General features: G+C 64.2%; 54 protein-coding genes (2 of these 54 running past the window's edge). 31 read left to right on the top strand and 23 right to left on the bottom strand.

The annotated features are described in order from the left end of the window. From E4P09_RS05175 to E4P09_RS05185, 3 genes are all read left to right on the top strand, one after another. A protein-coding gene (locus E4P09_RS05175; protein ID WP_137388469.1) for a YciI family protein crosses the window boundary here: on the top strand, positions 1–63 show its final stretch. It extends 234 nt beyond the left edge of the window; only the last 63 of its 297 coding nucleotides appear in the window; the start codon falls outside the window, past its left edge; its stop codon occupies positions 61–63. Positions 64–79: 16 nt separating this feature from the next. Next, positions 80–508, top strand: coding sequence for an EVE domain-containing protein (locus E4P09_RS05180; RefSeq protein WP_137388470.1), 429 nt, complete (start codon positions 80–82; stop codon positions 506–508). A 234-nt stretch (positions 509–742) separates the two neighbouring features. Next, the gene (locus E4P09_RS05185) at positions 743–1,261 is read left to right on the top strand and encodes an arsenate reductase/protein-tyrosine-phosphatase family protein (protein ID WP_170984236.1); all 519 of its coding nucleotides are present in this window, start codon (positions 743–745) and stop codon (positions 1,259–1,261) included. Here the strand turns inward: E4P09_RS05185 and E4P09_RS05190 are convergent. Further along, the gene (locus tag E4P09_RS05190; protein ID WP_137388472.1) at positions 1,239–1,805 is read right to left on the bottom strand and encodes a GNAT family N-acetyltransferase; all 567 of its coding nucleotides are present in this window, start codon (positions 1,803–1,805) and stop codon (positions 1,239–1,241) included. The two genes, E4P09_RS05185 and E4P09_RS05190, sit on opposite strands and share 23 nt — an antisense overlap. Before the next feature lie 219 nt (positions 1,806–2,024). Between E4P09_RS05190 and E4P09_RS05195 the strand changes: the two genes are divergently transcribed. The 9 genes from E4P09_RS05195 (at position 2,025) to lpdA (ending at position 14,268) form a co-directional block, all read left to right on the top strand. Further along, entirely contained in the window at positions 2,025–3,524 is a 1,500-nt protein-coding gene (locus E4P09_RS05195) for a CoA-acylating methylmalonate-semialdehyde dehydrogenase (RefSeq protein ID WP_137388473.1), read from the top strand. A gap of 21 nt (positions 3,525–3,545) precedes the next feature. Next, positions 3,546–4,718, top strand: a complete 1,173-nt coding sequence (zapE, locus tag E4P09_RS05200; protein WP_137388474.1) for a cell division protein ZapE — start codon at positions 3,546–3,548, stop codon at positions 4,716–4,718. Between the two features lie 142 nt (positions 4,719–4,860). Then, on the top strand, positions 4,861–5,823 hold the full coding sequence (gene mdh / locus E4P09_RS05205; RefSeq protein WP_137388475.1) for a malate dehydrogenase: 963 nt from the start codon (positions 4,861–4,863) through the stop codon (positions 5,821–5,823). 38 nt (positions 5,824–5,861) lie between these two features. Further along, positions 5,862–7,031: an ADP-forming succinate--CoA ligase subunit beta gene (gene sucC, locus E4P09_RS05210; RefSeq protein ID WP_137388476.1), complete on the top strand. Its 1,170-nt coding sequence runs from the start codon at positions 5,862–5,864 to the stop codon at positions 7,029–7,031. Then, on the top strand, positions 7,031–7,906 hold the full coding sequence (gene sucD / locus E4P09_RS05215; protein ID WP_137388477.1) for a succinate--CoA ligase subunit alpha: 876 nt from the start codon (positions 7,031–7,033) through the stop codon (positions 7,904–7,906). Before sucC ends, sucD begins: the two co-directional genes overlap by 1 nt. Before the next feature lie 107 nt (positions 7,907–8,013). Further along, the gene (locus E4P09_RS05220) at positions 8,014–10,983 is read left to right on the top strand and encodes a 2-oxoglutarate dehydrogenase E1 component (protein ID WP_137388478.1); all 2,970 of its coding nucleotides are present in this window, start codon (positions 8,014–8,016) and stop codon (positions 10,981–10,983) included. A 51-nt stretch (positions 10,984–11,034) separates the two neighbouring features. Beyond that, a complete protein-coding gene (gene odhB, locus E4P09_RS05225) occupies positions 11,035–12,324 on the top strand; it encodes a 2-oxoglutarate dehydrogenase complex dihydrolipoyllysine-residue succinyltransferase (protein WP_137388479.1) in 1,290 nt (429 codons plus the stop codon). 71 nt (positions 12,325–12,395) lie between these two features. Next, positions 12,396–12,830, top strand: coding sequence for a VOC family protein (locus E4P09_RS05230; RefSeq protein WP_137388480.1), 435 nt, complete (start codon positions 12,396–12,398; stop codon positions 12,828–12,830). A 34-nt stretch (positions 12,831–12,864) separates the two neighbouring features. After that, the gene (gene lpdA / locus E4P09_RS05235) at positions 12,865–14,268 is read left to right on the top strand and encodes a dihydrolipoyl dehydrogenase (protein ID WP_137388481.1); all 1,404 of its coding nucleotides are present in this window, start codon (positions 12,865–12,867) and stop codon (positions 14,266–14,268) included. Between the two features lie 37 nt (positions 14,269–14,305). On the opposite strand, the gene E4P09_RS05240 is transcribed toward lpdA, so the two are convergent. The 3 genes from E4P09_RS05240 to gloB form a co-directional block, all read right to left on the bottom strand. After that, a complete protein-coding gene (locus E4P09_RS05240; protein WP_137388482.1) occupies positions 14,306–15,631 on the bottom strand; it encodes an NAD(P)/FAD-dependent oxidoreductase in 1,326 nt (441 codons plus the stop codon). 155 nt (positions 15,632–15,786) lie between these two features. Beyond that, positions 15,787–16,224 carry a cupin domain-containing protein gene (locus E4P09_RS05245; RefSeq protein WP_137388483.1) on the bottom strand — a complete coding sequence of 146 codons (438 nt, stop codon included), beginning with the start codon at positions 16,222–16,224 and terminating at the stop codon, positions 15,787–15,789. A 2-nt stretch (positions 16,225–16,226) separates the two neighbouring features. Next, positions 16,227–16,997, bottom strand: coding sequence for a hydroxyacylglutathione hydrolase (gene gloB / locus E4P09_RS05250; RefSeq protein WP_137388484.1), 771 nt, complete (start codon positions 16,995–16,997; stop codon positions 16,227–16,229). 338 nt (positions 16,998–17,335) lie between these two features. Here gloB and E4P09_RS05255 point away from each other — a divergent pair, with 338 nt between their 5' ends. The 10 genes from E4P09_RS05255 to E4P09_RS05300 all read left to right on the top strand — a co-directional run bounded on the left by E4P09_RS05255 (position 17,336) and on the right by E4P09_RS05300 (position 27,456). Next, positions 17,336–18,082: a class I SAM-dependent methyltransferase gene (locus E4P09_RS05255; RefSeq protein ID WP_137388485.1), complete on the top strand. Its 747-nt coding sequence runs from the start codon at positions 17,336–17,338 to the stop codon at positions 18,080–18,082. A 79-nt stretch (positions 18,083–18,161) separates the two neighbouring features. Next, a complete protein-coding gene (locus E4P09_RS05260; RefSeq protein ID WP_137388486.1) occupies positions 18,162–19,001 on the top strand; it encodes a chorismate mutase in 840 nt (279 codons plus the stop codon). Between the two features lie 44 nt (positions 19,002–19,045). Further along, complete coding sequence (hisC, locus tag E4P09_RS05265) at positions 19,046–20,155, top strand: histidinol-phosphate transaminase (protein ID WP_137388487.1); 1,110 nt, start codon at positions 19,046–19,048, stop codon at positions 20,153–20,155. Positions 20,156–20,163: 8 nt separating this feature from the next. Next, positions 20,164–21,090 (top strand): prephenate/arogenate dehydrogenase family protein, encoded by a 927-nt coding sequence (locus E4P09_RS05270; RefSeq protein ID WP_137389249.1) that lies wholly within the window; start codon positions 20,164–20,166, stop codon positions 21,088–21,090. A 237-nt stretch (positions 21,091–21,327) separates the two neighbouring features. Beyond that, positions 21,328–22,707, top strand: coding sequence for a surface carbohydrate biosynthesis protein (locus E4P09_RS05275; protein WP_170984237.1), 1,380 nt, complete (start codon positions 21,328–21,330; stop codon positions 22,705–22,707). Between the two features lie 39 nt (positions 22,708–22,746). Further along, complete coding sequence (locus E4P09_RS05280) at positions 22,747–23,841, top strand: Gfo/Idh/MocA family protein (RefSeq protein WP_137388489.1); 1,095 nt, start codon at positions 22,747–22,749, stop codon at positions 23,839–23,841. A gap of 14 nt (positions 23,842–23,855) precedes the next feature. Then, on the top strand, positions 23,856–25,388 hold the full coding sequence (locus E4P09_RS05285) for an N-acetylneuraminate synthase family protein (RefSeq protein WP_170984238.1): 1,533 nt from the start codon (positions 23,856–23,858) through the stop codon (positions 25,386–25,388). Further along, positions 25,378–25,986: an HAD family hydrolase gene (locus E4P09_RS05290; protein WP_137388491.1), complete on the top strand. Its 609-nt coding sequence runs from the start codon at positions 25,378–25,380 to the stop codon at positions 25,984–25,986. Before E4P09_RS05285 ends, E4P09_RS05290 begins: the two co-directional genes overlap by 11 nt. Further along, a complete protein-coding gene (locus E4P09_RS05295) occupies positions 25,983–26,702 on the top strand; it encodes an acylneuraminate cytidylyltransferase family protein (RefSeq protein WP_137388492.1) in 720 nt (239 codons plus the stop codon). The genes E4P09_RS05290 and E4P09_RS05295 overlap by 4 nt, the downstream gene beginning before the upstream one ends. A 55-nt stretch (positions 26,703–26,757) precedes the next feature. Then, the gene (locus tag E4P09_RS05300; RefSeq protein ID WP_170984239.1) at positions 26,758–27,456 is read left to right on the top strand and encodes a sulfotransferase family 2 domain-containing protein; all 699 of its coding nucleotides are present in this window, start codon (positions 26,758–26,760) and stop codon (positions 27,454–27,456) included. 121 nt (positions 27,457–27,577) lie between these two features. Here E4P09_RS05300 and E4P09_RS05305 read toward each other — a convergent pair whose 3' ends face one another. Both E4P09_RS05305 and E4P09_RS05310 read right to left on the bottom strand, forming a co-directional pair. Further along, positions 27,578–28,390: a maleate cis-trans isomerase family protein gene (locus tag E4P09_RS05305; protein WP_137388494.1), complete on the bottom strand. Its 813-nt coding sequence runs from the start codon at positions 28,388–28,390 to the stop codon at positions 27,578–27,580. Positions 28,391–28,456: 66 nt separating this feature from the next. Beyond that, positions 28,457–29,725, bottom strand: a complete 1,269-nt coding sequence (locus tag E4P09_RS05310) for a M24 family metallopeptidase (protein WP_137388495.1) — start codon at positions 29,723–29,725, stop codon at positions 28,457–28,459. A gap of 126 nt (positions 29,726–29,851) precedes the next feature. Between E4P09_RS05310 and E4P09_RS05315 the strand changes: the two genes are divergently transcribed. After that, positions 29,852–30,856 (top strand): LysR family transcriptional regulator, encoded by a 1,005-nt coding sequence (locus tag E4P09_RS05315; RefSeq protein ID WP_170984240.1) that lies wholly within the window; start codon positions 29,852–29,854, stop codon positions 30,854–30,856. Here the strand turns inward: E4P09_RS05315 and pcaC are convergent. The 8 genes from pcaC to E4P09_RS05355 all read right to left on the bottom strand — a co-directional run bounded on the left by pcaC (position 30,784) and on the right by E4P09_RS05355 (position 38,659). After that, entirely contained in the window at positions 30,784–31,158 is a 375-nt protein-coding gene (pcaC, locus tag E4P09_RS05320) for a 4-carboxymuconolactone decarboxylase (RefSeq protein ID WP_137388497.1), read from the bottom strand. The two genes, E4P09_RS05315 and pcaC, sit on opposite strands and share 73 nt — an antisense overlap. Continuing rightward, positions 31,155–31,880, bottom strand: coding sequence for a GntR family transcriptional regulator (locus E4P09_RS05325; RefSeq protein WP_137388498.1), 726 nt, complete (start codon positions 31,878–31,880; stop codon positions 31,155–31,157). The genes pcaC and E4P09_RS05325 overlap by 4 nt, the downstream gene beginning before the upstream one ends. A gap of 38 nt (positions 31,881–31,918) precedes the next feature. Then, positions 31,919–32,653 carry an enoyl-CoA hydratase/isomerase family protein gene (locus E4P09_RS05330; protein WP_137388499.1) on the bottom strand — a complete coding sequence of 245 codons (735 nt, stop codon included), beginning with the start codon at positions 32,651–32,653 and terminating at the stop codon, positions 31,919–31,921. Continuing rightward, positions 32,650–35,004, bottom strand: a complete 2,355-nt coding sequence (locus E4P09_RS05335; protein WP_137388500.1) for a xanthine dehydrogenase family protein molybdopterin-binding subunit — start codon at positions 35,002–35,004, stop codon at positions 32,650–32,652. The genes E4P09_RS05330 and E4P09_RS05335 overlap by 4 nt, the downstream gene beginning before the upstream one ends. Then, positions 35,001–35,492, bottom strand: a complete 492-nt coding sequence (locus E4P09_RS05340; protein ID WP_137389250.1) for a (2Fe-2S)-binding protein — start codon at positions 35,490–35,492, stop codon at positions 35,001–35,003. The genes E4P09_RS05335 and E4P09_RS05340 overlap by 4 nt, the downstream gene beginning before the upstream one ends. After that, positions 35,492–36,364, bottom strand: coding sequence for an FAD binding domain-containing protein (locus E4P09_RS05345; RefSeq protein WP_137388501.1), 873 nt, complete (start codon positions 36,362–36,364; stop codon positions 35,492–35,494). Before E4P09_RS05345 ends, E4P09_RS05340 begins: the two co-directional genes overlap by 1 nt. After that, positions 36,361–36,969 carry an SRPBCC family protein gene (locus tag E4P09_RS05350; protein WP_137388502.1) on the bottom strand — a complete coding sequence of 203 codons (609 nt, stop codon included), beginning with the start codon at positions 36,967–36,969 and terminating at the stop codon, positions 36,361–36,363. The genes E4P09_RS05345 and E4P09_RS05350 overlap by 4 nt, the downstream gene beginning before the upstream one ends. A 178-nt stretch (positions 36,970–37,147) precedes the next feature. Next, positions 37,148–38,659 (bottom strand): 4-hydroxyphenylacetate 3-hydroxylase family protein, encoded by a 1,512-nt coding sequence (locus E4P09_RS05355; RefSeq protein WP_170984241.1) that lies wholly within the window; start codon positions 38,657–38,659, stop codon positions 37,148–37,150. A 135-nt stretch (positions 38,660–38,794) separates the two neighbouring features. On the opposite strand from E4P09_RS05355, the gene E4P09_RS05360 reads away from it, so the two are divergent. The 5 genes from E4P09_RS05360 (at position 38,795) to E4P09_RS05380 (ending at position 43,667) form a co-directional block, all read left to right on the top strand. Further along, entirely contained in the window at positions 38,795–39,370 is a 576-nt protein-coding gene (locus E4P09_RS05360; RefSeq protein ID WP_170984242.1) for a MarR family winged helix-turn-helix transcriptional regulator, read from the top strand. 110 nt (positions 39,371–39,480) lie between these two features. After that, entirely contained in the window at positions 39,481–40,809 is a 1,329-nt protein-coding gene (locus tag E4P09_RS05365; protein WP_170984243.1) for an amidase, read from the top strand. 17 nt (positions 40,810–40,826) lie between these two features. After that, positions 40,827–41,333 carry a TRAP transporter small permease gene (locus E4P09_RS05370; RefSeq protein ID WP_137388506.1) on the top strand — a complete coding sequence of 169 codons (507 nt, stop codon included), beginning with the start codon at positions 40,827–40,829 and terminating at the stop codon, positions 41,331–41,333. Between the two features lie 9 nt (positions 41,334–41,342). Then, positions 41,343–42,608 carry a TRAP transporter large permease gene (locus E4P09_RS05375; RefSeq protein WP_137388507.1) on the top strand — a complete coding sequence of 422 codons (1,266 nt, stop codon included), beginning with the start codon at positions 41,343–41,345 and terminating at the stop codon, positions 42,606–42,608. Positions 42,609–42,656: 48 nt separating this feature from the next. Beyond that, positions 42,657–43,667: a TRAP transporter substrate-binding protein gene (locus tag E4P09_RS05380; protein ID WP_137388508.1), complete on the top strand. Its 1,011-nt coding sequence runs from the start codon at positions 42,657–42,659 to the stop codon at positions 43,665–43,667. 55 nt (positions 43,668–43,722) lie between these two features. On the opposite strand, the gene E4P09_RS05385 is transcribed toward E4P09_RS05380, so the two are convergent. Both E4P09_RS05385 and E4P09_RS05390 read right to left on the bottom strand, forming a co-directional pair. Then, entirely contained in the window at positions 43,723–44,919 is a 1,197-nt protein-coding gene (locus tag E4P09_RS05385; RefSeq protein ID WP_137388509.1) for an amidohydrolase family protein, read from the bottom strand. Positions 44,920–44,946: 27 nt separating this feature from the next. After that, positions 44,947–45,525 (bottom strand): amino acid synthesis family protein, encoded by a 579-nt coding sequence (locus tag E4P09_RS05390; protein WP_137388510.1) that lies wholly within the window; start codon positions 45,523–45,525, stop codon positions 44,947–44,949. Positions 45,526–45,618: 93 nt separating this feature from the next. Between E4P09_RS05390 and E4P09_RS05395 the strand changes: the two genes are divergently transcribed. From E4P09_RS05395 to E4P09_RS05405, 3 genes are read left to right on the top strand one after another with little or no spacing between them, the layout of a single operon-like run. Then, positions 45,619–46,302, top strand: a complete 684-nt coding sequence (locus tag E4P09_RS05395) for a DUF4286 family protein (protein WP_137388511.1) — start codon at positions 45,619–45,621, stop codon at positions 46,300–46,302. Continuing rightward, complete coding sequence (locus tag E4P09_RS05400; protein WP_137388512.1) at positions 46,289–46,990, top strand: GntR family transcriptional regulator; 702 nt, start codon at positions 46,289–46,291, stop codon at positions 46,988–46,990. Before E4P09_RS05395 ends, E4P09_RS05400 begins: the two co-directional genes overlap by 14 nt. An 8-nt stretch (positions 46,991–46,998) precedes the next feature. After that, a complete protein-coding gene (locus E4P09_RS05405; RefSeq protein ID WP_205042013.1) occupies positions 46,999–47,949 on the top strand; it encodes a DMT family transporter in 951 nt (316 codons plus the stop codon). On the opposite strand, the gene E4P09_RS05410 is transcribed toward E4P09_RS05405, so the two are convergent. The 7 genes from E4P09_RS05410 to E4P09_RS05440 form a co-directional block, all read right to left on the bottom strand. Then, complete coding sequence (locus tag E4P09_RS05410) at positions 47,904–48,614, bottom strand: 4-carboxy-4-hydroxy-2-oxoadipate aldolase/oxaloacetate decarboxylase (RefSeq protein ID WP_137388513.1); 711 nt, start codon at positions 48,612–48,614, stop codon at positions 47,904–47,906. The two genes, E4P09_RS05405 and E4P09_RS05410, sit on opposite strands and share 46 nt — an antisense overlap. A 20-nt stretch (positions 48,615–48,634) precedes the next feature. Further along, positions 48,635–50,149 (bottom strand): tripartite tricarboxylate transporter permease, encoded by a 1,515-nt coding sequence (locus E4P09_RS05415; RefSeq protein ID WP_137388514.1) that lies wholly within the window; start codon positions 50,147–50,149, stop codon positions 48,635–48,637. Beyond that, a complete protein-coding gene (locus tag E4P09_RS05420) occupies positions 50,149–50,601 on the bottom strand; it encodes a tripartite tricarboxylate transporter TctB family protein (protein ID WP_137388515.1) in 453 nt (150 codons plus the stop codon). Before E4P09_RS05420 ends, E4P09_RS05415 begins: the two co-directional genes overlap by 1 nt. 102 nt (positions 50,602–50,703) lie before the next feature. Further along, on the bottom strand, positions 50,704–51,666 hold the full coding sequence (locus E4P09_RS05425; RefSeq protein ID WP_137388516.1) for a Bug family tripartite tricarboxylate transporter substrate binding protein: 963 nt from the start codon (positions 51,664–51,666) through the stop codon (positions 50,704–50,706). 69 nt (positions 51,667–51,735) lie between these two features. Continuing rightward, the gene (locus E4P09_RS05430) at positions 51,736–53,508 is read right to left on the bottom strand and encodes a thiamine pyrophosphate-binding protein (RefSeq protein WP_137388517.1); all 1,773 of its coding nucleotides are present in this window, start codon (positions 53,506–53,508) and stop codon (positions 51,736–51,738) included. 120 nt (positions 53,509–53,628) lie between these two features. Further along, complete coding sequence (locus E4P09_RS05435; protein WP_137388518.1) at positions 53,629–54,135, bottom strand: (2Fe-2S)-binding protein; 507 nt, start codon at positions 54,133–54,135, stop codon at positions 53,629–53,631. Continuing rightward, positions 54,135–56,145: the 3' portion of a xanthine dehydrogenase family protein molybdopterin-binding subunit gene (locus tag E4P09_RS05440; protein WP_137388519.1), read on the bottom strand. 284 nt of this gene lie beyond the right edge of the window; only the last 2,011 of its 2,295 coding nucleotides appear in the window; the start codon falls outside the window, past its right edge; it ends in the stop codon at positions 54,135–54,137. Before E4P09_RS05440 ends, E4P09_RS05435 begins: the two co-directional genes overlap by 1 nt.

The raw sequence follows: 56,145 nt of genomic DNA on the forward strand, positions 1-56,145 counted from the left end.
GTTTTCGCGGAAGTGGAGGTAAAGCCTTGGAAATGGGTGATCACCGACGGTAAGCTCGGCTGAGCGGAGGGCCACCCCTATGGCATACTGGTTGTTCAAGACCGAACCGAGCTCCTGGTCGTGGGACGATCAGAAGCGCAAAGGCGCCGCCGGCGAACCCTGGACCGGCGTGCGCAACTTCCAGGCTCGGAAGAACATGATGTCCATGAAAGTGGGCGATCTCGGCTTCTTCTATCACTCGGTCGAGCAAAAGAGCATCGTCGGCATCGTCCGGGTAAGCGCCGAAGCCCATCCGGACCACACGGCCAGCGAGGGCCCATGGCAATGCGTGGACGTGGTCGCGGTTTGCGACGTTCCCAATCCGGTCAGCCTCGACGCCATCAAGAAGGAACCGAGGCTGAGGGACATGGTGCTGGTCAAGAACGCCCGGCTCTCGGTTCAGCCTGTCACGCCCGACGAATGGGAGCTTATCTGTCGCATGGGTGGCGTGTCGAAGATACCACAGTGATGCCTGGCCGCTACCCGATAACCCGCTGATTCCATTCCGATTTTACTCCTGTGCAACCAGGCGCCGCAGCTGCCTCATATTGGGAATTCAATCCTGGGTTGAAATACCTGCCCTATGAACGCATCTTCGCCCAGGACGTTTCACACTACCGCAGCATTGGTCGCGTATGGTCCCGCCGCACTGAGGGGACGAGTGGTGCGCGCTATCGGCAAGCGGGCTTGTCAGGAGAAGGATATGAATCCGAGGAACATTTTGTTCTTGTGCGATGACAACGCGGCCGGCAGCCTCATGGCAGAGGCCATCGTCAACGCCGCCGGCAGCCGTCACTTCAAGGCATTCAGCGCCGGATTCGAACCGGCGGCGGCGGCCGACCCCGACGCTCTGGACATCATCGCCCAAGCGGGCATCCGCGCCCGCGGACTACGGCCCAAATCCTGGCGGGAATTCGCCGGCCCGCCTCCTATGAAGTTTCATTATGCCGTCCATTTGGGCCAGCGGAAAAGGCCCGAGCTTGCAGCCTTGGACGATGATTCGCGCTTGCTGCATTGGCCGCTGCTCGACCGGCCGATCGGCGCCGGCCTCGGCTCGAGTCGCAAGGCCGCATTCCTCGACCTGTTCGCCGAAATCCGTCAGCTTGCGGAATCGGTTTTCCTGAGGCCTGCCCGGGCGGCAACCGCCCGTGAGCCCATTCCACTGCCCGCTCAGCAGCCAGATCGCGCCTTGTCGAGGATCACTGCCGAAGAGCGCTGCTGATCAGCGCGCGCGTATCAGCAGCCCACTCCTGCAACAGGCTGGTCGGTGTGGGCCGCGGGGTCCGCAATCGACCCGCCACTTCATTGTACTCGATGCGCAGCTCCGCCCCATATTTCTGGGCCAGCCTGCGCATTCTGAGATTTTCCAGCGCGCAAATCGTATAGATCGTCTCGATATAGCGGTTCTGCGCCGAGACGATCGCCCGACGCATCAATTCGGTGCCGATGCCCCGGCCGCGGAACGGCTTCTCGACCGCAAAAGCGGCTTCTGCCTCGAGCGGGAGCCCATCCAGGGTCGGCTGTAGCTCGCCCGTGCCGCGGAGTTCGCCATCCACGAAACATCCCTCGACAATGCCGGGCCATCGCAACGCCTTGCGCGCATGCTCCTCCAGGAACCGGTCGGAAACGGCCGTCCCGAAGCGGAAATGCTTCGCCTCCGGGTCCAAGCGCTTGAGGTGCTCGGCCAGTCGGCCAACATCGTGAAGCCCAAGCTTTCGATACGAGACCCTCGACGATTGCTGGGATGTGATCCTATCTTTACTCATGGCGCAGGTCGTGGACGTCAGTGGACCCGTGGGTTTCGGTCCAAGCCATGCCTGGATATGATGCTGCGGTGCACAATTTCAAGGCGAATGGGAATGCCCGGCAGGAACAGCTTACCTTTGCGTCAATATGTCCGCAGGCATGTCCGGCTTGCCGTTTGGCCACAGGGAAGCTACGGTCCGGCCACATCCAGGAAGGTGCGGGTCTGAGCGAGGACAGAGATGGTTAAGGAAATCGGCCACTTTATCGGCGGCAAGCGGGTCCCCGGAACCAGCGGCAATTATAGCGACGTCTTCAACCCCAATACCGGCGAGGTCCAAGCCCGTTTGGCCCTTGCCAATCTGAAAGAGCTGGACCACGCGGTACAGGTGGCCAAGGCCGCACAGCCTGCCTGGGCGGAGAAGAACCCGCAGGTGCGCGCCCGGGTTCTCATGAAATTTCTCGATCTCCTCAACAAGGAGAAGAACAGCCTGGCCGAGATGCTCTCCCTCGAGCACGGCAAGACCATTCCCGATGCGCATGGCGACATCCAGCGCGGGCTCGAAGTGGTCGAGTTCGCCTGCGGCATCCCGCATCTGCTGAAAGGCGAGTTCAGCGTCGGTGCAGGCCCCGCCATCGACATGTATTCGATGCGCCAGCCATTGGGCGTCGTCGCCGGCATCACCCCGTTCAACTTCCCCGCCATGATCCCCATGTGGAAATTCGCGCCCGCGCTGGCTTGCGGCAATGCCTATATCCTCAAGCCCTCGGAGCGTGATCCCTCGGTGCCCATGCGGCTTGCCGAGCTGCTGGTCGAAGCCGGCCTGCCTGAGGGCGTCTTGAATGTGGTCAATGGCGGCAAGGAGGTGGTTGACGGCATTCTGGACCATCCGGACATTCAGGCCATCGGCTTTGTCGGCTCGACCCCCATCGCGGAATATGTCTATGCGCGCGGCACCGCGCACGGCAAGCGCGTGCAGGCCTTCGGCGGCGCCAAGAACCATATGATCATCATGCCCGATGCGGACCTGGATCAGGCGGTGAACGCGCTGGTCGGCGCCGGCTACGGCTCGGCGGGCGAGCGCTGCATGGCGATTTCGGTTGCTGTGCCGGTCGGCCAGAAGACGGCCGATGCGCTGATCGAGCGCCTTGTGCCGCGGGTCGAGGGTCTCAAAGTAGGCCTCTCCACCGATCACGACGCCGATTTCGGCCCGCTCGTCACCCGGCAGCATCGCGACAAGGTGAAGGACTACGTGAACATCGGCGTGGACGAGGGGGCGAAGCTGCTCGTTGATGGCCGCAACTTCACGATGCAGGGCTACGAGAACGGCTTCTTCATGGGCGGCTGCCTGTTCGACCACGTCACCCGCGACATGCGCATCTATAAGGAAGAGATCTTCGGGCCGGTCCTGTCGGTTGTCCGTGCGAAGGACTATGAGGACGCTCTCTCCCTGCCCAACGAGCATGAATTCGGCAATGGTGTCGCCATCTTCACCCGCGACGGCGATGCGGCGCGCGACTTCTCGACCCGCGTCAATGTGGGCATGGTCGGCGTCAACGTGCCGATCCCCGTGCCGCTGGCCTATCACACCTTCGGCGGCTGGAAGCGCTCGGGCTTCGGCGACCTGAACCAGCACGGGCCGGACTCGATCCGCTTCTACACCAAGACGAAGACGGTCACGTCCCGCTGGCCGTCGGGCATTAAGGACGGCGCCCAGTTCATCATGCCCACCATGGCGTGAGGCCCTGAGAGGCGGGCATCGTTGACCAGAAACACCCAGACGGTGCTGGAGTGCTACCGCGGCCACGTGGCTGCGGGCGCGCTCGAGCCTGATCCGCACCAGGAGAAGGTCGTCGAGCGGCTGGATGCCCTGGCCCGGGCGCTGCGGAGCTACCGTCCGGGCAAACGGGCCAGGGGCCTGCGCGGCCTGTTCGGGAATCGGGCTGAGCCTCCCAAGGGCATCTACATCTACGGCTCGGTCGGGCGGGGCAAGACCACCCTGATGGACCTGTTCCTGTCGGCCGTGCAAGTGGAGCGGAAGCGCCGGGTGCACTTTCATGCCTTCATGCAGGATGTGCACGAGCGCATCCATCGCCATCGTCAGGCCGTCAAGCAGGGCACCGCGCGTGGCGACGATCCGATCCCCCCGGTGGCAGAGGCCTTAGCTGCCGAGGCGGAACTGCTCTGCCTGGACGAGTTCCAGGTGTCGGACATCACCGACGCCATGATCCTCGGGCGGTTGTTCGAAGCCCTGCTCGGCGAGGGCGTGGTGGTGGTCGCCACTTCCAACACGCCCCCGCGCGACCTCTATGAGAACGGGCTCAATCGCAACCTGTTCTTGCCCTTCATCCGCCTCATCGAGGAAAAGCTGGACGTCCTCTCGCTCGATGGTGATACGGACTATCGCCAGCGCCACGCCACCGGCGAGGACGTCTATCTCTCGCCGCTCACGCCGCGCACGGCCGCACGCATGGATGCGCTCTGGACCAGGCTGGCCGCGGGCCGGGAGCAAGGCCCGCGCACCCTCACCGTAAAGGGCCGCCAGGTCGTGGTGCCGCAAACGGCGCCCGGCATGGCGCGCTTCCGCTTCTCCGATCTCTGCGAGAAGCCACTGGGCTCCGGCGACTACCTCGCCATCGCGCGGCACTTCGGCATCGTGTTCATCGACGACATTCCCGTGCTGAACCAAACCAAGCGGAACGAAGCCCTCCGCTTTATCAAGCTGGTGGATACCCTCTACGATAACCACATCCGCCTGGTGGCCTCAGCCGCGGCTGAACCCGACGAGATCTATCAGCGCGGCGATCACGCCAGCGCGTTCCAGCGCACCGCCTCGCGGCTTCAGGAAATGAGATCGGCCGAATACTGGGATTCGGGTCGGGAAAGACCCGGCCTTCTGCCGATGGAACAGGGCGACCCGACCCCTGTTCCATGACAGCCCCGCTTCGCCTGATCCCCGCTTGCATGCGACAGGCAATCGCGTTACATGACCGGCACTTTCGCGGCGCAAAACGACCAAGCCGCGCTGCGCCGCGCACCCGGAACGAAACTTGAGGCGGAACCAGCAGGGGAAACGCATGGCGCGAAAGAAAATCGCTCTCATCGGCGGCGGAATGATCGGGGGCACCCTCGCCCACCTCTGCGGCCTCAAGCAGCTCGGCGACGTGGTCCTGTTCGACATCGTCGACGGTCTGCCCCAAGGCAAGTCGCTGGATATCGCCCAATCTTCGCCCGTCGAGGGCTTCGATGCCAGATATGTCGGCGTCAATGAATATGGCGGCATAGAGGGCGCGGACGTGGTGATCGTCACCGCCGGCGTGCCGCGCAAGCCCGGCATGAGCCGCGACGACCTGGTGGAAATCAACCTGAAGGTCATGAGCCAGGTCGGCGCCGGCATCAGCAAATATGCACCTGACGCTTTCGTCATCTGCATCACGAACCCGCTGGATGCGATGGTCTGGGCGCTCCAGAAATTCTCAGGATTGCCCACCGCCCGCGTTGTCGGCATGGCCGGCGTGCTCGATAGCGCCCGCTTCCGCTACTTCCTTGCCCAGGAATTCAATGTCTCCGTCGAGGATGTCACCGCCTTCGTGCTCGGCGGCCATGGCGACACCATGGTGCCGCTGGTGCGCTACTCTACCGTGGCGGGCATCCCCATCCCCGATCTCGTCGCCATGAAATGGACCACCCAGCAGCGTGTCGACGAGATCGTGCAGCGCACCCGCGATGGCGGCGCCGAGATCGTCAGCCTCCTGAAAACGGGGTCCGCCTACTACGCGCCGGCGTCCTCCGCCATTGCCATGGCCGAATCCTACCTCTTCGACAAGAAGCGCGTGCTGCCCTGCGCCGCCTACCTCGATGGCGAGTACGGCGTGAAGGGCACCTATGTCGGCGTGCCGGTGGTGATCGGGGCAGGCGGGGTCGAGCGCATCGTCGAGATCGAGCTGAACCGCGACGAGAGGGCAGCCTTCCAGCACTCGGTGCAGGCTGTCGAAAGCCTGATCGCCAAGTCCCGCGAACTGTTCCCTGAACTTGCCTGAGCTGCAACGAGCTCGACCAACAGCGCTCTGGAGACGAGATGAACATCCACGAATATCAGGCCAAGGCCGTGCTCGCGGAATTTGGCGTGCCTGTGCCGAGGGGCTACCCTGCCTTCTCGGCGGATGAAGCGGTCAAGGCCGCCGAGAAGCTCGGTGGCCCCGTCTGGGTGGTGAAGGCGCAGATCCACGCCGGCGGCCGCGGGAAGGCCGGCGGCGTCAAGGTGGTCAAGAGCATTGATGATGTGCGCAAGGAGGCCGAGCGCCTCCTTGGCTCCGTGCTCGTTACCCATCAGACCGGTCCTGAGGGCAAGCAGGTCAACCGGCTCTATATCGAGGAAGGCTCCAGGATCGCCCGCGAGCTCTACCTCTCGGCGCTGATCGACCGCGCCACCTCGCGGATCGCCTTCATCGCCTCCACCGAGGGCGGCATGGATATCGAGGAAGTCGCCCAAAACACGCCCGAGAAGATCCTCACCTTCCATGTGGACCCGGCCGCCGGCTACAGCCCTTATATCGGCCGCAACATCGCCTATGCCCTCAAGGTCGAGGGCGATCAGATCAAGCAATGCGTCAAGCTGATTGGCAAACTCTATGAAGCCTTTGTCGCCAAGGACATGAGCCTGCTCGAGATAAACCCGCTCATCGTCACCGAGGCGGGCGACCTCCTGTGCCTCGATGCCAAGGTGAACTTCGACGACAACGGGCTGTTCCGCCACAAGGACATTGCCGAGTTGCGCGACGAGAGCGAGGAGGACCCGAAGGAGCGCGAGGCCGCCCGCTACGACCTCAACTATGTCGCCCTCGACGGCACTATCGGCTGCATGGTGAACGGCGCCGGCCTCGCCATGGCCACCATGGACATCATCAAGCTCTATGGCGCCGAGCCTGCCAATTTCCTCGATGTGGGCGGCGGCGCCACCACAGAGCGGGTCACCGCAGCCTTCAAGATCATCACCTCCGACCCGAACGTGAAGGGCATCCTGGTCAACATCTTCGGCGGCATCATGAAATGCGATGTCATCGCTCAAGGGGTGGTGACCGCAGTGAAGGAAGTCGGCCTCAAGGTTCCGCTGGTGGTCCGGCTGGAAGGCACCAATGTGGAGCTCGGCAAGCAGATCCTGCGCGACTCCAAGCTCAACGTCATTCCCGCCGACAATCTCGACGACGCTGCCCGCAAGGTCGTCGCCGCCGTGAAGGAGGCCGCATAATGGCCATTCTCGTCGACAAGAACACCAAGGTTATCTGCCAGGGTATCACCGGCAAGAACGGCACCTTCCACACGGAACAGGCGATTGCCTATGGCACGAAGATGGTCGGCGGCGTGACCCCTGGCAAAGGCGGCACCACCCATATCGGACTGCCGATCTTCGATACGGTCGCCGAGGCCAAGGCCGAGACGGGTGCGGACGCCTCCGTCATCTACGTGCCACCGCCCTTCGCAGCCGATGCCATCCTCGAAGCCATCGATGCGGAGATCGAACTCATCGTCTGCATAACCGAGGGCATTCCGGCCCTGGACATGGTGAAGGTGAAACGCGCGCTACAGGGCTCCAAATCGCGCCTCGTGGGCCCGAACTGCCCGGGCGTGATCACCCCGGATGCCTGCAAGATCGGCATCATGCCCGGCCATATCCACCAGCGCGGCTCCGTCGGCATCGTCTCGCGCTCCGGCACGCTCACCTATGAGGCGGTCGCGCAGACCACCGCAGCAGGTCTCGGCCAGTCCACCTGCGTCGGCATCGGCGGCGACCCGGTCAAGGGCCTCGACTTCGTCGACGTGCTCGAGATGTTCCTCGCCGATCCGGAGACCCGGTCGATCATCATGATCGGCGAGATCGGCGGCAGTGCCGAGGAGCAGGCGGCCGACTTCATCCGTCAATCAAAGGTCAAGAAGCCGATGGTAGGGTTCATCGCCGGCGTGACCGCGCCGCCCGGGCGGCGTATGGGCCATGCCGGAGCCATCATCGCCGGGGGCAAGGGGGCGGCGGCAGACAAGATCGAGGCCATGTCCAGCGCAGGCATCGTCGTCTCAAAATCGCCCGCAGCTCTTGGCACGACCTTGGTCGAGGTCCTAAATAGGTAGCGTCCGTAACACGTTGGAAAACGAGTGTTAGCCTCTTCCACCGATCGTGATTTCACCTCGAATGAACCGGGCGGTCCGCGGCGAATAAGCCGCGGGTTGGAGCGATAATGGCCAAAGTTGAACAGAATGACAGGCTGCGGCGGACCTCGTTTCTTTACGGTGGCAATGCCGAATTCATCGAGCAGCTCTATGCCCGCTACAAGGAGAACCCCGGGTCGGTAGACCCGGAGTGGCAATCCTTCTTCAGCGATCTCGCCGATGACAGGCAGGGCGTGATCACGGAGGCGCGCGGAGCCTCCTGGCGCCGACCGGATTGGCCGCCGGTCATGAACGGCGAACTGGTCAGCGCCCTCGACTACGACTGGACGCCGTTCGAAAAGACCATCGCGACCAAGGTCGAAGCCGCGGCCAAAGCACGGGGCGAGGCGATACCCGGCGATGACCTGCGCCGCGCCACCCTCGACTCGATCCGCGCGCTGATGATGATCCGGGCCTACCGGATCCGTGGCCATCTGGCCGCTGATCTCGACCCGCTGCAGCAGCGGGCCAAGGAGAACCATCCGGAGCTTGACCCGGCAACCTACGGCTTCGGTCCCGCCGACATGGACCGGCCCATCTTCATCGACTTCGTGCTTGGCGTGGAAACCGCGACCCTGCGCGAGATCCTCGACATCCTCAGGCGCACCTACTGCTCGACCTTCGGTGTCGAGTTCATGCATATCTCCGACCCCGAGCAGAAGGCCTGGATCCAGGAGCGCATCGAAGGTCCGGACAAGGAGATCTCCTTTACCCCGGAAGGCAAGCGCGCAATCCTGAACAAGCTCATCGAGGCTGAAGGCTTCGAAGGCTTCCTCAACCTGAAATATACGGGCACCAAGCGCTTCGGCCTCGACGGCGGCGAAGCGATGATCCCGGCGCTGGAGCAGATCATCAAGCGCGGCGGCTCGCTCGGCGTGAAGGAGATCGTGCTGGGCATGGCCCACCGCGGTCGCCTCAACGTGCTCGGCAACGTGCTGGAGAAGCCGTTCCGCGCCATTTTCAAGGAGTTCAAGGGCGGCTCGGCCAATCCGGACGACGTGGAAGGCTCCGGCGACGTGAAATACCACCTGGGCTCGTCGTCGGACCGCGAGTTCGACGGCAACAAGGTGCATTTGTCGCTGAGTGCCAACCCGTCGCATCTGGAAAGCGTGGACCCGGTGGTGCTCGGCAAGGCGCGTGCCAAGCAGGACCAGCGCGGCGACCGCGAGCGCACCAGCGTGCTGCCGCTGCTCATCCACGGCGATGCCGCCTTCGCCGGCCAAGGGGTCGTGGCGGAATGCTTTGCTCTGTCCGGGGTGCGCGGGCATCGCGCCGGCGGCTCCGTGCATTTCATCGTGAACAATCAGATCGGCTTCACCACCAACCCGCTGCATGCACGCTCGTCGCCCTACCCCTCCGACGTCGCCAAGATGATCGAGGCGCCGATCTTCCATGTGAACGGCGATGACCCCGAAGCGGTGGTCTATGCGGCGAAGATCGCGGTGGAGTTCCGCCAGCGCTTCCGCAAGCCGGTGGTGGTAGATATGTTCTGCTACCGCCGCCATGGCCACAACGAGGCAGATGAGCCCTCCTTCACCCAGCCGCTGATGTATAAGCGCATCGCGCAGCTGCCTCCCGTGTCGGAGATCTATGCCAGCCGGCTGACCGAGCAGGGCGTCGTCTCGCCGGCCGATGTGGAGGAGATGCGCAAGGCATACCGCCGCAAGCTGGACGAGGAATTCGAATCCTCCGACAGCTACAAGCCCAACAAGGCCGATTGGTTGGATGGCCGCTGGGCGGGCCTCACCCAGCCCAAGGACGAGGGTCCGCGCAAGGGCGTGACCGGTGTGCCCCTGGAAACCCTGCGTGACATCGGCCGCAAGCTCACCGACATTCCCGAGGGCTTCAACGCCCACCGCACCATAAGGCGCATCTTCCAACAGCGCCGCAAGATGATCGAGGAAGGGGTCGGCATCGACTGGGCCACGGCCGAGCAGCTCGCCTACGGCAGTCTGCTCGTGGAAGGCTATCCCGTGCGCCTTTCGGGCCAGGACAGCCAGCGCGGCACCTTCTCCCAACGCCATGCCATCCTGGTCGACCAGGAGACCGAGGAGGCCTACACCCCGCTCAACAATCTCTCCCCGGATCAGGCCCAGGCGGAGATCGTCAATTCCGCCCTCTCGGAAGAGGCGGTGCTCGGCTTCGAATATGGCTACAGCCTGGCCGAGCCGAAGGCGCTGGTCCTGTGGGAAGCCCAGTTCGGCGATTTCGCCAACGGCGCCCAGGTTGTCGTCGACCAGTTCATCTCGTCGGGCGAGCGCAAGTGGCTGCGCATGTCGGGCCTGGTCATGCTGCTGCCCCATGGCTATGAGGGCCAGGGGCCGGAACACTCCTCTGCCCGCCTGGAGCGCTACCTGCAGCTTTGCGCCGAGGACAATATGCAGGTCGCGAACTGCACCACCCCGGCCAATTACTTCCACATCCTCCGGCGCCAGATCCACCGGGATTTCCGCAAGCCGCTCATCGTCATGACGCCGAAGTCGCTGCTGCGGCACAAGCGTGTGGTCTCGCGGCTGGAGGAAATGGGCCCGGACAGCAGCTTCCATCGCATTCTCTACGACGATGCCGAGCTGCTGCCGGACCAGGGCATCAAGCTGGTGGAAGACAAGAAGATCCGCCGGGTGATCCTGTGCAGCGGCAAGGTCTATTACGACCTCTACGAGGAGCGCGAGAAGCGCGGCATCAACGATATCTACCTCCTGCGGCTGGAGCAGCTCTATCCGTTCCCCGCCAAGGCGCTGGTCACCGAGCTCGGCCGGTTCCCGCAGGCGGAAATGGTCTGGTGCCAGGAAGAGCCCTATAACATGGGCGCCTGGACCTTCGTGCAGCCGAACCTGGAATGGGTGCTGCAATACGTGGATGCGGCCTACAAGCGTCCGCGCTATGCCGGGCGCCCGGCCTCGGCGGCAACCGCCACCGGCCTCCTTTCGAAGCACATGAAGGAACTCGAGAATTTCCTCAACGAAGCCCTCGGTGCGGAGACGAGCGTCCGCCAATGACGGACAAGGATTGCTCGGTCGACGCAATGAAACATCTTGGGACGATCAGATATGCCGACTGAAATTCGCGTGCCGAGCCTTGGCGAGTCCGTCACGGAGGCCACCATCTCCCAGTGGTTCAAGAAGGAAGGCGACAGCGTTAACGCCGATGAACCGCTGGTCGAGCTGGAGACGGACAAGGTCACCATCGAGGTGCCCGCGCCGAGCAGCGGGGTTCTATCGGATATCCGGGTTAAGGACGGCGACACCGTGAATGTCGGTGCGGTCCTCGGCGCCATATCCGAGGCGGGCGCTCCGATCGCCAAGGCGCCGGCCAAGGAGAAGGCGGCCGCAAAGCCTGCGGCGGTCGAACGTCCGGAGCAGAAGTCGGACAGTCCCAAGCCGATCATCGGACCCGAGCCGATTATCGAGCGCGGCAAGCCCGAGGCGCCTGTCGCGGCAGCTGAGCTGTCGCCGGCCGTGCGCCGCCTGGTTGCCGAGAATGAGCTTGATCCGGCCGCTATTCGCGGGAGCGGCAAGGACGGCCGGCTGCTCAAGGGTGATGTGCTGAGCTATATCGAGCAGGGCGGACGGCCGGCAGCCGCAAAGGCGCCGCAACCGCAGGAAGCACCCGCGCCCCAGGCGCCGCGCGTTGCGGATGAAGCGCGCGAAGAGCGGGTTCGGATGACCCGGCTGCGCCAAACCATCGCCCGCAGGCTCAAGGAGGCCCAGAACACCGCGGCCATGCTCACCACCTTCAACGAGGTGGACATGACCGAGGTCATGGCCCTCCGCGCGCACTACAAGGACCTGTTCGAGAAGAAGCACGGGGTGAAGCTCGGCTTCATGAGCTTCTTCGTCAAGGCGGTGGTCCATGCCCTGCGCGAGATCCCGGCGGTGAATGCCGAGATCGACGGCGACGACATCGTCTACAAGAACTACTACCACATCGGCGTGGCGGTCGGCACCGACAAGGGCCTGGTGGTGCCAGTGGTGCGCGACGCCGACATGCTGAGCCTGGCCGAGATCGAGAAGGCCATCAACGACTTCGGCAGGCGCGCCCGCGAGGGCCAGCTCAAGATCGAGGAGATGCAGGGCGGCACCTTCACCATCTCCAATGGCGGCATCTACGGCTCGCTGATGTCCACGCCGATCCTGAACGCGCCGCAGTCCGGCATTCTCGGCATGCACAAGATCCAGCAGCGCCCGGTGGTGGTCGACGGCAAGATCGAGGCTCGGCCGATGATGTATCTCGCGCTCTCCTATGATCATCGCATCGTCGATGGCAAGGAGGCGGTGACTTTCCTCGTGCGGGTGAAGGAATCCCTGGAGGCGCCGCAGCGCCTGCTGCTTGATCTTTGAGTTGCCCTGGGTGACATTGGCCGGCAGATTTCGCATAAGATCTTTCGCTAGCAAGACCTGAGGACTTGCCGATGCCGTCCGAAGCCGAAGCGCCTGCTCAAACTCTGGTGCCGCATTTGTCGGTGAAGGGCGGCAATGAGGCGATAGAGTTCTACCAGAAGGCTTTCGGCGCCACTGTCACCACGCGGGTTCCAGCCGAGGACGGCCATCGCGTGCTTTACGCGGCGCTAAGCGTGAACGGTGCCTCCGTTTATCTCTCTGATGAGTTCCCCGAATTCGGTGCTGCGGCCAGTCCCTCTGCATCAACGCTCGGCGGCACCTCGGTGGCCCTTCACCTGCATTTTCCCACGGCCGCGCATGCGGACAGCGCCTTCCAGCGCGCCGTGGACGCGGGCGCGGAGCCGATCATGCCCATGATGGACGCGCAGTGGGGCGACCGCTATGGCCGCCTGCGTGACCCCTTCGGGCATGTCTGGTCTTTTGGCGGCCCGCTTGCGCACTCCTGAACACACACATTTCTCGACAGAAAGAAGGTAAGCGATGGCGGACAGCTTCGACCTCGTGGTGATCGGTACGGGCCCGGGCGGCTATGTCTGCGCCATTCGCGCTGCCCAGCTCGGCATGAAGGTGGCGGTCGTCGAAAAGAACCCCACCTTCGGCGGCACCTGCCTCAACATCGGCTGCATACCCTCCAAGGCGCTGCTGCATGCGAGCGAGGAATTCGAGAAGGCTGCCCACCATCTCTCCGAGCTCGGCATCGACATCGGTGCGCCCAAGCTCGACCTCGCCCGCCTCATGGCCTTCAAGGACGAAGGGGTCGAGGGCAATGTGAAGGGCGTCGAGTTCCTCATGAAGAAGAACAAGATCACGCCGTTCCAAGGGGTTGGGCGCATTCTCGGCGCCGGCAAGGTGGAGGTCGCCGGCGAGAACGGCACTCAGACCATCGACACCAAGGCCATCGTTATCGCCACCGGCTCCGACGTGGCGCGGCTGCCCGGCATCGATATCGACGAGAAGGATATCGTGACCTCCACCGGCGCCTTGAGCCTGGAGAAGGTACCGGAGAAGCTCCTGGTGATCGGTGCCGGCATTATCGGCCTGGAGCTTGGCTCCGTATGGCGCAGGCTCGGCGCGCAGGTGATCGTGGTCGAGTTCCTCGACCGCATCACGCCGGGCATGGATGCCGAGATCGCCAAGAACTTCCAGCGCATTCTCAAGAAGCAGGGCATGGAGTTCCTGCTTTCGACCAAGGTGACCAAGGTCGAAAAACAGGGTCAGGGGCTGAAGGTCACCACCGAGCCCGCCAAGGGCGGCGAGCCCAAGGTGCTGGATGCCGACGTGGTTCTGGTGGCGGTGGGCCGGGTTCCCTACACTGAGGGCCTCGGTCTCGAAGAAGCCGGCATCCGCCGCGACAACAAGGGCCGCGTCGACGTGGATGAGCATTTCCAGACCAGCATGCCCGGCATCTACGCCATTGGCGATGTGATCCGCGGACCCATGCTCGCCCATAAGGGCGAGGACGAGGGCGTCGCCGTTGCCGAGATCATCGCCGGCAAGGCGGGCCACGTGAACTACGACGTGATCCCCAACGTGATCTACACCTCGCCCGAACTGGCCAGCGTCGGCAAGACCGAAGAAGAGCTGAAGGAGGCTGGCGTCGCCTACAAGGTCGGCAAGTTCCCCTTCACCGCCAATGGTCGCGCCAAGGCCAACAAGACCACGGAAGGCTTCGTCAAGTTCCTGGCCGACGCCAAGACCGACCGGGTGCTCGGCTGCCACATCATCGGCGCCAATGCGGGCGAGATGATCCACGAGGTGGCGGTGCTCATGGAGTTCGGCGGTTCGTCGGAGGATCTTGCGCGCACCTGCCATGCACATCCCACCCTGTCGGAGGCCGTCAAGGAAGCAGCGCTCTCCGTCGAGAACCGCGCCATCCACATGTAGCCGGGCGGGCGGCTTATCCACTTCTCGGGATCATGCTCTAAGCGCGCCCGTGCAGCACGATGCGCGAGCCGTCGCTGAACCGCGAGAAGCGGAAGGGCGCGGGGTCGACGATCGGGTTGGCGCCTGTGACCAGATCGGCCATCAGCCAACCCGCCCCGGGCCCGATGCCGAAGCCATGGCCGGAAAAGCCGGTGGCGACGAAGAATCCGGGGATCGCATCGACCGCCGAAATCACCGGAACGGCATCCGGCGTCACATCGATATAGCCGGCCCAGCTGTCGGTGATCTTGGCATCGCGGAACAGGGGAAAGCTGCGCCGCAGGTTGTCCATGGCCTCAGTGAGATCGGCAGACCTCGGGCGCGGATCGTAGATGCGGGTCTTCTCGAACGGGCTGATCTGATCGAGGGCCCAGCGCTTGGGCGTGTTCCATTCCTCGAAGAAGCGCCCGCTCAGCCGCGGCCTGATGGTCTTCCACTCCAGCTGCAAGGTGGGCAGGAACTCCGAGAAAAAGGCAAAGCTATCCGGCACGATTTCCGGGACGATCCGGTCGCCATGGGCAACGGTGTAGCCGCCGTCGGCGCGCTTCCGGTAGGCAAAGCCAGGTCCCCAGGCCGAGGGGGCAGGCCCGTCCACCGGCGTCGTGCGCATGACTGACGACAGAATCTTGAGCTGCGGCAGCCGCACATCCAGCGACCGGCAGAACAGGCTCGACCACGCCCCACCCGCCAGCACCACCTGCGAGCAGGCGATGCTTCCTTTTTCCGTGATCACGCCCGAGACGCGCCCCGCCTGCCGTTCAATGCCGCGCACGGCGCAATTCGTGAAGATTTTGGCCCCGGCCCGGCGTGCGCCGCGCGCGATGGCTGGAGCGGCGATGAACGGCTCGGCCTTGCCGTCGCTGGGTGTATAAAGCGCGCCCTTCCAGCGGGTTACCGACTGCGGCAGCAGTTCGGCAACGCGGTCGCCGTCCACCAGCTGCGAGTCGAGCTGGTAGCTGCGTGCATGCTGCAGCCAGGCCTCGTGCTTGGCCAAGGCCTCGTCCGTCGCGGCGAGATAGAGGATTCCCGTGGTGCGGAACCCCGTCTCCTCGCCCAAGCGGTCGTTCATCTGCCGCCACAGGGCGAGGGATTCGATGATCAGCGGGATCTCGCGCGGGTCGCGGCCCATCTGCCGGCACCAGCCCCAGTTCCGGCTCGACTGCTCGCCGGCGATCCTGCCCTTCTCGCACAGCACCACCGACACATTGCGCTCCGCCAGGAACAGGGCGAGCGAGGTGCCGATGATCCCGCCTCCGATGATCACAACGTCCGCCCGGTCCGGCAGCTTTTCGTCCGAAACCACCTGCGCAACATCAGCAAGCATATGCAAACCCCCTCATGTCGGGCCTATCCATAGGCGGAAAGCAGTGGCTCTGCCTAGAGCATTTTCGAGCGAAGTGGATACCGGTTCGCGTGAAGAAAATGCGACCAAGCAAGAACTTAGAGCGCTTCCGCGATTCGGAGAAAAGTGGAAGCGCTCTAGAGCTTGTTAGGAGCACCGGGGGACCAGCCGGGTGGGGCGAGTTCGAAACCGGAAAACAGGAAACCCGGCGAGACCGTGCAGCTTACCAGCGTCCATGGCCCCAAGCTTTCGGCAGACTGCCAGGCATCCGCCGGCACGATGACCTGCGGCGCCTGGCCCGCCGCAAGATCGGCCCCAAGGGTGTGCCGCACCTCCGAACCGCCTTCCGCCACGCGCAACAGCAGGGGAGCCCCCGCATGGAAATGCCATATCTCCGTAGCGTCGACCCGGTGCCAGGCACTCCTTTCGCCGTCCCGCAACAAGAAATAGATCGCCGTGCCGCTCGGCCGCTCGCCTTCCGCGGCTGGCGCGCGCCAGGTCTCGCGGAAATGCCCGCCTTCCGGATGCGGGGAAAGCTCAAGCCGCGCGATCACCTCCTCGGCGGTAAGGGGCATGGTCAGAACTCGTCCTTGCGCCGGCGGATCTCGGCGAACACCTCGGCATCGGAATGTCCGACCATGCCGAGCCGAGCGCGGATGGCCGGACTGTTCGGCCGCACGAAGGGATTGGTCTCCAGCTCGAGGCCGATCGTCGTTGGCACGGTCGGCTCACCGTTGCTGCGCTTCTGCGTGATCTCTTGCGAGCGCCGCTGCAGCGCCTGGTTCTCCGGCTCGATGGTGAGCGCAAACCGCGCGTTGGCGGCGGTATACTCGTGCCCGCTATAAACCACCGTGTCCTTCGGCAGGGCCATGAGCTTTGAGAGAGACCACCACATCTGCTCCATGGTACCCTCGAACACACGGCCGCAGCCCAAGGGGAACAGCGTGTCTGCCACAAACACCAGTTTCTGGTCGGGAAGGTGATAAGCGATATGTCCCAGGGTATGGCCCGGGGTTTCGATAATATCGACCTTGTGCCCCGCGAAATCGATCTGGTCGCCCTCGCCGAGGCTGATGTCGATGGCCGGTATGCGCGAGGCTTCGCGCCTGGGGCCATAGACCTTGCAACCGAATGTCGCCTTGAGGTCCACAACGCCCGCCGTATGGTCCACGTGATGGTGGGTGCAGAACAGATGGGTGAGCGTCCATCCCCGGCTGGCCAGGGCGTCCATCACCGCCCGGGCATCCGGAGCATCAATTGCCGCCGTGGATTGACTGCCGGGCTCGTGAATCAAAACGCAATAATTATCTTCCAGACAAAGGAACTGATATATCTGCAGGGATGTCATAGATGCTCCTGAACCGTAGAGGACTCGAATAAACGCAACACTGTTCGTGCCCGCTTGCGGGTGACATCTCGAGGAATATTTTCCTATTACACTCTAGTGCTCATGCGCGGCTGCCTCGGTCTTGACGTTGTGTCCTTGCAAAAGCTTGCGCCCGCGGTGGTCAGACATGCCGAGGGGCGCTGGCGATGGGTAAGGGAAGGTTGAGCAGATCGGCCTAAGTATCTTGGAGCACACAACCAATGTCAACTTCAGCAGGCAGATCTTTCATGGTTGATGTTGAAAGACCCGAGGATTATCGGGGTTTGCGCATCTGGTGAATCCGTCTGGGACAACGCTCGATGGATGTGGTCGATCTCAAGGAATTCTATTCGAGCCCGCTGGGTGCCGCCGCGCGGCGTCTGATTGCCCATCGCATCCGCGCTCGCATCCGCGGCATGAACGGCAGCATCGTTCTGGGGCTCGGCTATGCCACGCCCTATCTCGACGTGTGGCGTGACGAGGCAGACCGGGTCATCGGCTTCATGCCGGCGCGGCAGGGCGTGGCCCATTGGCCGGCCAATGGCTTGAGCGCCACCGCCTTGGTCGACGAGGCGGAAATGCCCCTGCCCGACGGTTGTGTGGACCTGGCGTTGGTGGCCCACGGCCTGGAGCTGACGGAACAGCTGCAGGAGACGCTGCGGGAGATCTGGCGCGTGTTGAGCCCTGGCGGCCGCGCCGTGTTCATCGTGCCCAACCGCCGCGGAATGTGGGCGCGCACCGACAGCACGCCCTTCGGCCACGGCCGGCCCTTCTCGCGCTCGCAGCTCACGGATCTGCTTAGAGACGCCATGTTCTCGCCAAGCGGTTGGGCGAGCGCCCTGTTTGTGCCGCCCATTCCGCGCGGGTTCCTGGTGCGCTCCGCAGCGGCGTGGGAGAGGCTCGGATTATGGCTGTGGCCGGCATTTTCCGGCGTTATCATCGTCGAGGCGGTCAAGCAGGTTTACGCCGTGCGCAAGCCAAAACGCGCTCGGCAGTTCGTGCCCAAGCTTGCGCCGGTCACCGTGCCGACGCCGGTAGGAACGAGCCGGTCTGGCAGGCTTCCCTGACGAATCGCGCTGGACCACCTTGCGCCGTCGTTATAGGACGTGAGGTGAAAGCGGCGGACAAGCCGGGGAACAGTGGTGAATGACTGCAATACTTGAGCAGGCGGTGGTGCAAGGCGGGTCCGAGAGCGAGGCGCTGGCGGCAATACGGCGTGAGATCGACCGTATTGACGAGGAGCTGCTCGGGCTGCTCGCAGAGCGGTTTGCGGCCGTGGAAGAGGTGCGCAGGGTCAAGGCCACCGCGGTTACCGGATCGACGCCGATGCGGCCTTCCCGCGAGGCAGAGGTTATCCGGCGGCTGCTCACCCTGCGCAAGGATCCCTTGCCGGCCGATATAGTCGTGGCGATCTGGCGCGAGCTGATGGGCAGCGCCACCCAGCAGCAGCAGAAGACCACCATCCATATTCCCGCCTCGCCGGGAAGCTGCGCCTTTCATGATGTCGTGCGCGGCCATTTCGGGTCGCGGGCGCCCATTGTCAGCCATCCGGATGCAAAGGCGGCGGTCAGGGCGGTATCCGGCGCGCCCGCCGACATCGCCGTCGTGCCGGCCCGAGCGGAAGGCTGGGCCGCCGCCCTGAGCAGTACCCGCGGTGATCTCGGCGTGATTGCCCGCATTCCCGTGATCGGCGGCAGCGGATCCATAGACGGTTTCCTCATCGGCCATGCGCCCTCGACCCCCACCGGCCTCGACGAGACTCTAGTGCTGGTGACAATGGAAGCCGACGCGCCACTCGACCCTGAGCGGCGGGTGGTGCGCGAGTTTTGGCGCGAGCGCAGCACCGAAAGCCAGGGAGGCTGGCTTTGGCTCGCTGTCTTGGAAGGGTGGCGCGAAGAACGCGACGTCATTGCCGCATTGGAGGGTGGGACGAAAAGAGCCCTTGCGGTAAAGGTATTGGGCCGCTATGCGACGCCGGTCCGCTGAGCGCGAATGCGCTTGGAGCGGACCTCTGAACCTCAGGTGAGAAGATGTCACTCCAGGCAGGCGGTCCGCGCCCGCAAGCGGGGATCCTCGATATTGCGCCCTATGTGCCCGGCAAGAGCAAGGCGACCGGCGGCGCCAAGACCTATAAGCTGTCGTCCAACGAAACACCGCTTGGGCCTAGCCCCAAGGCAATTGAGGCCTATCGGGCCTGCGCCGACCAGCTACATCTTTATCCCGATGGCGGCGCGGCGGCATTGCGTGAGGCCATCGCCGCCCACCATGGCCTCAACCCCGACCACATTGTCTGCGGAGCCGGCTCCGACGAGGTGCTGAACCTGCTCGCCCAGGCTTATCTCGGGCCGGGGGACGAGGCGATTTTCACCCGCCATGGCTTTCTGGTCTACGAAATTGCCATTCGGGGCGCCGGCGCTGTTCCGGTGGTTGCGCCCGAGCGCGACCTGACGGCGGATGTGGATGAGATCCTCGCCCGGGTGACAGGGCGGACCAAGGCCGTCTTCATTGCCAACCCCAACAACCCCACCGGCACTTACCTGCCTTTCGACGAGGTCAAGCGCCTGCATGCAAGCCTGCCTGCCGGCTGTCTGCTGGTGATCGATGCGGCTTATGCGGAATATGTCCGCCAGAACGATTATTCGACGGGCCTCGAGCTGGTGGCGACCTCGCAGAACGTGGTTATGACCCGCACTTTCTCCAAGGTCTACGGCCTGGCGGCCTTGCGCCTGGGTTGGGTCTACTGTCCGCCAGCCATCGCCGACGTGCTGAACCGGATCCGGGGACCGTTCAATGTCAGCGTACCGGCCCAGGCTGCGGGAATCGCCGCCCTTGCCGACCGGGCGTATATCGAACGGGCGGTTGCCCACAATGACCAGTGGCGTCCATGGCTTGCCGAAGAATTGATGGCTTTGGGCCTCGAGGTGACACCGAGCGTCGGCAATTTCCTGCTCGTGCACTTTCCGGACCAGCCGGGCAGGCGGGCAGCTGACGCGGACGCGTTTCTGCTGCGCCGAGGCGTGGTGCTGAGGCGGATGGAAGGCTACCACCTGCCGCAGGCTCTGCGCCTCACGGTCGGCACGGAGGAAGCAAATCGCGCCGCCGTAGCGGCCTGCGCCGAATTCCTGAGCCAGCAGCCGTGACCTCCCCGATGTTCGATAAGGTCTGTCTGATCGGCCTCGGCCTCATCGGCTCGTCCTTGGGCCATGCCATGCGGCGCGGCAGCCTTGCCGGCGAGATCGTCGGCTATGCCCGGTCGGCAGCCACCCGTGCCAAGGCGCTGGAGATCGGCTTTGTCGACCGGGTTTGCGACACCGCCGCCGACGCGGCGGCTGGCGCCGATCTGGTAATCCTCTGCGTGCCGGTCGGCGTGTGTGGCGAGCTGGCGGCGGCCATCGCCCCTTCTCTGAAGCCTGGCGCGATCCTGACCGATGTCGGATCGGTGAAAAGCGCGGTGGTGCGCGATGTCACCCCGCATGTCCCGGAGGGTGTCCATTTCATTCCCGGCCACCCGATCGCGGGCACGGAAGAATCGGGGCCGGCCGCCGGCTTTGCCGAGCTCTTCGACCGCCGCTGGTGCGTGCTGACGCCCCTGCCCGGCGCCGACGAGGCCGCCGTCGCCCGGCTCGAGGCATTCTGGCGGGCTTGCGGCAGCGAGGTCGAGCGCATGTCGCCCGAGCACCACGACCTGGTGCTGGCCATCACCAGCCATGTGCCCCATTTGATCGCCTATAATATCGTGGGCACGGCCGATGACCTCGGCACGGTCACCCAGTCCGAGGTGATCAAGTTCTCCGCCGGCGGCTTTCGCGACTTCACCCGTATTGCCGCGTCGGACCCGGTGATGTGGCGCGACGTGTTCCTCAACAACAAGGATGCGGTTCTGGAAATGCTCGGCCGCTTCTCGGAGGACTTGTCCGCCCTGCAGCGGGCTATCCGTTGGGGCGATGGCGACACCTTGCTCAACCTGTTCACGCGCACCCGCGCGATCCGGCGCAGCATCATTGACGCAGGCCAGGATGCCCCCCTGCCGGATTTCGGCCGCCCCCACGGAAAGGGCGACAAGGGCAGAGAGTGACCTGCCCGACAGCCAAGCTGTCCGGAGGGCATGCACGCCCTCTGGTTATGGCTTTGTTGCCAGCCCTGTGAAGCGGTGCTACAGAAATCAATCAAATCATACGGATACTGAACAGAAGCGTCTCTCGGCAAAGGCTGAGCCGTATACGAGTTTCGCGTCACGCTCATGACTGCTGGTCGGCCATCCGGGACTCGGCCCGGCCATCGGCAGGGAGTGGGCCTGTATCTCGGATTAACGATGTCGCACGCGCTGCCGGATAGCCTGCTCCTCCCCGTGGAGACACTCAACCGCGAATTCGATGGCAAGCTGCTGCTCGCGATGCACGCCGTTCAGCGCGGCTATCACCCGGTGATTGGTAGCCGCACCCAGATCCACGACCAGCTCACGCGGTTTCCGCCTTCGATCTATCTTGCCAAGGGCATACGCACCGGCAACGCGACGGTGCTGCGGCTGCTCGAAACCTTCGGACATCTCATCGTCAGCTTGGACGAGGAGGCGCTGATCCGCCCCGACGACGATGCCTTCCTGATGATGCTCGATGATGCGACGTTCAATCGGGCCCGCTTGCTTTATGCCTGGGGCGACAGCAATGCCGAGCTCTGGCGCCGCTTCTCCGGCTATCGTGGGACCCCGATCGAGACCGTAGGCAACCCGCGGGTCGATATGCTCCGGCCCGAGCTGCGTGGCTATTTCGATGATGACGTTGCAAGGCTACGCGAGCGTTTCGGGCATTTCGTCCTGTTCAGCAGCAACTTCAGCCTGGTGAACCACTATATCCCGAACCACGTTCGCATGCGTTTCGCCCGGGGCGTCGATCGCGAGGAGGCGACAAGCTACCGCGAAAAAATGCTGGCCCATAAGCGGCGCCTGTTCGAGGATCTTCAGGCTCTCTTGCCGAGACTGGCCGACGCGATCTATCCGAACACCCTGGTCATCCGCCCGCATCCCTCCGAGAGCCACGAGGTCTGGCGGCGCGTCGCGGCGGGCCATGGCAACATCCGCGTGGTGCACGAGGGGCCGATCGTGCCCTGGCTGGTTGCCGCCTCCGCCCTGCTGCACAGCGGCTGCACCAGCGGGGTTGAAGCGGTCGTGCTCGGTACCCCCGCCTTCGCTTATCGGCCGGACGGCACCGAGGCGGGAGAGGCCATATTACCCAATTCCGTAAGCTTTGCCTGCCGCACTCCTGATGAGGTGATCGATGGCATCCGGTCGATTTTCGCGGAAAATGGCAGCGCAGGGCTCATGAACGAGGCGCAGCGGCATGTGCTTCGGCAGCATATCGCCTCTCTGGACGGCGCGCTCAGCTGCGAGCGCATCCTCCACAGCCTCGAAGTTCACGGCCCTCACCTCGCCGGACCATCGGAACTTTCCGCTGGCCGACGGGCTCGCGCACACCTGAGCTTCTACAAGCGCCGCCTGGCGCGCGCCGTCCGCACACGGCAGGCCAACAACAAGAGCAGTCGCCGCTATACGGCCCACAAGTTTCCGGGTATTAGCGAGGCCGAGGTCAACACCCGTATTGAACGCTTCAGTCGGACAATGCCTCACCTGCCGGCGGTGCGCGCACGCGTGATCGCCCGGGATATCTTCGTCATCGAACCGAGCAGGACCTGTTGAAGCCTAAGCTCAATTTCCATCACAGAACGAGCCGGCCGGATGTATAGCATCAGAATCATAGGCGCCGGCTCGATCGGCAATCATCTGGCCCACGCGGCGCGAAGCCGTGGCTGGCGCGTGGCGCTGACCGATATCGATCCCGCGGCGCTGGCGCGGGCGCGCGACAGCATCTATCCCCAGCGCTACGGCGCATTCGACCCCGAGATCGAGCTCAAGGACAGCCGCGCCGCCATGGCCGACCCGGCTGACGTCGTGTTCATCGGCACCCCGCCGGACACGCATATCGCGCTCGCCAAGGCCACCCTCGAGCAAGCCCAGACGAAAGCAGTCGTCGTGGAGAAGCCGGTCTGCGGGCCCGATCTGGCCGGCTGCCAGGAACTGCTCGACCTCGGCCGCAGCAAGGGCGTGTTCCTCGGCGTCGGCTATAATCATTGCCTCGGCCGGAACACGATCGAGGCTGAAAACGTCCTGCGCAAGGGCACCATCGGTCCGGTCTCCACCATGTCAGCCTATATCCGGGAGCATTGGGCCGGCATCTTCGGCGCCCACCCGTGGCTCGCCGGGCCCTGGGATTCCTATCTCGGCTTCTCCAGCCGCGGCGGCGGCGCGACAGGCGAGCACTCTCACGGCCTCAACATCTGGCAGCATTTCGCCCATGTGGTCGGCGCCGGTCGTGTGGTGGAGGTGGCCGCGCGCCTCGACATGGTCGAGCAGAACGGCTGCACCTATGACCAGTTGTGCTTTGCCACCCTCAAGACCGAGCAAGGACTGTTGGGCGACGTCATTCAGGACGTGGTGACCCAGCCACCGGAAAAGCGCGTGCGCATCCAGGGCGCCGATGGCTTCGTCGACTGGCGCGTCGGCTATCGCCCCGGCGCTGATGCCGTGATCTTCGCCCATGGTGGAGAGGGTCCCCAGGAGCTGATCATAGAAAAGACGCGTCCTGACGACTTCAAGGCGGAAGTTGCGCATTTCGAGCAGGTCCTGGATGGCAAGGTCGATGCTTCGCCCATCGCGCTCGAACGGGGTCTCGACACGATGCTGGTGATTGCGGCCATCTTCAAATCGCATGCAACGGGCCAAGTGGTGCGCATCGATCCCGCGCGCGGCTACACTCTCGACGCATTGCGATGATTGCGAGCTCCAGGATGCGTGCACAGGTCAAGTTCGACGAATTGTTCATCTACGATCTCGCCAATAACCATCAAGGCGACATGGAGCACGCGCGCAACATCATCCGGGCAGTGGGTGCCGTCACCCGCAAGGCGGGCGTGCGCGCGGCCTTGAAATTCCAGTTCCGCCAGCTCGACACCTTCATCCATCCCGATTTCAAGAACCGCACGGATCTCAAGTTCATCAAGCGCTTCGACGAGACGCGCCTGCCGATGTCGGCCTTCACCGAGCTGGCGGAGCTGGTACGGGCCGAGGGCATGCTGACCATGAGCACGCCCTTCGACGAGGAGTCCGTCGATATCATCGCCGATATGGGCCTCGACATCATCAAGATCGCCAGCTGCTCGGCGGACGACCGGCCGCTGCTGGAGAAGGTGGCGGCCGCGCGTATGCCGGTGGTGGCCTCCACCGCCGGGCTGCGCATCGAGGAGGTCGACTGGCTGGTCAATTTCCTCGAAAGCGAGCAGCTGAAATTCGCGCTCATGCACTGCGTCGCGCTTTATCCGACGCCTGACGACAAGCTGCAGCTGAACCAGATCGGCGCCTTCGTGAAGCGCTATCCCGCCGTGCCCATCGGCTGGTCGACACATGAGAACCAGGACAATGTAGCCGCCATCCAGATCGCTTATGCCAAGGGCGCGCGCCTGTTCGAGCGGCATGTCGGTCTGAACACTGACAAGTACAAGCTGAACGATTATTCCTCCACGCCCGAGCAACTCGAGCGCTGGCTTGCCGCCTACCATGCCGCGCGTGCCATGCTCGGCGGGAACGAGCGCCCGCCCTCCTCTCTTCAGGAGCGTAAGACCCTGCTCGACCTCAAGCGCGGCGTGTTCGTCCGGCGAGACGTCCGCAAGGGCGAGGCTTTGACCCGGGACGATGTCTTCTTCGCCATGCCGGTGCAGGAAGGACAGCTTGTGAGCGGCCATTTCCGCGAAGGTCTCACCGCCGACCGGCACTATGCCGTGAACGAGGCACTGTGCGCCGATCTGGCCGATCAGGACCTGAAGGATGACCACCTGATCTACCAGATCATGCTTCAGATTCGCGCCATGCTGAACAAGGCGGGCATCCATATCAACGAGGATGCCTCTATCGAAATTTCCCATCACTACGGGCTGCGGCGATTCCGTGAGTATGGCGCGGTCATCATCACCTGCGTGAACCGCACCTATGCCAAGAAGCTGGTCGTGCAGCTGCCCAGACAGAAGCATCCCTACCATTTTCATAAGCAGAAGGAAGAAACGTTCCAGCTGCTCGACGGCGACCTGGAAGTGGTCAAGGAGGGCTTCCGCTTCACCATGCGCCCGGGCGACACCCTGCTGGTCGAGCCGAACACCTGGCACAAGTTCCACACCCTCGACGGTGCCATCTTCGAGGAAGTGTCGACCACCCACGTGAACAATGACAGCTTCTATGAGGATCCGCTCATCGCCCGCCTCGACCGGGCGCAGCGGAAGACCCAAGTCGACAACTGGCTGACATACTTCCGAGCCCGGCATGCGCTTTGATGTGGTGGTGTTCGATTTCGACGGGACCCTGGTCAGCTCGGCCGCGCTGAAGAAACAGGCCTTTTACGCGATCTTTCCCCCGGACCAGGGCTTTGCGGACATCGTCTCGCAGGTCTTGAGCGAGGATCCCGACGGGTCCCGCTTGCGCGTCATTCCCGAAATGTGCCGGCGGATGGCCACGGCCGGCCTTCGACTGCCGGCCGGCAGCACCCCGGAAGCCCTGATCGGCCGGTATGGCGAAGTCGTACTTGCTGGCGTGGCAGAGTGCCCGGAGATGGTCGGCGCGACCGATCTTCTCCGCAGTCTCACCAGCGCGGTCCCGGTCTATGTCGCCTCGAACACGCCCGATACGCCACTGCGGCAACTGCTGGAGCGGCGTGGGTGGGCACGGTACCTTTCCGGCAGCTTCGGCTATCCCCACAGCAAGGCGGACACTCTGCGCCATGCGATCGCACGCCACAACACGGCGCCCGAGCGCGTCGTCATCGTCGGCGACGGCATAAGTGATGCCGACGCCGCCCGCCAGGTCGGGTGCGCTCATTTCGCGGTGGAGGGAGCGGAGGCGTTGCTGAACTTCAGGAACATGCTGCAGTCATGATCGACGGTCGTCGCATCCTGGTGGTGGTGCCTGCGCGCGGCGGCAGCCAGGGCATCAAGCTCAAGAACCTCCGCGAGGTCGGCGGCATGCCGCTCGTGGCCCGCGTGGGGCACGTGGTGCGGGAGCTGCCCTTCGTCGACCGGGCCGTGGTCTCCACCGATCACGAGCAGATCGCCGAGGTGGCCATGCAGTCGGGCCTTGCCGCACCGTTCCGGCGGCCGGAAGCACTGTCGGGCCCGCGCATTGGTGATCTCGACGTGCTCACCCACGCGCTCGCCGAAATGGAGCGCCTCGACGGCTGTGTTTACGACGTGACCGTCATGCTGCAGCCCACCTCGCCAACCCGCACGCCCGCCCAGGTCGAGCGCGCCATCCGCAAGCTGATCGAGGAGGATCTCGATGCGGTTTGGACGGTGAGCGAGACCGACAGCAAGGCTCATCCCTTGAAGCAGCTGACCATCGATCCACAGGGGACGCTGAGCCTCTACGACCAGGCCGGCGCGCGCATCATCGCCCGCCAGCAGCTGCAGCCGGTCTATCACCGCAACGGCATAGCCTATGTCTTCACCCGGCAAGCCCTGATGCAGGCCCGAACCATTCTACCCGCACGCACGGGCGCAGTCCTCATTGAGGAACCGGTCGCCAATATCGATACCGAGCTTGATCTCGCCTGGGCCAATTTCCTGCTGACCTCCGGCACTTTAGAGTCGAATTGATCGCGAAATCGCACTAAAGAAAGGACAATGATCCGCCATAATCGATGGCATTGCCGTGATCCTGTCACACAAACATCGATTCATATTCCTCAAGACGCGCAAGACGGCGAGCACCAGCACCGAGCTCGTGCTGTTTCCCCACTGCGGCGAAGATGACATCATCACGCCGCTGACACCGACCGACTTGACCCGCAAGGTCGGCCATCGCGCCCGCAACCATCTCCGCAAGATATTCTTTTTGGATCCGCGCCCGGCCATCCATCGGATCCATGCGCTGGAAGGGTGGAAGTGGATCGACTTCCACGATCACATCAAGGCGGCCGATATCCGGGACTATGTCGGCGAGAAGGTTTGGCGCAGCTATTACAAGTTTGCCTTCGACCGCAACGTCTATGACCGCCAGGTCTCCTGGTATCACTACCGCACCAAATCACCGAAGAGCGCCCGTCGCTGGCCCGACTTCGAGACGTTCCTGGCGCGATCGCCGCGGGCGCGGGTCGACAATTACGAGATCTACACGATCGGCGGCAAACTCGCGGTCGACTTCATCGGGCACTATGAGAACCTGGATGAGGACCTGCGCACGGTGATGCGCGCTATCGGCCTGCCTGCGCCGGGCGAGTTGCCCTTTGCCAAACGGGGGGTACGGCCCGAAAGCTCGCGGGCTTACCGCTCCTATTATACGGAACGCACCCGCGCCTGGGTCGAAAGCTGGTACCAAGGCGAGCTCGCGCTGTTCGGACACGAGTTTTAAACTCATTGGCCATAGCCGGCTTGCCCCGAGATTCCGTCATAGCCCCGGCTTGACCGGGCTATCCAGGGCCACGGCACGAGCCTTCTCGGAAACCGCGAGGCGCCCAGGCGAGCCGGTCCGATCAGCGGCTGGCCGCCGCTGCCGGCATGACGCTCAAGCCTTCGGTGAACAGCCTGCCCTGACCCTCGATCGGCTCGCGCAGCCCGACTTGGCGCAGGCAATCCCAGGCGAGTGCCTGGTTGCTGGTCACCACGGGCTTGCCAAGGATGCTCTCAATTCGCGCCACCACCGGAAAGGTGCGCAGACCCGTGCACGATATGAACATCCCGTCAAAGTCACCGGTCTTCGCAGCGAGGTCCATGGCCGAGCGCGCAATGCTTTCCGCCGAGACGCGGTTCATCTGCGGATCGCCGTCCAGATCGAATGTCGCGCACTTGGCGAGCACCAGACCGGCGGCCTCGAGATAGCCCGCGACGAGCTCCGCAGTGGCGACGCGGTACGGCGTGAGCAGCGCGATCCTGCGGCAGCCCAGTTCCCTCAGGCCCGCAGCGCCCGCCTCCATCGGCGTGCTGATCTTGATCCCCGGGCGGGCCGACTGAATCGACCGCTTCACGGCGTCGATGCCGACCGCCACCGTGCCGGAGGTGCAGCTGAAGGCGACCGCGTCGAGCCGCGAGCCCGGCACCAGCAGCCCTGCACCCTCGGCCAGATGCTCACCCAAGGCTGCCAGCGTTTCGGGCGTCGCGCTGGGCGACATCGGGATCCGGGTGGAAAAGAGCTCGAGACGATCCCTTCGCATGGACAGGAAATCCTCGAAATCCGGTATGCCCACCCGGTCCGTCGCCAGCCCGATGATACCGACGGACGGCAGATCGCGACCAGTGTCATAGCCCGCCTGCAAGCGCAGCCAACGGTCTCCTCCAGTCTCATTCATGGCTTAATCCTCCATTGTGACCGGACCTGGCCTCACGCTCACGGCGTCGTCGTGGTCGCGGCTGGCTTACGACTTTATCACGATTTCGCGCGGTAGCTTGGAAAACCGCTCGCACCCGTTCTCCGTCACCAGGATGCTTTCGGAGAAGCCTATGCCGTACTCGCGGTATTTCAGGCACAGCGGTGGCATGTGGAAGGTCATCCCGGCCTGGAGCTCCCGCGGCTCGTTCTGCTGCAGGGAGATGATCTCGCCCTCGCCCCAGTCGGGCGGATAGCTCACGCCAATGCTGTAGCCCAGCCGGTTGCGGTGATATTCGCCGAAGCCGGCCTTCGTCGTCACCGCACGGGCGACGGAATCGGCCTCGTGCGAGGTCACCCCCGGCCTGATGAATTCGATCGCCGCCGTGGCTGCATCGATACAGGCCTGCGCCGCTCGCAGCCACTCATCCTTGGGCTTGCCGAGGAAGATGGTCCGCATCAACGCAGCCGTATAGCGGCGCTGAGAGGCCGAGATCTCGAAATACATGATGTCGTCGTTCTTCAGGGCGTTGGTGCCGCCGGTCTGATGCGGCAGGCAGCTGCGCTCGCCCGCCAGCACGAAGGGTGGCAGCCCCATATACTCGCCCCCACCGGCAAAGAGCGTCTGGTTTACGACCGCATTGATCTGATCGGCCGTCGCCCCCGGCACGCTGGCCTCGTAGCCCGCCAGCATGGCCTTGTCCACCAGCGCTGCCGAACGGCGCATCATCTCGACTTCCTCGGCCGACTTGATCATGCGCGCATCCCACAGCACGCGGGTGGCATCCACGAACTCGTTATTCGGGCATTCGCGCACCAGGGTCTCGTGCTCGTCCACCGTATAGAAGAAACACTGCTTCTCCACGCCGATGCGCTTGCCCGAATTGAGCCCGAGCTGGGCCAGCACATTGGATGTGACCGAGGGCGAGTGGTCCCAGTCATAGACCTTGGCGAGCTTGGTGCTCCAGGCGAATTCCGGCGAATTGATCCATTCGAAGTCGCGTACGATGAAGACCGGCTCTCCGTTCTTCGGCACCACGATGCAGTGGTAGCGGTAATAGCCCGGCGACTCGTAGCCGCTGAAATAGGCGATATTCTCCGGCCCCCGCAGGAGCAACGCGTCGAGCCCACGCCGCTCCATGTCCGCCTGGATCACGTCGTAGCGCCGCACATACTCCTCCGGCGAGAAGGCCAGCCGGTCGTGCAGCAGCATCGGCAGCTCATACCCGCTCGCCGTCTTCCGCCGCGAGTGTTGGAAGGTGACGTGTTCCGTGTGCTCCGCGACATCGAGAATGTCGCGGTCTTGTTCCAGGGCCATCGCGTTACTCCCTCTGCGCCTGCAACGATCGCGGGATTCTTGCCGACCAATGCTTCAGGAAAAATAGTGGTGCTTCTGAGCTCACATGAGTCATTATCAAAGTGAATGAAAAGGGAGGGCATCACGATGAAGCGCATCACGGATATCGACCTTCGCCTGCTGCGCGTGTTCGTCGCGGTGACCGAGGCAGGCGGCTATGCCGGGGCGCAGGCGCAACTGAACATCTCGAGCTCCACCATCAGCCTGCACATGTCGGACCTGGAGAGCCGGATCGGCTTTCGTCTGTGCGAGCGAGGACGCAGCGGCTTCCGCCTCACCGAGCGCGGCGCCCTGGTCTACCAGGAGACGAAGCGGGTTCTGGCGACGCTGGATGATTTCTCCGGCAGCATGGCCAACCTGCGCAATGCGCTTGGTGGTCGTCTGCTGATCGGCATGGTGGACTGCCTGGTGACCCACCCCGATTTTCCGCTGGCCCGCGCCCTGCGCCGGTTCAATGAGCTCAATCACCAGGTGCATGTGGAGCTGACGGTGGCGCCACGGGCGGAACTCGAACGTGCGGTCTATAACCGTCACCTGCACGCCGCCATCGTGCCGCGCATCCGCAAGATGAGCGGACTTGAGGCGCGACCCGTTCTACGAGAAGTCCACCATCTCTACTGCGGGCGAGGCCATCCGTTCTTCGATCGCGATCTGACCGCGGTCACGCCCGACGAGGTCACCGCGCAGCCATTCGTCATGCGCAGCTATCACGAGGAGTTTGACGGCGCCCGCTTTCCGCGAACCTCCAGCAAGGCCACGGTGCACAACATGGAAGGCATGGTCGTGCTGCTCCTGACCGGAGCCTATCTCGGCTTCCTGCCCGAGCATTATGCGAGGGACTGGGTGGAGCGAGGGGACCTCCGCCAAGTGGACGTGCCCGGCTTCTCCTATACCTCGCAACACGTTCTGATCACGTCGCCGGCGGCGAAACCACCGCCCGCCTTCTCCGCATTCCTGCCGTTGATCGAGGAGGCGCTGGATCGGAGAAGGCCCGCGCGCCGCGCGCCGGCGGGCACGCCTCAGGCGTCGATTTCCGCGAAGACTTCACGTGCGATCTTGAAGCTTTCGAGCCCGGCGGGCACGCCACAATAGATGGCCACCTGCAGAAAGACTTCCTGAATCTCTTCGCGGCTCACCCCATTGTTGAGGGCGCCGCGGATGTGAAGCTTGAGCTCCGCCGGACGGTTGAGCGCCGAAAGCATGGCGAGGTTGATCAGCGAGCGGCTGCGCCGGTCGAGCCCCTCGCGGGTCCAGATCTCGCCCCAGCAATATTTGGTCACCAGCTCCTGAAAGGGCATCGTGAACGCATCGGCATTCGCGAGCGACTTGTCCACATATTCCGATCCGAGCACTTCGCGTCTAACCTTCAAACCCTTTTCAAACTGCGAGGTCATGCCTCTTCCTTCTTGCTGGTATCCCCGTCATCGAGGCTGGTTTCGGGCAGGTTGGCCAGGGCCGCCTGCGCCGCATTCCGGACATGCTGCAGCGCCGCGGCCTGCGCCGCTTCCGGATCGCGCGCGGCCAAGGCAGCCACCAGCTGGTCGATTTCGGCAATGCTTTGCGGCTTGCGGTTATCCGCATTCAGCGACCGCGCCCGCAGCTGGGTGATGCGCGAATTGAGTCGGTTCAGCAGCTCGAGCACCAGGATGTTGCCCGCGCCCTGGCAGAAGCTGTCATAGAAGGCCTTCTTCTTGTCGAGAATCGCGCGGAGGTCGCCCGTCTCGTAGGCGCGGCGCAGCTCCACCGCGCGTTCTTTCAGATGATCGAGCGCCTCGGCATCCGCTTCCTGCGCGAACTGCTCCGCCACCAGCGCTTCCAGGGCGGCGCGCACCCGATAGACATTGGCCGCCTCCTTGCGTGAGATCCGGGTGACGACCAGCCCGCGATTGGCCTGATGGCTGACCAGTCCTTCCGCTTCCAGCTCGCGCAGGGCCTCGCGCAACGAGGTGCGGCTCACATTGAGCTCGCGGCAAAGGTCCTTCTCGACCAGGCGCGCACCGGGTGCCAGTACGCCGGCGCCGATCGCCTCGCGCAAGACGCTGGTGATCCGCCGCCGCAGTGGTGCGACCTCCTGCTTCACAGGCGCCAGAATTGCCGATGGATATTGACCCGCCATGTCGTGGCCCTCGGTTTCAGTGCGGCAGCAAGCCTATGTCATCCTTCGTCGGGAGAAGACAAGATCCCGGCAAGCATGGCCTCCGCGAGCCGCGCCGCCGCAGCCGGATCAACGTGAGGCGCGGCACCCAGATATTGCTTGATCGTCCGCAAGGCCGGCCGGCGCCGGTCCGTAAGTCGGGCGATGATTCTGTTAGCGGCCGCATCCAGGTCATCCGGCTCCACCACCTCTCCCACCAGCCCGAATTGCAGAGCCTGCTCGGCGGTCATGGTCTCGCGGGTATAGACGAGATGGGTCAGCTTCTTGAGCGGTACCTTGTGCAGCACCGCCGAGATCGCCAGCGTCGGCGGCAGGTTCACCTCCATCTCCGGCAGCGAGAAGATCGCCCTGGTCGAGGCGATGGCGAGGTCGCATTGGCCGGTGAAGGCGCAACCAAAACCCCGCGCCTCGCCCTGCACCACCGCGAGCACCGGCACGGGCGTGGCGCGAACATCCGCATAGAGGCCGAGAATGGGGTCGGTCACCGTCTTCTGGATCTGGAGAAACGAGGGCGGTGTCGCACCTTTCGGATTGGGAATGCGACCGAGGCAGAAGTCCCGCCCCTCGGCCCGCACCACCACCACCTTCACGCCCGCGTCCTCGCCCGCCTGGCGAATCGCGCGGCCGAGCGCAACGATATCGTCCCCGGTGAGCCGGTTGCCGTCGTCAGGACGGGTAAGCCGCACCGTTGCCACATGGGCGGCAGGGTTCATATCGACAGTGAAGGCGGTCATGCCATCTCCTTCTTGGCTTGCCGCGCCGCGGCGTCGTCGATGAGCGCACAGAGCCGCTCGGGCAGGATCGGGGCTTCATCGATGCGCACCCCGAAGGGCCGCAGCGCATCCTCGATGGCGGAAACGATCGCTGCCGCCGCGGGGATGGTGCCGCCCTCGCCCGCCCCCTTCACCCCGAGGGGGTTCAGAGGCGACGGCGACTCTACGTGATAGATCTCGGCCTCCGGCACATTGTCCGCATCCGGCAGCAGGTAGTCCGCCAGCGAGGTGGTGACCGGATTGGCCTGCTCGTCGAACCGCATCTTCTCCAGAAGCGCATTGCCGATGCCATGGGCAACGCCGCCCTGCACCTGGCCCTCCACCAGAAGCGGGTTCACCATTCGCCCGCAATCATGCACCACCACATAGCGCAGGATCTTCACCAGCCCGGTTTCCGGGTCGACCTCCACCTCCGCCACATGGCAGCCATTGGCATAGGTCGCCTGTGGCGGTGCGTAGTAATGGGTGGACACAAGCCCCGGCTCGATGCCCTGCGGCAGCGAGAAGCCGGGCATGCCGCTGGTCATCCGCGCGATCTCGGCAAAGCTCATCGAGCCGCCTTGCGATGCGGCCACACGGGCCATGCCGTTCGCAAGCTCGATCTCGTCTTCCGCAACCTCGAACCGGGCCGCCGCGATCTGCTTGATCTTCTTGGCCACCGCGGCCGACGAGACGCTGATAGAGGATCCCACATTGACCATCAGCCGGCTGGCAAAGGCACCCACCCCGATCGGGATCGAAGCGGTATCGCCGACCTCCACATCCACTTGGGAGATGTCCACATTGAACGTATCGGCAGCGATCTGCGCATAGACCGTCTTGTTGCCCTGTCCCTGCGCGGCCGAGCCGGTGCGCAGCAGAATGCGCCCGGAGGGCAGCACCTGGGTGGTCGCCCCCTCGAACGGGCCGAGCCCGGTGCCCTCCACGTAATTGGCGATGCCCTGGCCGATATAGCGACCCTGCTGCCATGCCGCCCGTTGCCGCTCGCGGAATATGGTCCAGCCCGCCTTCTCTATCGCCAGCGCCTGGCATTTCGGGTAATCGCCGCTGTCATAGACCACCGGCTTGCCGTCCCGGAAGGTCAGCCCCACCGCATAGGGCATCCTCTCCGTCGGAATCAGGTTGCGGCGGCGGATCTCCGCCCGGTCGAGCCCGAGTTCGTCGGCCGCGTGATCGAGCAGCCGCTCCATGGTGAATACCGCCTGCGGCCGTCCGGCCCCGCGCAACGGCGTGGTCGGCACCTTGTTGGTGAACACCACCAGCGTTTCGAGCTTGTAGGCCGGGAGGATATAGGGGCCAGGCAGGGTGACCGACGAGATATAGGGCGAGATCACCCCCCAAGGCAGATACGCCCCCTGATCATGCAGCATCTGTCCGCTGATGCCGAGGATCTTGCCCTCCGCATCGAGCGCCATGCGCATGGTCCACAGCTGGTCGCGTTCCTGCACGGTGGTGAGCAGATGCTCGCGCCGGTCCTCGATCCATTTCACCGGCACGCCCAGCATCCGGCTTGCAATCGCGACCACGATCTCTTCTGGGTAAACCTGCAGCTTGGGCCCGAAACCGCCGCCCACATCCGGGGCGATCACCCGAAGGTCGGTGTCGGCCATTTCCAGCATGTCGCCCAGCGCCCGCTTGAGGCCATGCGGCGCCTGGGTGGCCGACCACACGGTGAGCGTGCCGTGCACAGCATTGAAATCCGCCAGCACCGCGCGGCACTCGATCGGGTTGCCGGTCCCGCGATGCTGCGGGATCCGGGCCGTCACCACATGCGCGGCCGCCTGAAAAGCCGCGGCCACATCGCCATAGCCGACCTGGATCCGTGCCGCGATATTGTCGGACCGATGCGCATGCGCCGTGGCGGCGTCAGGCTCCACGGCCGATGCCAGATCCGCCGCGACCGGCAGCGGCTCGAAATCCACAATGACCATCTCGGCCGCATCCTCGGCGAGGTGGCGGCTCTCGGCCAGCACCACCGCCACCGGCTCTCCGACGAAACATACCTCGTCGCGCGCCAGCGGCATTTGAGTGATCGGCTCGGTGATCGCCGGGTTCGGCACCTGCAGCAGAATGCGCTTGCCCTGCACCACATCGGGCAGATCGGCCGCCGCGAGCACCGCCTTCACGCCCGGCATGGCGCGCGCTGCCTCAAGATCGATGCCGTTGATACGGGCATGGGCAAAGGGCGAGCGCACGAAAGCCGCATGCAGCGTGCCCGGCAGCTTGATGTCGTCGGTGAACCGCCCCTCCCCCTTGAGCAAGGTAGGGTCTTCCACCCGTTGCACCGGCGCGCCGAAAAATCGCGTGGTCATCGCGCGGCCTCCCTGGTCCGGAAAGCCTGCGCCACTTCGAGTGCGGCCTTCACGATGCCGGAATAGCCGGTGCAGCGGCAGAGATTGCCGGAGAGCTCACGACGCAGCTCCTCCTCTTCGATATCTGGGCGATCGCGCAGGAGCTGCGTGAGCGTGATGAGGAAGCCCGGCGTGCAGAACCCGCATTGCAACGCATGATGTTTGCGGAAAGCCTCCTGAAGAGGCGTGAGCGTCCCGTCCTCGGCGGCGAGCCCCTCAACCGTCACCACCTCCGCGCCATCAGCCTGCACCGCCAGCATGAGGCAGCTGCGCACCGCATCGCCATTGACCAGCACCGTGCAGGCGCCGCACACCCCGTGCTCGCAGCCGATATGGGTTCCGGTCAGGTTCAGCTGGTGGCGCAGAAAATCGCCGAGATGCACCCGCGGCTCGACCTCGGCGCTGGTCGATTTACCGTTGACCGTCAGAGTGATCGAGTGCTTCGCCATCATGATCGTCCTTGTGCGGCGCAACGTTGCGCTGCGTCTGACAGGGCGCGCCGGGTGAGCACCATGGCGAGCCGCCGGCGATAGGTACCGCTGGCCATGGCATCATCGGCGATCTCGAGCGACTGAAGCGTCGCGGCCGCTGCCCGCAACGCCTCCTTGGACGCCCGTTGCCCCGCCAGCATGGCTTCCGCCTCCCGCGCCCGAACCGGCGCCATGCCGATGCCGAACACGGAAATGGCCGCCCGGTCGATCACGTCACCGGACATCTCGATGAAGGCTGCAGCCCCGGCCACCGCGAAATCCCCGTGCCGCTGCGCAAACTCGTGGAAGCCCCAACCGTGACGAGCGCCCGGCAGCGCGAAGGTCACCGCGGTGATCATCTCGTCCGGCGCAATCGACGGGGTCATATAGGCGGCGGGATAGTCGGTGATGGGGATTTCGCGCCGACCGGCGGCGGACTCCACCTCCACCACCGCATCATGCAACACCGCCAGCGCCACGAGCTCGGCCGAAGGATCCATGTGGCCGAGGCTGCCGCCGATCGTGCCGCGGTTGCGCGTCTGCAGATGGCCGACATAGTCCAGCGCCGCGGCAAAGATCGGGGCGCGGCGCGCAACCTCGGCGCTGGCTTTCAGCGCCCTCTGTCGGGTCATCGCCCCGACCCGCAGCGTGTCGCCCGGAAGGGAAATGCCGACAAGCTCCGCCAGGCCATTCAGATCGATAAGATGGTCGACGATCACATAGCGCATGTTGAGCATGGCCACGAGCGATTGGCCGCCCGCGAGAAACTTGGCATTGTCGAGCCGGCTCGCGAGGTCCAGCGCTTCGGCTTTCGTCCCAGGCCGGTGATACGCGAACCCCGCCGCCTTCATCGCGCCACCCTGCCGAACAGATACCGGGTGATTGCCAGCCACATGATCCGCAACAGCGAAGGCGGCCGGCTTGCCGGTGCGGGTTGCGACGGGGCAGCAGCAGAGGTCGACACCATCTCCGGCATGTCGGCCGCCGCCGATCCCGCCTGCTTGTCCCGTTCGAGCTGTGCCTGAAGATTTCTGGCGAAATCGTCGATCATGACCTGGGCGGTGGTCTCGATCATGCCCCCGCCGCGGGCATATTGCGCAATGGCGCCGGCAAGCTGCAAATCCGTGTCGATCAACACGCGTGACCCTGCCCCGTCCGGCACCACCTGGAAGACAACGTTGGCACGAGCGGTGCCGCGGGCGCGCTGCTCATTGCCACTGGCGCGCGCCTTTACCCGCAGATTGGCCTCGTCCACCTCCTCGTAGACAGCCGTGCCGCGGAACGACAGGGCGACGGGCCCCAAGCGCACCGACACGGTGCCGACATAGCTGCCGTCATCCCGCGCTTCCAGCAGCTGGGCCCCCGGGAAGCAGGGCGCCACCCGCTCGACTTGATTGAGCAAGGCCCAAGCCTCTTTCGGCGGCAGCGGCACTGCGAATTCATTGTGAAGCTTCATTCCCGCCCCAGGACGGCCGGAAGAGGACCCCCGGCTTTTCTCTCATTCGTTTAGGATTGTATTATCATCATGCAATATGGCGGTCTACCCAGATTTGCGGAGTGACAGCCACCCCAAAAACGAAGCGCCGCGGCCCGAAAGGAGCGCGGCGCAAGAGGCCTGGAACGAGCTTGTTCTCTTAATCGTCGAGCGGCGGCAGGTTCAGCGCATCGTCAACCATGCGGCTCGCCCGCTCGAAGTCATAGGCGCGATACACGTTCATCTTGATGAGGAATGAAGCGCCCCCGTAGAACTTCTCATACTGCTGATGGCGGTTACCGAATTCCGAACCGATGAAGTCCCAGGCGAGCCGCATCAGCGCGACCCGCGATCGCGCATCGGTCTTGGCCGAGCAGAAATACCGCTCGATATCCCGCGCGATGTCCGGGTTCTCGAAATCCGCCTCGGCCGATGGCAGGGTGATCATGGCGGCGCCGGTCAGCTCGCGCACCGTGTCGATCATCCACGGATTGATCTTCGATTGCAGCGCCATGGCCGAATAAAGGGCGGTCTTGGATGGCCACAGCACCCCGTTCTCGTCCACGGTGGCCATCACCTCCTGCGCCTGGAGCATGCCTTCATAGATCGAGGCGAGCGCCGCGATCTCGCCCATTTCCACCATCACCGGCGGCTGCGCATCGTTGCCGGTCGCCTCGTTCATGCGCTTGGCCAACCCCATCAGAAAACGCAGCTTCGTGACATACCGTGCCTGCGCCTGGTGATTCCCATAGAGATGCGATGGCGTCTTCCACCACTGGTTCCAGCAGACCTCCAGGTTGCGGAAGGCAAACACATGCTCCCAGGGCACGAACACGTTGTCGAGCACGAGCAGACAGTCAGTCTCATCGAACCGCGAGGTCAGCGGGTAATCGAAGCTGCTATTAGCCTGGAGCGGGAAGGCGCGGCGGGAAATGAGCTTCACGCCCTCGGCCGTGGTCGGCACCACCAGGCTCAGGGCATAGTTCTCGTCCCCCGGCTTCATCGGATGGATGCAGCTCAAGTGGATATAGTCCGCAAAGACACCGCCGGTCGCGAGCTGCTGGGCGCCCGAGAGATAGATGCCCGCGTCCGTTTCCCTCACCACGCCGGCATAGAGCGTCGGGTCCGACTGCTGGTGCGCCGGCTTGCTGCGGTCGATCTGCGGCGGCACGATCGCATAGGCGAGATAGGCGTGGGTGTCGCGCGCATGTTCATAGAAGCGCACCACATTTTCGGCGAACTGCTCGCCACCCGCCGCGAACACCGAGGGCACCGCGGCGAAACCCGCCAAGAAGTTCGCCACATGGTCCGGCGTGCGCCCCATCAAGCCGAAGCTGCACTCCGCCCATTTCTCGGCGGCGATCCGCTTGGCGCGAAGATCCGCGTGATTGTGTGGAATCTGATAGCAGCGCCACACCGGCTTGCCGTCGGTCGGCGAGGGATAGGTCATCACCTCGCGATTTTCCGGCGCTGCAGCATAATCGAACAGCCTAGCCATCGCGCGGGCGCCGCCGCGAAACGCCGGGTGGCTGGCCGGATCGGTGACCTTTTCGCCGTTCACATAGACACTGCGCGGCGCCGACCGCAAACCTGCCAGAAAATCGGCGCCGGTGCGCAACGGCGCCGTCCCTTGCGACGGATTGCGGCCGTTCAGAGCGGCGGTTGCCGTCATGATCATTCTCCTTCCCTCGGATACGCGCCGTGGACGATCGGGTTCTCGTCCATCTTGCATTTAGCTACAGAATTTATATACATATTGTATCTGTCAAGCACTATCGCAGATGCGGGGACCAAGAGGGCGGAAGCATTGGCAAGCAGGAAACACAAAGCAACCGAGCAAGCGTTTGCCGATGCCTACAGGCCGCCGCTCACCACCTCACGAAGCGACTTTCTCAAGACCGGCCGCGACGACGCGTTTCGCGAAACGATTTACCTCCTGGTCCGGAGCCTCGACCGGCTGCTCGCCTGCCGTGAGGCTTTCGGCCGCGCCATCGGGCTCACCGCCAGCCAGTTCGCCGTGCTCATCGGCACGGCCTATCGCCAGGGCGCCCGGGGTGTCACCATCCGAGACCTCGCCGAGCATGTGTCGCTTGCCTCCACCCACGTCACCACCGAGGTTGGCCGTCTCGCCCGCAAAGGCCTGTTGGAGAAGGTGCCCAACGCTGCCGATGGCCGTAGCGTGCTGGTCTCGTTGACACCAAAGGGTCGCGAGGCCGTCGAGGCGGTCGCACCGCTGGTGCGTGAGGTGAACGACGTGCTATTCGCAGGCATCGCCTCAAGCGACCTTGATATCTTGCAGCAGACTGCACGCCGCCTGCTCGTCAATTCCGAGGAAGCCGCTCTCATCATTCGCCGCCGGACCCGGAGCGGCCATTCCGATTGACGCGTCTTCCCGAACGGCGCCCGTTGACTATCGTCACACTGTCTGACAATTTGACGTTATGATAAGAACGAGGGTCGCTGAGAAGCCGTGGGAGGGGTAAAATATTTCCGGTGAGTCGTCGGTCGTACCTCGGGGACAGCAGAGGCTTCCGCTCGGGTGCGTCATCGCCTGAGCTGTTGCTCGAGGAAAGCCTTGCCCGCATTGACAGGCGTGAGCCTGCGGTGCGTGCCTTCGTGCACCTGGCGCGCGACAGGGCCCGCGCGGAGGCGGAGCAATCCAGTCAGCGCTGGCGCGCGGGCCAGGAATTCTCGGCCATTGACGGAATGGCCATCGCCATCAAGGACATCATCGAGACGGCCGATATGCCAACCGGCCAGGGCTCGCCCATGTGGACCGACTTCGCGAGCCGCCGGGACGCCGCCACGGTGCAGGCGCTGCGCGAAGCGGGTGCCATCATCCTGGGCAAGACGACAACCACCGAATTCGCGTCCACGGAACAATACGCCCCCACCACCAATCCCCACGACACGACCCGGACGCCTGGTGGGTCGAGCAGCGGCTCGGCTGCGGCGGTCGGCGCCGGCATGGTGCCGGTGGCAATCGGCAGCCAAGTGGTCGGCTCCACCCTGCGGCCGGCCAGCTATTGCGGCTGCATCGGCTTCAAGCCCACCTACGGCGCCCTCAACCGTGGCGGAAGCTACGACTATTTGAGCCAGAGTTGCGTCGGTATCATCGGCGCAGCCCTCGATGATGTCTGGGCGGTCGCCCGCGCCATCGCCGATCGGGTCGGCGGCGACCCCGGCCATGCGGCGCTGTCCGGTCCGTCAAGCCTGCCAGCGGCCCAGGCCCCTCGGCGTCTGGCGTGGCTGGAAACGGACGGTTGGAAGACGGCATCGCCCGGCGCAATCGCCGCTCTCGAAGCGGAATTGGCCATGCTCCGCGGCCATGGGGTCGAGATCGTTCGCCGCAACGACGATCCCGCCCTGGACCGGCTCGAGCAGGCCATCAGCGGCGCATTGGATCTGACCTGGCGGATCATGTCCTGGGAATTCCGCTGGCCGCTCGCGAGTTATGTTCGCACGCACCCCGATGGGGTGAGCAAGGCCATGCGGGGCCGCCTAGCGGATGCCGAGAAGATGACGCCCGCCGATTATGACGCCGCACTGGCCAGGCGCGGCGAGATCCGCTCGATCTTCCATGATGTCGCGGCCCGGTTCGACGGATTTCTCGCCTTGGCCGCCACCGGCGCCGCCCCCGTCGGCCTGGGCTATACGGGCGACCCCCGTATGAACGTGCCCGCCTCGCTGCTTGGCACGCCGGCGGTCTCGCTGCCTCTTCTGGCCGACCAGGGCCTGCCGCTCGGTCTGCAGCTCATTGGCCGGCCGGGGCAGGATGCTGCGCTGATGGCGCTTGCCCATTGGCGCTGGACCTTGCCTTAGCAGCCGGAGGGGCGAGGATGAGAGGCTTATTCCTACGGTTTGGCGACCGTGCGCTGGAGGGGCTGAAATATATCATAGGCCTGCTGCTGCTGGGCGGTGTGTTTCTCAATCTGGTCAATGTCTGCCTGCGCTATGTCTGGGGCCGGCCGTTCGCCTGGACCGAAGAGATCATGGTGTTCGGCCTCCTGTTCATCGTCATGGCGGGCACGGTGATCGCAACGGCGCTGGACCAGAACCTCAAGATCGACATCCTGGTCCAGATCCTGAGACCCAAATGGCAGAGCGCTCTCCGCATTTTCGCGCACTGCGTGTGGATCGGCGTGAGCCTCTATCTCGCGGTCCAATCCTACACGGTGGTCTCGCTGATGATGCGCTTGAGCCAGAAAAGCCTCACCCTACGCATCCCCACCTGGATACCTCACAGCTTTCTGCTGGTCGCCTTCATCCTCTCCGCCTGCGCCGCCCTCTATGCCATTCTGCGCGAGCTGCGGTCAGCGCCGCCTTCGGCCGATTCCAAGGGCTAGGAGCGGCTTGTGGTCTGGACTCTGATAGCCCTTCCCATCGTCGGCATCTTGGTCGGGCTGCCGGTTTTCCTGACTCTGATGGTCAGTGTGCTGGCGACGCTCGCCTTCATTCTGAACATGCCCTCGACGATGCTCCACCAGACCATCTTCGGGAGCATATCGAGCTATACCCTGCTGGCGATCCCGTTTTTCATCTTCGCCGGCGAACTCATGGGGCGCGGCGGCATCTCGCGCCGCATCATCGATTGGGTACTGGCGCTCGTCGGCCGCACGCCCGGCGCGATCGGCATGGTGGCCGTAGGCACCAGCAGCATCTATGGAGCGATCTCCGGGTCGAGCCCGGCGACCGTCGCCTCGGTCGGCCGGCAGCTCTATCCGGAAATGGTGCGCGCCGGCTATGGGGTGCCCTTCACGCTCGGCCTGATCAATGCAGGCGGCGCAATCTCCATCGTCATTCCCCCCAGCATCAATTTCATTCTTTATGGCGCGGTCGCCGAACAGTCGATCGTCAGCCTGTTCACCGCAGGGATTCTGCCGGGACTGTTGCTCAGCGGAATGCTGGCACTCGCCGTGCTTGCCTATGCCTGGCACAAGAACATCCGCGAAGGCGCCGAATTCTCGCTCGCGAATGTCGCACTGGCGACCCGCCGGGCCTTCTGGTCGCTCCTCACCCCCATCATCGTGCTCGGTTCGATCTATGGCGGGATCGTCTCGCCGACTGAAGCCGGCGGCATCGCCTGCGTTTACGCGCTCTTCGTCACGGTGCTGATCCACCGCGACCTCACCTTGCGCGAGGTTCTCGATATCGCCGGCAATTCTGCCCTGCTCACCGCCCAGATCATGATCATCGTGGCGGCGGCCGGCATCTTCTCCTGGATTCTGACCATTAGCGGCTTTCAGAACACTCTGGTGTCCTATGTGTCTGATCTCCAGTTGCAGCCTTGGATGATCCTACTGGCGATCAATGCCCTTCTGCTGCTCATCGGCTGCTTCATCGACCCGACCTCCGCCGTGCTGACCCTGACGCCGCTCCTGCTGCCCATCGTCCAGCATCTGGGGGTCAATCCCATCCATTTCGGCGTGATCATGACCGTGAACCTGAGCATTGGGATGTACACGCCGCCCTTTGGGCTCAACCTGTTCGTCACCCAGGCGGTCCTCAAAGCCCGCACGGTAGACATCTACCACGGCGTCTGGCCCTTCGTGGGCCTCCAGGTCATCGCGCTGCTGCTGATCACCTACATTCCCTGGTTCGCGATGGCCCTGCTCCAATGACGTTATCGCAGCAGCACCCACGACAATGAAACGAGAGGGAGAAAACAGATGAGACAGGCAAGACGGCAAGGCGGAATTGTTGCGGCAGCGATTGGAACGACGCTGTCGATGTTGCTGGCGGCACCGGCATTCAGCGCCGATTACGTGATGAAGCTTTCGACGCCGACCATCAACGACATGCAGCACGAGTGGATGCAGATGTATGAGAAGGAGCTGGAGGCGCGGACCAATGGCCGCATCGACGTCCAGCTCTATCCTGCAAGTCAGCTCGGTCCCATCAACAATGTGATGGAGGGTATGCAGCTCGGCACGATCGAGGCGACGATCACGCCCTTTGAGTTCTATGTCGGTGTCGACCCCCGCTTCCAGGTGCCCGCGGTTCCAGGGCTGTTCGATTCCATGCAGGATGCCCGTACCAAGCTGGACGATCCCAAAGTACGCGAGCACCTGCTCAATCTCGCGGCGGACAAGGGCATTGTCGGCATCAGCATTGCGGTTTACGGGCCGCAGATGATCGCCACGCGCAACAAGGTGAACACGCTCGCCGATCTGTCAGGCCAGCGGATTCGCGTGCTCGCGTCGGAAACCGAAATCGGCACCATCAACGCCCTTGGCGCCTCGGCCGTGCCGATGCCGCTCAACGAGGTCTCGGCCGCGCTGCAGCAAGGCGCGATCGACGGTGTCAGCACGGTGCTCGACGTCTTCGTCTCGCTGCGCACCAATGAGGTCGCACCCAACGTGACGAAGACGGAACTCTGGTATCTTGTCTCGCTGGCCTCGGTCAGCAAGGCCTGGCTCGACAGCCTGCCGGAGGATTTGCAGAAGATCGTGATCGAGACCGGCAAGGACATCGAGCACCCGATGTTCGAGCGGCAGCTCGAGCGCGACAAAGCCAACAAAGAAACCTGGACCAAGAATGGCGGCACCTTCACCGAGCTGAACGAGGCCGACAGGACGAAGGCCAACGAGGCTGCTGCCGGCGTGGCCAAGGCGTTCCTCGACGCCCATCCCGAGATGAAGGAAACCTACGACCTGATCAACAACGCGGGGACCAACTGAACAGCCGGATTGCCGCCGGTCTGACCGCCGGCGGCAACTTTCTGGGTGAGCCGATTCAATGGCTGCTGCCCGAAAAATCCTGCATGATTCGGCTCTCCGCCACCCGCACCCGGTTGATGGCGGCCGGCGTGTTGCGGCTGCGTCCCACGAACCGGGGCACGCCATCGGTGATCACCGCAGCCACTGCCGGTATGTCGCCGTTGCGGATCGCGCTGAGCGCGTCGGACTTCGACCCGCCCGCGCAGGCATCCAGAATGATCACGTCCGCATCGCGCCGTGGCGCCAGGATGCCGCTGTTCAATCCATAGATGCGGGCATTGTTGCCGGTGGCCGCGGCGATGGCGATTTCAGGCTCCATATTCCCCAGCGCGCACAGGTGAGTGAGCGTGTAGAGCATGCCCAAAGGCATGATGCCGCTGCCGGTCGGTGTATCGGTCGCGACCAGCAGGCGGTCGAGCCGGCCCTTGCGCGCAAGGAGGTCGGCGACCAGCAACGTCGTGCGCAGATTGCCGGCGGTGCAGACCTGGAGCGCAATCTCTGTCTCGTCCACCAGCACCGGAAAATCTTCATCCGGCATGGCCACCGGCCCCCCATTGACGTGGAAGGAGACATGGGGGTCCGCCGCCTTCACGTGCTTGGCCCAGATACCGGCAGAGCCCGGGATGGACGAGCCGCCCGTATGCATGGTCGTGATCATGCCGTGGCGCTTCGCCATCTGCACGTAAGGCGCATATTCGATGGGGTCGCTGAAGGCGCCGAACCCGGCCTTGGCCAGCTTTACGCCCTTGCGGGCAAGCTCGGCAAAATCCGCCTCTTCAAGGCCCGGTTCCAGGATCACCGAGCCGGCCAGCACACGCATCCCCCCAGGGCGAAAATGCTCGAAGCATTTCAGCGCTGCAACGGCCAGCGCCTTCACGCCCTCGCGGTCCTTCGGCCGTCCGGGCGTGTGAACCTCGGATGCGGTGATCGCGGTGGTGATGCCGCCATGGGTGTAGCTTTCGAGAAAGCCCACGGTGCGCTGACGCGGCGTGTAGTCGCCGAAGGTGATGTGCACGTGAGAGTCGATCAGCCCTGGCGCAGCGATGGCGCCATCCGCGTCGATCACCACGTCACACGCCTTCAACGCGCTGTCCGGGACGGAGCCCACGGCCTCGATCACGCCGCCATCCATCAAGATGGCGTCGCCCGCTATGGTCGGGGTTTCGAGATCACCGGAGACGATCCCGCCGAGATTGACGATCGCGGTTCGCATGGACCCAGGCTCCTTCCGAAGGCGCTGTCAGGATTGCCGCGTGCGGGCCATCACCTCCTCGTGGGTAAGGCCGCCGACCCGCGCATTCAACCGGCCGCGGCTCGCCACGCAGAAGATCACCGCGATCTCGTCGGGCAGCGGCGTGTCGGCCAGCGCAAGGGTCATTCCGTCATAGTGCGAGCGCACATAGACGTCGTCCTTGTGGTTCATGGGAATGTCGATCGGCGTGCCTGGTGCCGCCACCTTGGTCATGGAAGAGATCCACGCCTTTCCGCCGCCGATTGCTGCCCGGAAAGGCTCCGCGAAAGCGGTGGTCAGAAGCGCGTTCCCATGCTCCTGCTCGCCGGCGAGGCCGACCAGACCGGCCTTGCCATAGCTCTGCACCTCGGCATCGCCCATCGCCGCGAGCGCACGTTTCGCCATCAGCTGCCCGAGCTCCACGCTTGCCTCGATCATCGGCTTGAGGTCTCGCACATATTGGCCGGCATGAGGATTGGCGACCACGGCCACCACGGCCACCTTGCGGAGCGGATCGGCAGCGACTTGGCCGAAATCCTCCGTCTTGTCCTCGATGACCGTGAACTGGCGGCGTATGGTGAGTTGCATCGGCGGCCTCGGCATAGCACAAGCTTGACAAACATGTGATCGGGTCTAAAGCATTGTCAGACAATCTGTCAATATTGCCGATGGTAGGGTGCGATGGCTGACGAGACGCTGAAAGGGCGCGCGGTCCTGTTTTCTGAAATGACGCCCGGTGCGTCCTTCCTGCAGCAGTTCAACGACTGGTATGACCGCGAGCACATCCCGGTCCGGATGAAGTGCCCTGGCTTCGTCAGCGCTCAGCGATACAAAGCGCGCGACGGAGAAGGCTATCTCGCCATCTACGAGCTCGATGATGCAGGCGCGCTGTCCACCCCCGAATATCAAGACGTGAAGAACAAGCCGTCGGACGAGACGCGATGGATGCTGGCCAATGTCACCGGCTTCACCCGCTACCTCGCCGCCGAGACCAGCACGCGTCTCCGGCAGGACACGGCCGTTGACGCGGGCTTGGCGGCACCGGTCATTCATTCCGTGTGGTTTCAGGTCCCCGAGAGCGACGGCCCGGAGTTCGACGACTGGTACGAGACCGAGCATATTCCCATGCTCATGAAGTCGCCCGATTGGCTCATGGTGCGCCGCCTGCGGGTGCTGGACGGCGTGCCCGATCCGTTCACCCACCTTTCGATCCATTATCTCGCCCGAGAGGAAGCGTTGAACTCGCCCGAGCGCCAGGCCGCAAGATCCACCCCATGGCGGGCACGGCTGGCCGAGCGCGCGTGGTTCAAGCCGAGCTATGCCGTGTTCCGGCGCCACGGTGGACGGCAAAATGGCAGAAGCTGACGGCCAGCGCCTGGATCTGCGGATCCAGCCGACTTCGGTCCAGAAACAGACGGTCGAGCGGCTGCGCGACGCCATCGTGGCCGGGATCTTCAAGCCAGGCGATCGGCTGGTGGAATCGCAGCTCTGCAGCATGCTCGGCGTGAGCCGCGCTTCCCTGCGCGAGGCGCTGCGCAGCCTCGAGGCAGAGCGGCTGATCGCCTTCCTGCCGAACCGCGGCACGCTGATACCGGTGCTGTCCTGGCAGGAAGCGCACGAGATCTATCATGTCCGCGCCATTTTGGAGGGAGAGGCCGCGGCCCTGTGCGCCGAACGGGCAAGCCCAAAGGATCTCGCCGAGATGACCGAGGCCCTGCAAGGCTTCGCCGCGGCGGTGGAGGAAGGCGACAGCGCCGGCCTGCTCAAGGAGACCGCGCGGTTCTACGAGGTCATTCTCGCGCGCTGCGGAAACGCCGTTATCGCCGAGATTTTGCAAGGCCTTAATGCCCGCATCAGCTTCCTGCGCAACCGCTCGATGTCGCGCCCGGGCAGGGCCAGGTTCAGCCTCGCGGAAATGCAGGCGATACTGAACGCCATCGAGCGGAAGGACAAGGAAGGTGCCCGCCAAGCGGCCGTCACGCATGTCGAGAAGGCATCCGATGCGGCCCGGCAGACATATTCCGAATCCGGCGAATTGCGGGACGGGGGCTGATCTCCTGAATGCGCGCAATGCAGCAGAACGGCCTTGCGGCCACTCAGGACAACAACCGGCGCGGCATCCTGCTGATGATGCTGGCCGTGCTCGGCCTCATCGTGAACGACACCCTCATGAAGCTGGCGTGCGAAGAGCTGCCCGTCGGCCAGGCCATCTTCCTGCGCGGTCTCATTTTGATCCCCGTGCTCGCCGCTGCGGCCTGGCAAACCGGCGCGCTCCATCACATACGCGTTGCGCTCCAGCCTGCCGTTGCCCTGCGCACCTTTGGCGAGGTGGTGTCGACCGCGCTCTTCACCAGCGCGCTCGCCCGCCTGCCGATAGCCAATGCCACGGCCATTCTCCAGCTTGTCCCGATCCTGTCCATAGCCGGTGCCGCGCTGATCCTTGGCGAGAAGGTCGGCGTGCGGCGCTGGACCGCTGTGATGGTCGGCTTTGCCAGCGTGCTGCTGATCATCCGTCCCGGTCTTGAGGGCTTCAATGCCTGGTCCTTCGTGGTCGTCTTGGCCGCCTTGTTCGTGACCTTGCGAGACTTGTCCTCGCGGCGCCTCCCGCCGGGTACGTCTTCGGTGTTCGTGTCGCTGGTTGCGGCGGTCGGCGTAACCCTGCTGTCCCTGGGGATGGCCTGCTTCGAGGACTGGCGGCCGGTCAGCGGCCGCAGCGCCACCTATGCCTTGTGCGCGGGCTTCGTTGCGGCGGGCGCCTACTTCACCATCATAAGTGCCATGCGCGCCGGCGAGGTCGCCGTAGTGTCGCCGTTCCGCTACACCATCATCCTCTGGGCCATCCTTATCCAGATCGTCGTCTTCGGCAGCACGCCCGATCTTCCGACCTTCATCGGCGCCCCGGTTCTGGTCGCCACCGGCATCTATTGCTTCCTGCACGAGGGCCGGCGCCGAAGCTGGGCGAGACGTCAGATATCGGGAGTACCGGACCAGTCGACTGGCCCATCCACATAGCGCAGGCCACGCTCGGCCAGCTTGTGCCGCAAGCCGAACACGTCCATGGTCACCTCGCCGGCCTCGAGCCTCGCCCGTATGTCTTCCTCGGTCCTGACCCGCGCCTCGGCGGCGGCAAGTACTGTCTCGCCCTGCCTGCGCGGCACGACCACCACGCCGTCGTCATCGGCCACCACGATGTCGCCGGGCACCACATGCACACCGGCGCACACGATCGGCACATTCGCGCTGACCACCTGCTCCTTCACGGTTCCCTGTGCCGAAACCGTGCGCGCCCAAACGGGAAATCCCATCGACCTGATCTCGGCCAAGTCGCGGATCCCCGTGTCCAAGACCGCCCCTCGGGCCCCTCGCACCTTGCAGGCGGTGGCGAGGAGGTCGCCTATATAGGCGTCGCTGCAGTCGGACAGCGGCGCAACCACCAGGATGTCGCCGGGTTTAAGCAGCTCCAGTGCCACATGCAGCATCGCATTATCACCCGGCGGGCAAAGGGCCGTCACCGCCGAGCCGGCCACACGCGCCCCGCCCTGCATGGGACGAATGCGCGGGTGCATCAGCCCGCGCCTGCCCTGGGCTTCCAGAACGGTCGCAACCCCCAGCCGCGCCAAGGCGTCGACGACCTCCGCAGGTGCCCTCTCAATATTGCGGATTACAACGCCTTTCATTCCACACTCCTCGGCATGTATTAAAGAGTTCCTTCGGCTGGTCGCTTCTGCCGCCCGCGCAGCGCCGACACCAGCGCCCAAATGATTGCCACTAGCGAAAGCCCAAGCAGTCCCGCACTGACTGGCCGGGTCACGAAAACGGAAAGATCGCCGCCGCTGAGGAGCAGCGATCGGCGGAAGTTCTCCTCTAGCATTGGCCCCAGAATGTAGCCGAGGAGAATCGGCGCGGCCTCGAAGCCGATGAGCACCATGACATAGCCAGCCAGTCCGATGACGGCCACCGACAGCACATCCACATACGAGTAGGTGATCGAGTAGACCCCCACGCCAATGAATGCCACCACGGCAGGGAAAAGATACTGATAGGGAATGGCGAGGATCCTCACCCAGATGCCGATAAGCGGGATATTGAGGATCAGCAGCAGCACATTGCCAATGAAGAAGCTGCCGACCAATCCCCAGAACAGCTCCGGGTTCTCCGTGATCACGCGCGGACCGGGCTGAATGCCGTGGATCAGCAGCGCACCAAGCATCAGTGCCATGACCGCGTCGCCCGGAATGCCGAGTGTAAGCGTCGGTATGAAGGCCGCCTGTGCCGTGGCATTGTTGGCGCTTTCAGGCGCTGCGACGCCTTCGATCGCGCCGTGCCCGAAACGCTCGGGTGTTCTCGACACGCGCTTCTCGAACGCATAGGCCATGAACGATGCCATCGACCCGCCACCGGCCCCCGGCAAGATCCCGACGGCCGTACCTACAGCGGAGCCACGTAGAGTGGGGACTATGCTCTGTCGGAGGTCCTTGCGGGTCGGCATCAGGCTACGCAGCGTGATCTTGTCCTGTCGTGCGGCATGATCGTTCTTTTTTCCGGCGCTGCTGATCACTTCGGTCAGACCGAACAGCGCCATAGCGAGCGCGACGAGGCTTATGCCATCGAACAGTTGGGGAATGCCGAAGGTGAACCGCATCGTCCCGGTATTCACATCGGTGCCGACCAGGCCCAAGATTAGACCGATCACCACCGAGGCAGCGCCCATGAGCGGATTCCCCTGACAAAGGGTGGCGGTGGCCACCAGCCCCAGCACCATCATCGCGAAGTAGTCAGCCGAGGCGAAGGTGAGCGCAACTTCTGCAAGAGGTGGCGCGAGGGCGATCAGAACGGCGATCGCCAGCACGCCGCCAATGAAGGACGCGATGGTGGTGATGAACAGCGCCACACCCGCTCTGCCCTGACGCGCCATTGGATAGCCATCGAGACAAGTGACCGCGGTAGAGGCGGTGCCTGGAAGCCGCAACAGGATCGATGCGATCGAGCCGCCGTATTGCGCGCCATAATAGATGCCGGCCAGCATCACCAGCGCCGCGGTCGGGGGTACGTGAAAGGTCATCGGCATCAGCATAGTGATCGCCGCGAGATGGCCGATCCCCGGCAGCACGCCCACTACCATGCCTAGCGTGACGCCCAAGAGGCAATACAGCAAGTTTTCAACTGCAAGCGCCGCAACGAAGGCCAATTGGATATTGTCCAGAAACGTCATTACGCCCCCCACCGGACCGCCGCCAGCGGAATTTGGAGGACCAGCACGAACAGCACGTAGGTGAGCGCCATCAGCCCCAAGGCGAGCAGGAGCGTACCGATCTTGCTGCTATTCGGATCCGCCAGGCTGGCGATGACGGTCGTCAAGGCAACGGCCGGCAGCATGCCGAAACGATCAATGGTCAAGGCGAAGGCAGCGAGTGCGCCGGGAATGGCGATGTACGGACGGAGATTGAGGCTGATGCCCGTGTCCTCGCCCATCGCGAGAAAGGCCTGGCCCAATAGGGCCAAGCCGATCAACAGGAGCAACCCGCCAAGCGCGGCGGGAAACAACCCCGCCCCAACCTCGCCCAAAGTGCCGATGGAATATCCCGCTCCATGCCAGGCCACGAAGGCGCCGAGCAGGACGCAGATGAACCCGGCCAGCAGAGTCTTCCTGGTTAGTGTGAGCATCGATCGCGCTCCCACGCCGAACCGCCAGGGCCGGCCGCGCAGCGCGGCGCATCCCTGGTCAGCACGATGGAACGGTGCCGCGGCGCGGCGCCGCCTGCAATATCAATTGGCCTTGATATCGGCTTCCCTGACAATCCGTCCGAACTGCTCGCGCTCGCTTTCCAGCCGCTGCGCGAACTCGGCCGATGTGCTCGGAATGACCGATGCCCCGCCAGCCGCGAATTGCTTCTGCACCTCCGGCTTCGCCAACACCGTAGCGATGTCCCGCTGGATTTTCTGCACGATCCCGTCCGGCGTTCCGGCCGGCGCGAATATGCCAGCCCATTGAGTGGTGGCCACCTTCGGTATACCGCTCTCGGTGAGCGTGGGCAGGTCCGGTGCGGCATCCACGCGCTTTTCGCTGGTGACGGCAAGAATCTTGATCTTGCCGCTCTCGACGTAGGGCCGCACGGAGGAATAGGCGAGCACGCCCACCGGAACCTCGCCGCCAGCGAGAGCAGTGGCCGCCGGCGCTCCACCCCGGTAGCCGATGTGGCGCAGCTTCAGCCCGGCCTCCAAGGCCATCCACTCACCGGTCAGGTGGTTCAGCGTTCCATTTGCCGGAGAAGCGTAGTTGATCTGCTCCGCCTTGGCCTTCGCGAGGAAGTCCTCCATCGAGTCGATCCCCGAATCCGCATTCGCCGCCACCACGATCGGCGTGTCGCTGATCAGGGTAATCGGAACAAAGTCCTTCTGCATGTCATAGGGGATCTCGGTAAAGAGCAGTCCATTGATCACGCTCACGCCGGCTTCGGCGGCAAGCAGGGTATATCCGTCGGGTTTTGCCCGCTTGGCCGCCGTGGCCGCGATGAAGCCGTTCCCCCCGGTTCTGTTCTCGACGATGACCTGTTGGCCCCACATTTGCGAGAGTTGCTCGCCGACGATGCGGGCCGCGATATCGACAATCCCGCCCGGTGCGAAGGGAACCAGGATGGTAACATTTCTGGTCGGATAGCTCTCCTGCGCTGCAGCGCCGGTAACGGTCGTCATCACCGCCAGTAGTGCCGATGCAATCAGCTTCTTCATGCGCCCTCTCCTTGTGCGGTTGTTCCCTCGTTTATTGTTGTTGTTGCAGTGGCGAGGCGGGTGCTTGCGTCATTCGCCTCGCGAGAATGGTGGGTTGGCATAGCCTGCTGCCACATGGACATCGATCAGATATGGCTTTCCCGCCTGAACTTCCTCGAGCGCACGTTGAAGGGCCTGCTCGAGACGCGCGTGATCCCGGATAGGACCTTCCGCTGCCACGCCTTGCGCTCGCGCGAGTCCGGCGAGGTCAACTGGGGGCTCGTCGATGCGCTGGCCAATCCAGCGGTTCTCCACGGGTCGGCCCCGGCGCTTTGCAACCGCCTCCTGGTGAAGCTCGTCATTGAAGTTGGAGCGGTTGTTCGAGATGATGAACAGGGCGGGGATCTCGTAGTGAGCCGCGCTCCACAATGCCGTGCAGCCCTGCAGAAAGTCGCCGTCTCCCAGGACCGACACCACGATCCGCCCAGCATCCTTGAGCGCCAGCGCCGCCCCTATGGTGATGCCTGGCCCTGCCGCCAGGCCCGCTCCACCGTCGTGGCCGAGATAATCGAGCGGCCCGCGGAAAGGATAAACATCGCCTGCCCAGCCGATCGTCACATGGGCCAAGGTTAGAGGCAGGCTGGCCCTGATCTTCGCAAGCGCAACCTCGATGTCGCGCGGCGCGATCTCCTCGCCCGGCTTGGCCGCATAGGTCGGTTCGGGCCTGGACTGCGATATTGGCATTGGCCGGGGTTTGACATCGCCTCGCGCCTCGATGGTCGTAACCAGCTGCGCCACAAATCGGTCCGCGTTGGCCATCACCGGCACGTCCACCGGGGGCAGACCGAAATAGTCCATGCTCCAGCCGCGATGGATGTGGCTGTCGAGCGAGACATGGGCGATCGTGGCGACGATCTCCTCGGTCTTGCGCGTCACCTGCAGCAGGAATCCGTTCAGGTCCACCCAGTCGAGGCTGACGATCACATCGGCCTCCCGCACCAGGTCCTTGGCTTTGGGTGAAAGCCAGTTCAGCGGGGCGTGCGCATGCAGCGGATGTTCGGTAGGGAACACCGCCCGTTCCCGGATCGAGGTCATCACCCGGGCACCGGTCAGCTCAGCCAAGCGGACGCGCAGGTCCCATGCATCCTGCCGGCGCGACCCGCGGCCGAACAACAGCAGCGGCTTCTTCGCCCCGAGCAAAAGGTCGGCCACCCGGTCCACCACGGCGGCATCGGCGCTGGGTGGCTGGGATGGCGCATAGCGGTCGCGCGGCAAGGTGACCGGGCGTTCCAGTTTCTGCTCCTGCAGGCCGGCATCCAGGCAGATGTAGACGGGCGCGCGCGGCTCGGTATGCGTGAGCTGGGCGCCGCGGAGAAAAGCTTCGATGACGGCTTCGGGCGAGCGCGGCTCATCATCCCATTTCACATAATCGCGCAGCAGCGCACCCTGGTCCTTGGCCGTATGGATCCAGTCGATCCATGGGCGCCGCAACTCTGGGGCAACCGGGCCGGTCGCACCCACCACCAGCATTGGCATGCGGTCGCAATAGGCATTGAACACGCCCATAAGTCCGTGCATCAGCCCGACATTGCTGTGCAATATGGCACCCATGGCCCGGTCCGTTGCCTTGGCATAGCCATGGGCGATCGACACGACATGGTCTTCATGCAAGCACAGCAGCATCTTCGGCTTTTCGTTGCCGAGATAATTGACCAGACTATCGTGGAACCCGCGATAGCTTGCACCGGGATTGAGCGCCACATACTCGATGCCCAAATGGTGCAGCATTGCGGCAGCAATGTCGCTCCCCCATGCCAGCTCCGCCGGCTCGTTCGGTAACACGGGCGCTTCGTTCCGCTTCATCGATATCCTTCCCTATAGACGTGGCGGAGGCGATCTTGCGCCGCCTTGTTCACATTGGTCGATACCGCCGCAGTTCTTTTGCTGTTTTCTCCTACTGGCCTGAGTGGACGGGCTGGCTGTTCATGCTGTTTCGACTTCTCTTGGCTGGCTTTCGGCCCTCAGTTTGCGTGCTGCGCCCTGCACTGCCTCCATGATTTCCGGATACGCCCCGCAGCGGCACAGATTGCCCGACAAATAATCGCGGATCTGCTCCTCGCTGGGATCCGGGTGCTCCTCCAGCAGACGCTGCGTCATCATGATGAAGCCGGGCGTGCAGAAGCCGCACTGGAACGCGCCCGCCTCGATGAAGGCCTCCTGGATCGGATGTAGCGCCTCGCCCGATGCCAGGCCCTCGACTGTGTCCACCCTGGCGCCGTCCACAAACAGTGCGAGATACAGGCAGCCCGACACCGTCTCCCCGTTCACGCGCACCGTGCAGCAGCCGCACAGGCCCTGCCCGCAGCTCTCGCGGGCGCCGAACAGAGCGAACTCGTTCTGCAGGAGCTCGATCACCGTGTGGTGCGGCGCGACCATGGCTGTGACCGGCCGTCCGTTGAGTGTGAAGCTGATGGTGCGGTGCTCGGCCATTACTCGTCCTCGAGCGGATTGTTCTGTGCGGCACGCATGGCCCGGTAAACGGCTTCCGGCGTGATTGGCAGCGATGTGACGCGCACGCCTACCGCATCCTCGATGGCGTTGGCGACGGCGGGCGATAGGCCAAACGTCGCCGACTCGCCCACGCCCTTGGCGCCGAACGGGCCGGTGCGCTGCTCGGCGGCCACCGCCTCGTTCTCGATCACCGCCGGGACATCGTGGAAGGACGGGATCTTGTAATCCGCCAGAGTCGGATTGGTGAGCTGTCCCGCAACGAACTCCATGCGCTCCGACAGGGTAAAGCCGAGCTGCATGATTGCGGCGCCCGACAACTGGGTCTCGACGATTCGCGGATTGAGGGGCTTGCCGAGATCCGCCACGTTGACCATGCGCGTGACCTTGACGTGCCCGGTCTCGGTGTCCACCTCGACCTCGACGCCGGTCGCGCCGATCATCCAGAACGGCGTCACGTTCTCCGACAAGCCGGTGTCGTGGTCTGGCGATTGGTAGGGCGGAATGAAGCTGCCAACCCCGATGACATTGCCGGCCTGCATCCCGTATTTCTTCCTGAACAGCGCCGGGATCGGCAGATTGGTCTGCTCGGGCTCGCCCACCTCCCGTGCAAGCGCTGCGAGCTTCGCCTTGGCATCCTCGGCGGCGAGCCGCACCGCATTGCCCATGTGGAAGGTCGAGCGCGAGCCGAGCGTCGCCATGTCGTACGGCGTCACATCCGTATCCGGGCGCACCACGCGCACGCTTTCCGCCGGGATGTTCAGAACCTCGCCGACGATCTGCGCCATGGCCGTGTCCGAGCCCTGCCCCATATCGACTGTGCTGGAATAGAGCGTGCAGCTGCCGTCTGCCGACACATTGACGATGGCCATCGAGGTGGTAGGGACAACGCTCGCCTTGAAGCCGATGGCAAGGCCGCGCCCGCGCCGGATCCGCCCCGTGCCGCGGTCGAACGGCGCGCTCCAGTTCAGGCGCGCGGCCGTGCGCTCCAACACCTCCTCGATCGCCGCATCCACCATGATCGTGCCGGTGGCCTGCGGCCGGCCGTTGCGCAGGATGTTCTTGCGGCGGATCTCCAGCGGGTCGATGCCGAGCGCGCGGGCGATGAGATCCGTATGGCTCTCATACGCCCAGACCAGCTGCGGAATGCCGAAGCCGCGCAGTGCCCCGGCCGGCGGCCGGTTGGTGTAGACCGCCGCCGATTCGAGGTAGACATTGTCGATGTCGTAAGGCCCGGCCGCGGTGAAGCCCGACTTCTGCGTCACCCGCGGGCCGATATCGGCATAGGCTCCACCGTTCCACCACACGTCGCACCGGCGCGCGATGATACGGCCATCCTTGGTGACGCCGCTCTTGATCCGGAAGGTCGTCGGGTGCTTGGTGATCGTGTAGAATTGCTCTTCCATGGTGAGCGCCACGCGCACCGGCGCATGGACGAGAAGAGCAAGGGCGGCCGCAAGGGCCTCGAGCTTTATATAGAGCTTTGCACCGAAACCTCCGCCCAGATGTCCGGTCTTCACGCGCACGCGATTCTCGGGCCAGCCGAGCAGCCGGGCGATCTCGATGCGCACGAAGGACGGGCTCTGCGAAGCCGTATAGATCGTGAGGCCCGCCCCGCTTGGCTCGGCCAGCGAGATCATCGGCTCGAACGGCGTGTGCATCACCTGCTGGGTGGTGAATTCGTGCTCGAACACATGATCGGCCTCCACGAAGGCCTGGTCCACGTCGCCGCGCACCAGCTTATAGTCCAGCGCCACATTGGTGTTGCGCACGCCAGCGAGATGCTTGAGGTCCGGGAAGGTCCCGGCGGGCTTCAGCTCCTCATGCACATAGATGTCGGACCTTGCCGCCTCGACCTCGTCATAGACCGCCGGCAGCTCCTCGTAATCCACCGTGACCAGCCTGGCCGCCTCCTCGGCCACGTGAGGGTCGCGCGCCAGCACCACGGCAACCGGCTCGCCCGCATAGCGCACCTTGTCGATCGCCAGGATC

Source organism: Rhodoligotrophos defluvii (assembly GCF_005281615.1).
In the GTDB taxonomy this organism is placed as follows: Bacteria; Pseudomonadota; Alphaproteobacteria; order Rhizobiales; family Im1; genus Rhodoligotrophos; species Rhodoligotrophos defluvii.

Excerpts from the sequence above, each read along its gene's own strand:
- E4P09_RS05180 (WP_137388470.1), top strand. The coding sequence starts at position 80 with ATGGCATACTGGTTGTTCAAGACCGAACCGAGCTCCTGGTCGTGGGAC.
- E4P09_RS05185 (WP_170984236.1), top strand. The coding sequence starts at position 743 with ATGAATCCGAGGAACATTTTGTTCTTGTGCGATGACAACGCGGCCGGC.
- E4P09_RS05190 (WP_137388472.1), bottom strand. The coding sequence starts at position 1,805 with ATGAGTAAAGATAGGATCACATCCCAGCAATCGTCGAGGGTCTCGTAT.
- E4P09_RS05195 (WP_137388473.1), top strand. The coding sequence starts at position 2,025 with ATGGTTAAGGAAATCGGCCACTTTATCGGCGGCAAGCGGGTCCCCGGA.
- mdh (WP_137388475.1), top strand. The coding sequence starts at position 4,861 with ATGGCGCGAAAGAAAATCGCTCTCATCGGCGGCGGAATGATCGGGGGC.
- sucC (WP_137388476.1), top strand. The coding sequence starts at position 5,862 with ATGAACATCCACGAATATCAGGCCAAGGCCGTGCTCGCGGAATTTGGC.
- sucD (WP_137388477.1), top strand. The coding sequence starts at position 7,031 with ATGGCCATTCTCGTCGACAAGAACACCAAGGTTATCTGCCAGGGTATC.
- E4P09_RS05220 (WP_137388478.1), top strand. The coding sequence starts at position 8,014 with ATGGCCAAAGTTGAACAGAATGACAGGCTGCGGCGGACCTCGTTTCTT.
- odhB (WP_137388479.1), top strand. The coding sequence starts at position 11,035 with ATGCCGACTGAAATTCGCGTGCCGAGCCTTGGCGAGTCCGTCACGGAG.
- E4P09_RS05230 (WP_137388480.1), top strand. The coding sequence starts at position 12,396 with ATGCCGTCCGAAGCCGAAGCGCCTGCTCAAACTCTGGTGCCGCATTTG.
- lpdA (WP_137388481.1), top strand. The coding sequence starts at position 12,865 with ATGGCGGACAGCTTCGACCTCGTGGTGATCGGTACGGGCCCGGGCGGC.
- E4P09_RS05240 (WP_137388482.1), bottom strand. The coding sequence starts at position 15,631 with ATGCTTGCTGATGTTGCGCAGGTGGTTTCGGACGAAAAGCTGCCGGAC.
- E4P09_RS05245 (WP_137388483.1), bottom strand. The coding sequence starts at position 16,224 with ATGCCCCTTACCGCCGAGGAGGTGATCGCGCGGCTTGAGCTTTCCCCG.
- gloB (WP_137388484.1), bottom strand. The coding sequence starts at position 16,997 with ATGACATCCCTGCAGATATATCAGTTCCTTTGTCTGGAAGATAATTAT.
- E4P09_RS05255 (WP_137388485.1), top strand. The coding sequence starts at position 17,336 with ATGGATGTGGTCGATCTCAAGGAATTCTATTCGAGCCCGCTGGGTGCC.
- E4P09_RS05260 (WP_137388486.1), top strand. The coding sequence starts at position 18,162 with ATGACTGCAATACTTGAGCAGGCGGTGGTGCAAGGCGGGTCCGAGAGC.
- hisC (WP_137388487.1), top strand. The coding sequence starts at position 19,046 with ATGTCACTCCAGGCAGGCGGTCCGCGCCCGCAAGCGGGGATCCTCGAT.
- E4P09_RS05270 (WP_137389249.1), top strand. The coding sequence starts at position 20,164 with ATGTTCGATAAGGTCTGTCTGATCGGCCTCGGCCTCATCGGCTCGTCC.
- E4P09_RS05275 (WP_170984237.1), top strand. The coding sequence starts at position 21,328 with ATGTCGCACGCGCTGCCGGATAGCCTGCTCCTCCCCGTGGAGACACTC.
- E4P09_RS05280 (WP_137388489.1), top strand. The coding sequence starts at position 22,747 with ATGTATAGCATCAGAATCATAGGCGCCGGCTCGATCGGCAATCATCTG.
- E4P09_RS05285 (WP_170984238.1), top strand. The coding sequence starts at position 23,856 with ATGCGTGCACAGGTCAAGTTCGACGAATTGTTCATCTACGATCTCGCC.
- E4P09_RS05290 (WP_137388491.1), top strand. The coding sequence starts at position 25,378 with ATGCGCTTTGATGTGGTGGTGTTCGATTTCGACGGGACCCTGGTCAGC.
- E4P09_RS05295 (WP_137388492.1), top strand. The coding sequence starts at position 25,983 with ATGATCGACGGTCGTCGCATCCTGGTGGTGGTGCCTGCGCGCGGCGGC.
- E4P09_RS05305 (WP_137388494.1), bottom strand. The coding sequence starts at position 28,390 with ATGAATGAGACTGGAGGAGACCGTTGGCTGCGCTTGCAGGCGGGCTAT.
- E4P09_RS05310 (WP_137388495.1), bottom strand. The coding sequence starts at position 29,725 with ATGGCCCTGGAACAAGACCGCGACATTCTCGATGTCGCGGAGCACACG.
- E4P09_RS05315 (WP_170984240.1), top strand. The coding sequence starts at position 29,852 with ATGAAGCGCATCACGGATATCGACCTTCGCCTGCTGCGCGTGTTCGTC.
- pcaC (WP_137388497.1), bottom strand. The coding sequence starts at position 31,158 with ATGACCTCGCAGTTTGAAAAGGGTTTGAAGGTTAGACGCGAAGTGCTC.
- E4P09_RS05325 (WP_137388498.1), bottom strand. The coding sequence starts at position 31,880 with ATGGCGGGTCAATATCCATCGGCAATTCTGGCGCCTGTGAAGCAGGAG.
- E4P09_RS05330 (WP_137388499.1), bottom strand. The coding sequence starts at position 32,653 with ATGACCGCCTTCACTGTCGATATGAACCCTGCCGCCCATGTGGCAACG.
- E4P09_RS05335 (WP_137388500.1), bottom strand. The coding sequence starts at position 35,004 with ATGACCACGCGATTTTTCGGCGCGCCGGTGCAACGGGTGGAAGACCCT.
- E4P09_RS05340 (WP_137389250.1), bottom strand. The coding sequence starts at position 35,492 with ATGGCGAAGCACTCGATCACTCTGACGGTCAACGGTAAATCGACCAGC.
- E4P09_RS05345 (WP_137388501.1), bottom strand. The coding sequence starts at position 36,364 with ATGAAGGCGGCGGGGTTCGCGTATCACCGGCCTGGGACGAAAGCCGAA.
- E4P09_RS05350 (WP_137388502.1), bottom strand. The coding sequence starts at position 36,969 with ATGAAGCTTCACAATGAATTCGCAGTGCCGCTGCCGCCGAAAGAGGCT.
- E4P09_RS05355 (WP_170984241.1), bottom strand. The coding sequence starts at position 38,659 with ATGACGGCAACCGCCGCTCTGAACGGCCGCAATCCGTCGCAAGGGACG.
- E4P09_RS05370 (WP_137388506.1), top strand. The coding sequence starts at position 40,827 with ATGAGAGGCTTATTCCTACGGTTTGGCGACCGTGCGCTGGAGGGGCTG.
- E4P09_RS05380 (WP_137388508.1), top strand. The coding sequence starts at position 42,657 with ATGAGACAGGCAAGACGGCAAGGCGGAATTGTTGCGGCAGCGATTGGA.
- E4P09_RS05385 (WP_137388509.1), bottom strand. The coding sequence starts at position 44,919 with ATGCGAACCGCGATCGTCAATCTCGGCGGGATCGTCTCCGGTGATCTC.
- E4P09_RS05390 (WP_137388510.1), bottom strand. The coding sequence starts at position 45,525 with ATGCAACTCACCATACGCCGCCAGTTCACGGTCATCGAGGACAAGACG.
- E4P09_RS05395 (WP_137388511.1), top strand. The coding sequence starts at position 45,619 with ATGGCTGACGAGACGCTGAAAGGGCGCGCGGTCCTGTTTTCTGAAATG.
- E4P09_RS05400 (WP_137388512.1), top strand. The coding sequence starts at position 46,289 with ATGGCAGAAGCTGACGGCCAGCGCCTGGATCTGCGGATCCAGCCGACT.
- E4P09_RS05405 (WP_205042013.1), top strand. The coding sequence starts at position 46,999 with ATGCGCGCAATGCAGCAGAACGGCCTTGCGGCCACTCAGGACAACAAC.
- E4P09_RS05410 (WP_137388513.1), bottom strand. The coding sequence starts at position 48,614 with ATGAAAGGCGTTGTAATCCGCAATATTGAGAGGGCACCTGCGGAGGTC.
- E4P09_RS05415 (WP_137388514.1), bottom strand. The coding sequence starts at position 50,149 with ATGACGTTTCTGGACAATATCCAATTGGCCTTCGTTGCGGCGCTTGCA.
- E4P09_RS05420 (WP_137388515.1), bottom strand. The coding sequence starts at position 50,601 with ATGCTCACACTAACCAGGAAGACTCTGCTGGCCGGGTTCATCTGCGTC.
- E4P09_RS05425 (WP_137388516.1), bottom strand. The coding sequence starts at position 51,666 with ATGAAGAAGCTGATTGCATCGGCACTACTGGCGGTGATGACGACCGTT.
- E4P09_RS05430 (WP_137388517.1), bottom strand. The coding sequence starts at position 53,508 with ATGAAGCGGAACGAAGCGCCCGTGTTACCGAACGAGCCGGCGGAGCTG.
- E4P09_RS05435 (WP_137388518.1), bottom strand. The coding sequence starts at position 54,135 with ATGGCCGAGCACCGCACCATCAGCTTCACACTCAACGGACGGCCGGTC.